Source organism: Actinomadura flavalba DSM 45200, from assembly GCF_000374305.1.
Taxonomy (GTDB): domain Bacteria; phylum Actinomycetota; class Actinomycetes; order Streptosporangiales; family Streptosporangiaceae; genus Spirillospora; species Spirillospora flavalba.
Genome location: NZ_KB894093.1, coordinates 918111 through 973719, shown reverse-complemented (window position 1 = coordinate 973719; position 55609 = coordinate 918111). Strand labels below are relative to the sequence as shown.

Sequence of the window (55609 nt, the reverse complement as noted above, 5' to 3'; positions counted from 1 at the left end):
CTACTACGACGGCGGCCTCGTCCACAGCATCCCGGTCGGCCGCGCGGTGGACCTCGGCGCGACGACCGTCTACGTTCTGCACGTCGGACGGATCGAGCGCGACCTGGCGCCGCCGCAGAGGCCGTGGGAGGTGGGCATGGTCGCGTTCGAGATCGCGCGGCGGCACCGCTTCTTCGAGGAGATGTCCGCCCTGCCCGACGACGTCACCGTGCACGTCCTGCCCGCCGGAAGCCCCGCGAAGAAGGCCGGCGTCGACTTCACGCAGATCCGCTACCGCAGCACCGCCGGGCTGACGTCGCGCATGGACTCCGCGTACGAGGCGTCGCTGCGCTACCTGAAAGAGCAGGCGTGAGATGCTGCCGCACCCCGTCGTCCGCCGCACGCTGTCGGCGCCGCTGCTGTTCGCGCTGACGGTCCTGGTGCTGCTGGTGTTCCCGCTGGTGCTCGTGGCGGGGACGGCGCTGTCGGCGCTCGGCGGCGGGCGGCGCCGCGTGACGCGGCTGCTGTGGTTCGCGACGGCGTGGGGCGTGCGGGAGTCGGCGGCGGTGCTGACCTGCGTGTGGCTGTGGTTCCGATGCCTCGGACGGCCCGGCGCCGAACGTCACCGCGACCGGCACTACGCCGTCATACGGCGGTACGTGGCGGGCATCAACGCCGCCGCCCACCGGTGGCTGGGGTTGCGGGTGGAGATCACCGGCAAGGAGGAGGGGTCGGGGGAGCGTCCGATCATCGTGCTCAGCCGCCACGCCGGGCCGGGGGACGCGCTGCTGCTCGCCCACCACCTGCTCACCGACTACGGGCGCCGCCCGCACGTGGTGATGAAGGCGGCGCTCCAGTACGACCCCGCGATCGACCTGCTCGGGAACCGGCTGCCGAACGTGTTCGTACCGCCGGGCGGCGGCGTGGCCGACGACATCGCCGCCCTGGCCGCCGGCCTCGGCCCGCGCGACGCGCTGGTGCTGTTCCCCGAGGGCGGCAACTTCACCCCGAAGCGGCACCGCAAGGCGATCGGCCGGTTGCGGCGGCTGCGGCGCCGCCAGGCGCACCGCGCCGCCCGGCTGCGGCACGTGATGCCGCCGCGCCTGGGCGGTGCGCTGGCCGCCGTGGAGGCCGCGCCGGACGCGGACGTCGTGTTCGTCGCGCACAGCGGCCTGGAGGAGATGATCAGCCCGGCGGACGTCTGGCGCGAGCTGCCGCTGACGACGACGGTCCGGGCGCACTGGTGGCGGATACCGGCCGAGAGCATCCCCGAGGGCCGCGAAGCCCGCGAGGACTGGCTCTACGCCGAGTGGGAGCGGCTGGACGCCTGGCTCGGCGCCAACCCGGCGGAGGAACGCCGCCACGCGTAGTGCGCGGTGACGGCGAGCAGCAGCGGACCCCACAGCACGAACGGCGCGTAGCAGGCGATCATCAGCGCTTTCGCGAAGCCCTGCGGTGCCTCCGGGGAGCCGAACAGCTCGTTCCAGCCCGTTCCGAACTGGACGCTGATCAGGATCACCAGGGCGGCCCCGGTGAGCGCGGCGCCGACGGCCGCGGTCACGGGCACGCGCCATCCGCCGATCCACGGCATCCAGGCGGGGAACACCTCGCCCCACGGCCGGACCAGGCCGAGCGTGAGGAAGGCGAAGAACTCCCCGACGAGCGTGAGCGCGAAGACGTAGGGCGTCAGCGTCCAGGACGGCGCCTCATAGGTGGCCGCCATCGACCCGGACATCCCCATCGGCACCCCGAGCCCGAGCGCGATGCGCCACAGCCCGCTGGGCAGGACGACGAGCGGAACGGCGTGGGCGGCCCAGTCGGCCCAGCGCGGTACGGCGATCTCGGTCATGAGGGGACCTCTCCGGTTGAACTGCGCGAACACTCCTCAGACTCGTCGTCGAGGCCGTCGCGCGGCTCCCTCGGAAGGCTCCGGACCCTCCCCCGCACGGGTGATCGCCCGGAGCCTTCCGATCCGTCACCGATGATCCTTACTTACGCTTTGCTCACGATCTGGAGTTGATCGCTCACTCTGGGTATGAAACGGGTCGATTCACTCTCGAAAGGAGTGCACGATGAAGCGCAAGCTCATCCTGCTGCCCGTCCTGGCCCTCGGCGCGATCGGCGCGCTGGGTGCGGGTACGGCCACGGCCGCCACGCCCACCACGGCCACCAAGGCCGCCACCGTCCAGAGCAACCCCTGGCCCGGCGGCAACCAGTGGACCCAGCTCAACAACGAGGAGTGCACGGGCGTGCTCAACCTCGTGCTGCTGGCCAACTGCTGACAGCACCGAGCGGCGCGCCCCGGAGCCTCACGGCCCGGGGCGCGCTTCGGCGCGCCGTCAGCAGTACTTCGACGGCCCCTTGGAGTTCCACGAGCACTTGTCGGCGAGGGCGCCGGACTTCGTGAGCAGGTAGGCGGTGTCGCCGGTGTTGTTCCAGACGTAGGCGCGGCGGCCCCAGTAGCGGTTGGCCTTGGTGTCGGTACCGGAGCCGGTGCGCACCTTGACCGTCTTCCCGGCCGCGAGGGTGTACGTGCCGAACGTGTAGGTGTAGCCGGTCTTGTCGCGCAGCTTCCATCCCGTCAGGGAACGAGCCGTCTTCGACCGGTTGTGCAACTGCACCCACTCGCCGTTCAGGCTGGCGTTGGTTCGGGTGTCCTTCCCGGGCGAGTCGAAGTAGGCCCGGTAGATCTGCACCGCCGACGCGGCGTTCGCGGGGGCGGGCACGAGAAGACTGGAAACGGCACAGGCGGCGACGACGCCTGCCGTCAGACGAATACGCATGTCAGGGACATTAGAGACTCCTTCCCCCATGCAGTCCGAAACCCGCTGGTAGAAACCGTCCCGAACCGGCCCGACCCCCACGTCATCCGGCCCGGTCCCCGAGGCGTCCGGGGCCGTCGTCCACGGTGACCGTCAGGACCAGGTAGCCATCGCACGCGTAGACCACGAGGTAACCGTCGCGGAGCAGGCGTGCGAGATCGCCCCACTGCGCGTCGAGGGAGCCGAAGTGCGGCTGTACCGACGCCGTGTCGGCGACGATCCACGGGGCGCGGCGCGGCATGAGCGCCATCTTCGCGGCCCAGACGGTCACGTTCGCACGGGCCGAGAGGTTCGGGCCGAGCGCGTTCGCGGCCTCCACCAGCGCTCCGTCGGGGACCAGCCGCAGCGCTCCGGCGGCGGCTTCCGCGCGGGGTCCGGGGGTGGACCAGGCGGGGTTCGCGAGATCCCGCCAGGGTGACCACGCGGCGACGATCACCGTGATCGCCGCCATCGCCACCGTCGCGGACGTGCGGAACGCGGGACCGGATCGCCCGCGGAGTCGTGCGCAGCCGTCGACGGCGGCGCACAGCAGCCCCATGATGACGGCCGCGTTGTAATGGAACCGCATGCCCCACCACCCCGCGGCGTCGGGATCGGTGGCCAGCATCCGCAGCGCGAGCAGCGCCAGCGGCGCCACCACGTACGGTGAGCGGAGCGGCAGGAAGAGCAGCGGGGCGAGCAGGAGAAGCAACGTCCACAGCTTGGCGTCCGGCGTCGCGACGGCCGCCACCGCGTCCAGCGGACGCGTCAGTCCGAACCACGCCGCCGCTCCCGGCGACGGCCCGAGACCCCCGTAGTACCAGTACCGGTCGGGGGTGCCGCCGAACGCGGGAATGAGCACGCGGGCGGTCAGCCAGACCGCGGCCAGACCGCCGACAACGAGGCCCGCCCCCAGCCGCCGCCCCTGTCGCGCGAGCAGCGTGCCCGCGCCGAACCCGGCGACGAACAGGCCCATGTCCTCCTTGACCAGCAGGAGGAGGACGACGATCGCCAGCGCATGACGACGTCGCCCCGCCTGGAACCGCTCGAAGAGCAGGGCCGTCAGCAGCGGCGTGAACGCGACCTCGTGGAAGGAGAACGCGACGGCGGCGGCGATCGGCCAGGACACGAGGTAGGCGACCGTCACCGCGTAGGCGCCCGCGACGCCCACGAGCCGCCGTGCGAAGACCCACAGCGGCACGGCCGCCAACGCGAACAGCACCGCCTGGGCGACGATCAGCGTCTCGGGCCCGTCGTGGATCCAGTACGCCGGCGCCAGCACCGCGAGCAGCGGCGAGAAGTGATCGGCCAGCACGGAGAGCTGGGCGCCCGGACCACGCCATTGTCCCTTGACGTGCGAGAGCGGGGCGCCGAACCGCGAGTAACCGCGCACCGCCTGATCGAAGATCGCAAGGTCATAGGTACCGGCCCGGTACGTGGCGAACTGAACGACCCCTCGCACGGCGTAGAGCACTGCGGCGGCCACCACGAGCGAACCGACACCGACGAGGTGCGCGAACGCCCCTCGCCTCCCCTCGGCCGGGCCGCCCCCGGCACCCGAAGACGCGCATTCCTCCCCGACCCCTTCACCACGGACCCGCGCACGATCCGGGGACTCGCCCGATGCTTTTGGGTGGCTTTCCAGCCGAATTGATGAAGGCAAAGCGTGCCCGTTCTGTGCGAATCCGAGCAGAAAAAGGGCGCGCTTCGGCGGGGTTCTGTGCCCTTCGCACAGAACCCCGCTTTCATCGAAGCGGCATCCCCCGGATGCCGGGCGGGGTCAGGCCCAGTCGCCCTTGAACGCGGTCACCCGCGTGCCGGACGGGCAGTAGGCCGTCGCCCCGCGCCGGTCCCCCCACCAGGGAGCGGACGCACTGGGGTACCACCGGCCGTTACTGCACTTGACGTAGATGCGGTAACGCTCGGGCCCCGTGCCGTCGCACCACCCCCAGACGTTGCTGGTCCGCACCGTGAAGTCGCAGCCCTTTCCGTTGGGCCCGCCGAGGGCCGTGACGGAAGTGGAGTACGCGCCGGCCTTGATCTCCTTCGGAGCGTCGGGAGTGGGCGCGGCGAACGCCGGACCCACGGCTCCGGCCACCGTCATGGCGGCTCCGGCCAGCACGACCGCTGCCCGTCCGAGTGTCATCATCGTCATGGTTGGAAGCTCCCTTTCGTGTCGTCGGCCGCGCTGGAAGAAGCGCCAACTTTGCCGAAGAGCGGCCGATTGCCTGCGAGGCTGAAAGGAAGATCGCACATGCGCGATGGGTCTGCAAAAGAATAACTTATGACAGCATCTGACTAATTCTGTCCACGACAGAAACCGAATCCATCGCGCGGACTTGTCCGAAATGATTGACCGGCCATTTTCTGACATGATTGAACTATTGATTATCGGGGAATAGATGCGCATTGTGTCGTGGATCACATGATGGCCGGTGCCGTCAGGCGGCCTCGCGCTACGATGCACCGCGTGTGGCGTTCCGAACCTCCGAGGAAGCGCCAACTTCGCCGGGAGGATCGGACCGTCCCCTGCGGGGCGGGCGGAGATTTCACGATCTCCGCCCGCTCTCCGCGCCGAGGCACTACCGCGGCCGCACTCGTGGGCAGGGCGGCAAGGCCGACGAGGGCGCGGTCGGCCGTGGTTCCGCGCGCGACGGCCTCGAAGAGCCGGTCGGCTCAGGGGAAGCGGCTCGCCTAGACGGCGTGGGCGCCGACGGTCGTTTCGGGGACGGGGGGAGCCGGACCAGCCGGACTCGGCGCGCCAGATGACGTGGACGCCGAAGGTGGCGGTGACGAAGGCGACGGCCCAGTCCCCGGCGGGTTCGGCCGCCAGGACGAGGACGGTGCGGTCCGCGTGCGTCTGCTCGATCTGGCGCAGTTCCAGGAGGCGGACGGCCGCGTCGCGCAGGTGCGGGCGCCGTCGCCGAGCACGTCGTAGACGACACGGCCGGACGGTGCTCGGCGCGGGGGACGGCCAGACGCGCGTCCTGCACGGACAGGACGAGTTCGCCGTCCCGCAGGTGACGCTCCATCGCGGGAAGGTCCACCAGATTCCGGACGGCGCGCGCCAGCACCTCCGCCATGCGCAGATCGGACTTCACCCGTCGTGCTTCGACCGTTTCGCTGCCGCGCGCCCGGTTCCACAGCCGGTCCATCTCCAGCATCTGCACGGTGCGATGCCCGAGTTGTGGCAGCACGTCCCGTACGTGGCCGAGGAATCCCTGATGCGGCCCGACGACCAGGACGTCCCCCACCCCGAACCGCCGCTCGAACAGCAGCCGGGAGATGCGGTGCAGTCCGACGGCCGTCTTGCCCGTTCCGGGCCCGCCCTGGATCACCAGCACGCCGGGACGGTCGTCGGCGACGAGCAGGAGCTGCGCGCGCTGGATCGTCTCGACGATGTCCCGCATCCGCCCGTCGCGGGCGCGTTCGAGGTCTTCGAGCAGGAAGTCGCGGATCGTCCCGGCGTCGGTGCCGTGCCGCGCGGCGCCCGCGACGAGCACGTCGCTGTAGTCGTCCACGCGGCCGCCCGTGCAGCGAAGCTGGCGGTGCAGCCGGACGTCCCTCGGGTCGTCCTGCCGGGCGAGGCGCCACCGGATCGCCTGCGGCGCGTCCCAGTTGATCACCAGGAGGTCGCCCGTCTCGTCGCGCACGCGGCGGCGGCCGAGGTAGACGGTCCGGGTGCCGGTCTCGTCGTCGTCCTGGACGTCGAGGCGCGCGATGACCAGCGCGGCGCCGTCCAGGTCGTCCAGCGGCGGCGCCTGCCGCGCGTCGCAGGCGTAGGCGCGGTCGACGGCGCGCTGCTCGCGGGAGATGACGGCGGAACGATCGGTCACGCGGTTTCCTTCCGTCGGAGGCACGGCCGACATTAGGGACACCGCCCTTCCAGCGAGCCCGAACCCACCAGAAACACACGACCCGAAACGGCCTCCACCTGCCGTCATCCGATCAACCACCCCAGACGTCCCGAACGCCGCTTCCAGCACGGCGGCCAGCCGTCCCGCAGGCGCGACCGCGGCGGCGGGGCCACCGTCCCGGACCCAGGGCGCAGAACCGGGGACGACGGTCACCGGCGGGCGGGACGCGCGCCGCGTGACGATTCCCGGACACCACAGAACAGGAAGGAACCAGCATGAAACGGAGAAGAGGCGCCCCCGGACGGATCGCGGCGGGGGTCGCGGTCGCCGCCGTCGCCGTCACGGCGCAGGTGGTGGGAGCCGGAACGGCGCACGCGGAGCCGCGGGGCTGCTCGGCCACCCGCGTCTCGGACCAGGCGGCCACGCGGCTCACGTACACCGCGACGTGCCCGGAGGGCGACGGCCGCTACCGCGTCCTGGCCTACTGCCGACGCCCCGGCAGCGGCAGCCACCCCAACCCGTACGTCACGGTCGCGCGCGGCCCGATCGTGTACGCCGGCCCGGGCACGTCCTCCACGGTGACGTGCTCCGGCGAACGCCTGTGGTCGCAGGCGACCACCGAGATCGTCCCCTGACCCGCCCCCCGGAAAGGACCACCCCATGACCCCGGTACGCCCCGCGATCATGGTCGCGCAGCCCCCGGCCGCCTTCACCCCGGCCCCGGAACTCGCCCAGTGGGAACGCGACCTGGCCGACCGCCTGGCCCTCGACTGGGAGAAATCCCCCAACGCCCTCCACCCCCCGTACCAGACCCCCACCTGGTGCCACGGCATCCTCGACGACCTCATCTAGCCCCCACTCTCCGCCCCCTGCGCGTCATCACGCGCAGGGGGCGGCGGCATTCTCCGGACGCGTTGCGGCTGAGGCGTGGACGTTGGTTGGAGTGGTTTGGTTCGGTGTCCTGTGTCATGGGTTCGGGTCGGGACGGGTGTCCTGGGGAGGCGGGAGCGGGGGCGTTTTCGGTCCCATTTCGGAAGGGACGGGTGTCCCTTCTGGTGGGTGGGGGGATCGGTCAGTCTTTCTGTTGTGGGCGAGCGGAGGAGCCGGTCGCCACGGGGAAAGGAAAAAGCCGATGACGGTGGACACCACGGTGCGGCCCGCGATCTACGTGGGGCAGGAGCGGATGGCGCTGGCGCCGGCGCCGAAGCTGGCCGCGTGGGAGCGGGAGCTGATCGAGCGGCTCGACCTGGAGTGGGACCTGCACACCATCGAGTCGATGCACCCGAACGAGACGATCAGCGGCTCCGGCGGCGACTGGGACGACTGCGACTACCGCAAGCCGTGACCCTCGTCCCCGCTGAACCGAACACCTGAGTGAAAGGGTCGCGCTCATGCGTAGCCACGAAAAGTCCACCCGGATCGCGGTCGTCACGCATGAGCGCGACCTGCACGCCTACGCCGTGAAAGCGGAAATGGAACGCCGTTACCCGGCGCAGGTGCAGATCCTCGAATGCGACCATTTCAGCGCCGCCCCGGGCCTCAGCTGGTCGCCCGACGAGAAGATCGAGGCGGTCCTGCCCGCCGTCGGCGGGGACGCGGTGCGTCCCCAGGAACTCGACGCCGTGTGGTTCCGCCGCCTCGCCAACTCGCGCACGTCCGCCAACCCCGAGGTGACCGACCCGGCCCACCGGGAACTCATCTGCACCGACACCAGCGGCGCCGCGCTCGGGGCGCTGCTCACCGAGTTCCAGGGCCGCTGGATCGACCACCCCGACGCGTCGTACACGGCGCAGAACAAGCTCGTCCAGCTCCGCGCGGCCCACCGCCTCGGTCTGCGGCTGCCCGCCACGCTCATCAGCCAGTCGCCCGACCGCATCCGCGCGTTCTGCGACGCCCACCCGGCGACGATCGTCAAGGCCGTCAACGGGGTCGTGCAGGCACCGGCCGCGACCATTCCCGTCGGCCGGGAACTGCTCGACGACGACGCCGCGATGCGGGTCTGCCCGGCCATCTACCAGGAACTCGTCCCCGGCCGGAGGCACGTCCGCGTGCAGGTCTTCGGAGACCGGGTGCTGGCGGCGCTGCTGGAGTCCGACGACCTGGACTGGCGGCCCAACCTGAACATCCCGGCCGTCCCGCACCGGCTCCCCACCGGGATCGAGGACGCGCTCCGCGCCGTCCTGCGCGCCCTCGGCCTCACCATGGGCATCTTCGACCTCAAGATCACCGACGAGGGCGAGTACGTCTGGCTCGAAGTGAACCCGCAGGGGCAGTGGCTGTTCGTCGAGGGCATGGCCGGCCTGCCGCTCATCGAGGCGTTCACCGACTTCCTGTACGGAGAAGCGACGCGATGAACCGTCGCGTCCTCGCGCTGTTCCGCCCCTACCGGGGCCGGATCGCCGCCGTCACCGCGCTGATCCTGTTCGCGGCCGTGCTCGGGGCGGCGCTGCCGTTCCTCACCCGCGAACTGATCGACGGCGGCCTGTTCGCGCCCGGCGGCCCGCGCCCGGCGCTGCTGTGCGGGCTGCTGGCGGTGATGGCGGCGCTCGCCGCGCTGTCGGGGGCGCTCGGCGTCCTCCAGTCCTACCTGACGGCGCGGATGGGCGAGGCCGTGATGGAACGGCTGCGCGGCGACCTGTACGCGCACCTGCAACGCCTGCCGTTCACCTTCTTCACCCGCACCCGGACCGGCGAGGTCCAGTCCCGCGTGATCGGGGACGTGGGGGAGGTGCAGTCGACGGTGAGCAGCACCGTCCCGACGATCCTCGCCAACGCCATGACGTGCGTGACGGCGCTCGCGGCGCTGTTCGTCCTGTCGTGGCGGCTGGCGCTGGTCACCGTGGCGCTGCTGCCCGCCGCCGGCTGGCTCACCGCGAAGGTCGCCGTCCACCAGCGCCGGATGATCGCCGCGGTGCAGGAGTCGCGGGCGGAGATGAACGTCATCGCCGAGGAGACGCTGTCGGTGTCGGGCATCCTGCTCGCCCGCGTCTTCGGCCGCACCGACCACGGGGTGCGGCGCTTCCAGGGGGAGAGCCGCCGCCTGTCGGACCTGCAACTGCGGGCGAGCGTGTCGGCGCAGGCGCTGAGCGTGGCGCTCCAGACGCTCTTCCTGGTCACCCCGGCGATCGTCTACGTCGCCGCCGGATTCACGGGCGCGACGACGCCCGGGACGCTCGTGGCGTTCACGGCGTTGCAGGCGCGGCTGTTCCTGCCGACGGGGCAGCTCCTCCAGGTCGCCGTGCAGTACCGGGCGGCGACGGCGGTGTTCGAGCGGATCTTCGAGTACCTCGACCTGGCGCCGGCCGAGCCGGACCGGCCCGGCGCGCACGCCGTCCGCAAGGCGGACGTGCGCGGCGAGATCCGGCTGGACGGCGTGACGTTCCGGCACGGGGACCGGGCCGTCCTGGACGACGTGTCGCTGACGATCCGTCCCGGGCAGTTCGCCGCGATCGTCGGCGGCAGCGGCTCGGGCAAGACGACGCTGAGCCACCTGGTCATGCGGCTGCACGACCCGGACGCGGGCCGCGTCCTGCTGGACGGCGCCGACCTGCGCGACCTGCGCCGCGCGTCCCTGGCCGCGCTGTTCGGCGTCGTCACGCAGGAGCCGGTGCTGCTGCACGCGTCGATCGCCGACAACCTCCGCTACGCCGCGCCGGACGCCACCGACGCCGAGATGGCGGCGGCCTGCCGGGCCGCGCGCATCCACGACCGCGTGACGGCGCTCCCGGACGGCTACGCGACGATCGTCGGCGAACGGGGTTCGCGTCTGTCCGGCGGTGAGAAGCAGCGCCTGGCCATCGCCCGCGCCCTCCTCACCGACCCGCGCGTCCTCGTCCTGGACGAGGCGACGTCGTCGCTCGACACCGAGAACGCCCACCAGGTCCGGGACGCCCTGACGCCGCTCCTGCCCGGCCGCACGACGATCGCGATCACCCACCGGCTGGAGACGATCCGCGACGCCGACGTCGTCTTCGTCCTGGACGAGGGCCGCCTGATCGAGCAGGGCACCCACGACGACCTCGCCGCGCGCGGCGGCCGGTACGCGGCCCTCCTCGACGACCGCGCCCCGGTCTAGCCGGTCAGGACCGACAGCACGGTCCGGGTCACCACGTCTCCGGCGTCCCGGGCGGGCAGGCGTCCCGCGCGGACCTGCTCGGCGGCGCCGTGCAGGATGTACTGCACGACGTCGACCAGCCACTCGGACGGCAGGTCCGCGCGGAAGACGCCCTGCTCCCGGCCGCGCCGGACGAGGTCGGTCACGCGGCGGGCCGGGTCGTGGTGCAGTTCGCGCACGCGCCCCGCCGGGAGGACGCCGTCGGCGGCGGCCAGCAGCGCCGCCGATTCGGCGACCAGTTCCCAGCTCGGCGCCAGCAGGCGGGTCATCGCCGCGGCGGCGTCGCCGGTCAGGTCGAGCGCGGACAGGGTGCGCTCCCCGGCCTGGAGCGCGTCGGCCAGTGCGGCCTCGACGAGGTCGGCGCGGGTGCGGAAGTGGCCGTACAGCGTCATCCGCCCGACGCCCGCGGCCTTGGCGATGTCGTCGACCGTGGCGTTGGGGTCGGCGCTCAGCCGGTCGCGCGCGGCGGTGACGATGCGGGCGATGCTGCGCTCGGCGTCGGCGCGGCGCCGGGGGCGGTCCGGGGAGGCGGGCATGCCGCGCAGTCTATCTCGTATGCCGAAGTACGGGTTATAGTCGGCGCCACGAACTCGTACTCCGATGTACGAGTTGATCGGAGGTGCCCCCCATGTCCCCGCCCACGACCGAGCCGCACCCCGCGCGCTGGCGCATCCTCGGATTCCTCGGCATCGCCCAGCTCATGCTGATCCTCGACGTGACCGTCGTCGCCATCGCGCTGCCGCACATCGAGACCGACCTCGGCCTCGGCCGCGCCGCCCTCACCTGGACCGTCAGCGCCTACACGCTCACCTTCGGCGGGCTCATGCTGCTCGGCGGCCGGATCGCCGACCTGCTCGGCGCCAAGCGCGTCGTGCTGGCCGGGCTCGTCCTGTTCACCGCCGCGTCGCTGGCCACCGGGCTCGCCGGGTCGGCGGGCGTCCTCGTCGGCGGGCGCATCGCGCAGGGCGTCGGCGCGGCGCTGCTGTCACCGGCGGCGCTGTCGCTGGTCGTGACGCTGTTCGACGGCCCCGAACGCAACCGCGCCCTCGGCGTGTGGTCCGCGCTCGGCGGCGGCGGGGCCGCGCTCGGCGTCCTGCTCGGCGGGCTGCTGACGGCAGGGCCCGGCTGGCCGTGGGTGTTCCACGTCAACGTCCCGATCGGCGTGGTCATCGCCGTCGCGCTGGCCGTGCTGCTCCCGTCCCGGACGGCGCCCGCCGCGCGGCCGGGGCTCGACGTCCTCGGCGCCGTGCTGGTGACGGCGTCGTCCGCGTCGCTGATCTACGCGCTGATCGCCGCCGGTGAGGACGGCTGGCTCACCGCGCTCACCGCCGGGCTGACCGCGGCGGCCGCCGCCGGATACGCGCTGTTCGTCCTGTGGCAGCGCCGCGCGCGGTCGCCGCTCATGGACGTCCGGCTGCTGGCCCGGCGCCCCGTCGCCACCGGCACCTTCCTCATCTGGATGGCGACGGCGCTGATGATCGCGGTGTTCTTCCTCGGCACGTTCTACTTCCAGAACGCCCGGGGCTACGGCGCGCTGCGGACCGGCCTGCTGTTCCTGCCGGTCGCGCTGGCGACGATGGCCGGGGCGAACCTGACCGGACGCGCCCTCGCCCGGCAGGGCGCGCGGCGGCTCGCCGTCGCGGGGCTGCTCGTCGCGGCGGCCGGGATGGCCGCTCCGGCGCTGTCCACGCGTCCCGTCGTCGTCGTGGCGGGCGTCGCGGTCGCGGCGGCGGGCACCGGCGCGCTGTTCGTCGTCGCGTCGGCGACCGCGCTCGGCCAGGTCGCCCCGCACGAGGCCGGGATCGCGTCCGGCATCGTCAGCACCTTCCACGAGTTCGGCGCCGCGTTCGGCGCGGCGGTCGTGTCCAGCGTCGCCGCCGCCAGCCTGACGGGCACCACGTTGCGGGGGTTCACCCAGGGTTTCGCGGTCGCGGCCGTCGCGGCGGCGGTCGGCGCCGTCGTCGCGTTCGTCCTCGCGCGGCCGGCCGGGCGGGCGTGACGGGCCCTTGCCGGGGCGCGGGGGGCGGGTTACGTTGCGGCCAGGATCTGAAGGGTTCTCGGCTTCGCGTAGGGAGCGTCGCGTGCGTCGTCTCGTCTTTGCCGTACTGGTCGTCGTCCCGCTGCTCGTCCCCGGGACGGGCGCGCGGGCCGACGCGCCCGCCTCCGGGACGTTCCGGGCGCTCACCTACAACATCGCCGGGCTGCCCGAGGGCATCTCCAGCGCGCCCACCCCCCGCAAGTCCGCCACCACGGCGATCGGGCAGCGGCTCGGGCCGTTCGACCTCGTCAACGTGCAGGAGGACTTCAACTACCACGCCTACCTGTACGCCGCCGACGGCCACCCGTACCGGACCCCCACCAGCGGCGGCGCGCTGTTCGGCAGCGGCCTCAACAGCCTGGCGTACCAGCCCTACACCGACCTGCGCCGCGTGACGTGGAAGGAGTGCTTCATCGGCTCGGCCGACTGCCTGACGCCGAAGGGGTTCACTTTCCACCGCGCCCGGCTCGCCGAGGGCGTGCACCTCGACGTCTACAACCTGCACGCCGACGCCGGTTCGCTGGCCGGGGACGAGTGGGCGCGGCGCGGCAACCTGGCCCAGCTCACCGCCTACATCCGCGCGCACTCGGCGGGCAACGCGGTGCTCGTCATGGGCGACACCAACACCCGCTACACCCGGGCGGGCGACCGCATCGCCCAGTTCGCCGCCGACAACGGGCTCACCGACGCGTGGGTGCGGCTCGCGCGCGGCGGCACCGCGCCGACGCCGGAGAACCCCGGCCCGGCCTGCCCCGGCGGCGCCGATCCCGCCTGCGAGGTCGTCGACAAGATCCTCTACCGGAGCGGCCCGCAGTTGACCCTCACCGCCACCCGCTACGCCAACCTCGACGCCGACTTCCGCGACGCGAACGGCGCCAAGCTCTCCGACCACGACCCCATCGCCACCGACTTCGCCTGGACCGGCGTCCCGGGCTAGGCCCCGTCCGCCCGCCCGCCGTCGTGCAGACGGCGGTGCAGGGCGCGCACCTCCTCGACCAGCTCGGGGACCGGGCCCTCGACCACCACGCCCGGCGCCACCTGCCCGACGGGCAGCGGACGCACCGGCGCCGCCGGAACACCCCATTCCTCCAGCCATCCGACGAGCTGCGCGGACGAGACGACGTAGACGATCCGCCCGAGCCCCACCCAGCCGTGCGCGGCGGCGCACATCGGGCAGTGCTCGCCGGACGTGTAGACCGTCGCGCCCGCCCGCTCGGCCGCGGTCATGTTCGCCGCGGCCCACCGCGCCAGCTCGAACTCCGGATGCCGCGTCCCGTCGCCCCCGGCCACCCGGTTGCGGTCCTCGGCGAGCGCCGTCCCGTCCCGCGTCACGAGCACCGACCCGAACGGCTCGTCCCCGGCCTCCAGCGCCTCCCGCGCCAAAGCGACACACCGCCGCAAATGTCCCAGCTCTCGATCGTCCATACCCCGCACCCTAGACACTCCACGGTTAGGTTAGGCTCCCCTCATTTATGGCGATCTGGGGAGATAGTGGTGCCAGGATGAGCGCGGTCCTGGAGAAGCCGGGTGCGCGAACGCACCGGCGGCGGGTCGTCGGGCTCGGCGTGCTCCTCGGCGTGCTCGGGGTCGCGGTCGTCGTGTCGCTGGCCGTCGGGGCGCGGGCGCTGGGGCCGGGGGAGGTGTGGCGCGGGCTGGTCACCGAGCCCGGGACGGACCAGCGGCTCACCGAGATCCGGCTCATCGTGCGGACCGTGCGGCTGCCCCGGACGGTGCTCGCGATCGTCGCCGGAATCGCGCTCGGCGTCGCCGGAGCGCTCGTCCAGGGCTGCACCCGCAACCCGATCGCCGACACCGGGCTGCTCGGCGTGAACTCCGGCGCGTCGTTCGCCGTCGTGACGACGATCGCCGTGTTCGGCTTCACCAACCCGTTCCAGTACGTCTGGTTCGCCTTCCTCGGCGCCGGGCTGGCGGGCGTCGTCGTGTTCGGGCTGGCGAGCCTCGGGCGCGGCGCCGGGAACCCGCTGACGCTCGCGCTCGCCGGGCAGGGCATCACCGTGTTCCTCGCCGCGATGACCACGGCCGTCGCGTTGACGAACAAGGCGTCGCTGGACGCGCTGCGGTTCTGGAACACCGGCTCGGTGACGGGCGTCGGCTTCGACGTCATCTGGCCGGTGGCGTCGTTCGTCGCGCTCGGGCTCGTCCTGGCGCTGGTCACGCTGCCCGCCCTCAACCTGCTCAACCTCGGGGACGACGTGGCGCGCGCGCTCGGGGTCGACATCGCGCTGAGCCGGACCCTCGCGATCGCCGCCATCACGCTGCTCGCGGGCGCGGCGACGGCCGCGTGCGGTCCGATCGCGTTCCTCGGCCTCATGGTCGCGCACGTCGCCCGGTACCTGACCGGCCCCGACTACCGGTGGCTCGTGCCGTACGCGGGGCTGCTCGGCGCCGCCGTCCTGCTCGGCTGCGACATCGCCGGACGTCTCGCCGTGCGGCCCGGCGAACTGGACGCGGGCGTCGTCGTCGCCCTGGCCGGAGCCCCGTTCTTCGCGGCGCTGGTGTGGCGCGGAAAGTTCAGGAGCACATGAGCACCGACGTGAAGGCCAAGGTCGCGCCGGGCGTGCGGGCCGGACGGGTCTCGTTCGTGTGGCGGCCGTGGCTCGCGCTCGTCACGCTGGCGCTCGCGGCGGCGGCGTTCCTGGTGTTCTGCCTGTCCATCGGCATCGGTGACTTCCCCATCCCCCTGCCCCGCGTGATCGCCACGCTGCTCGGCCGGGGCGAGCGGGTCGACGCGTTCGTGATCATGGACCTGCGGCTGCCGCGCGCCCTCGCCGGGCTCGTCGTCGGCGTCGCGCTCGGCGTGGCCGGGGCGATCACGCAGTCCGTCGCGCGCAACCCGCTGGCCAGCCCGGACGTCCTCGGCATCACCGCCGGGGCGAGCGCGGTCGCGGTGTTCCTGGTGACGGTGACGGGCGGGCTCGCCGCGACGATCGCGGGCACCGTCGGCCTGTCCGCCGCCGCGCTCGCGGGCGGCCTCGGGACGGGACTGCTCGTCTACTTCCTGGCGTGGCGGCGCGGCCTGGACGGCCTGCGGCTCATCCTCATCGGCATCGCGGTCAGCGCCGTCATGCACGCGATCACCACGTGGCTGCTGGTCACGGCCGACATCCGCGACGTCGCCCGCGCGCAGGCGTGGCTCGTCGGCTCGCTGGACGGACGGTCCTGGGACGAGGTCCGGGTGGCGCTGGGGTGCTCGGCCGTCCTGCTGGTCGTGGTCGCCGCGGGAGCGTTCCAGTTCCGGCCGCTGCACTTCGGCGACGACATCGCCGCCGGACTCGGCGTCCGGTTCGCGTGGGTCCGGGCGGTCATGCTGCTGTGCGCGGTGCTGCTGGCCGGTGCCGCGGTGAGCGCGGCCGGGCCGGTGCCGTTCGTCGCGCTGGTGGCGCCGCAGGCGGCGATGCGGCTGGCGCGGTACCCGACGCCGCCGCTGGTGGCGTCCGGCCTGGTGGGCGCGCTGCTGCTGACCGGATCGGACGTCGTCGCGCGCACCGCGCTGCCCGTCACGCTGCCGGTCGGGGTCGTCACCGCCGCGATCGGCGGCCCGTTCCTGGTCTATCTGCTGGTACGGGCCAATCTGAGAGGAAGGTAACCGTGGATCTCGCGGACGCCGGGCACGGCCCCGGACGGCTCGCCGCCCGGGGCGTCAGCGTCGGCTACGGCGACCGGACGGTCATCGACGGCCTCGACGTGACGATCCCGTCCGGAGTGGTCACGGCCATCATCGGGCCGAACGGCTGCGGCAAGTCGACCCTGCTGCGGACGCTGGCCCGGCTGCTGCGGCCGTCCACCGGGACGGTCGTGCTGGACGGCGAGGACATCGGCTCCCTCAAGACCCGGGAGGTCGCGCGCAAACTCGGCCTGCTGCCGCAGGCGCCGGTCGCGCCCGAGGGGCTGACCGTCGCCGACCTGGTCGCGCGGGGCCGCCACCCGCACCAGAGCTGGCTGCGCCAGTGGTCGTCGGACGACGCCGCCGTCGTGGCGCGCGCCCTGGCCATGACCGGCGTGTCCGATCTGGCCGACCGTCCGGTGGACGCGCTGTCGGGCGGGCAGCGGCAGCGCGTCTGGATCTCGATGACGCTGGCCCAGGGCACCGACCTGCTGCTGCTGGACGAGCCGACCACCTACCTCGACCTGGCGCACGCGATCGACGTCCTCGACCTGGTGGACGACCTGCACGAGGCGGGCCGCACGGTGGTCATGGTGCTGCACGACCTCAACCTGGCCGCGCGCTACAGCGATCATCTCGTCGTCATGCGGGCGGGCGCGATCCTCGCGCAGGGGCATCCGCGCGACGTGATCACGGCCGAGCTGCTGCGGGACGCGTTCGGGCTGCGCGCCCGGGTGATCCCCGACCCGGTCGGGGACCGGCCGCTGATCGTGCCGATCGGGCGGACGCACGTCGTGGCGCCGTCCGACAGGGACGGGAACTCCGGTCAAGATCAAAGATAGGTAAGGCTAGCCTTACCTTTGTGTTAGCCTGTGCCCCGCCCCGTCGCGGGGTGCGGTAAGAAGCTTGAAAGCAAGGGATCGCGTTGCCCCTCCACCGAACGACACTCACCACGACCCTGCGGCGCGTGGCGGCCGTGTTCTCCGCCGTGACCCTGAGCGCGGGCCTGCTCGCGGGCTGCGGCTCCGGCTCGTCCGACGACGCGGACGGCGCCCCCGCCGCCGCCGGCGGCACCTTCCCGGTGACCGTCGAGCACGCCTTCGGCTCCACCCGGGTCGAGAAGGCGCCCGCGCGCGTCGTCTCCGTCGGCTACACCGACGACCAGGCCATCCTCGCCCTCGGCACCACGCCCGTCGGCATGGTCGACCAGTACCCGAACCCGCCGGGCACCACCCCCGACATCAACACCCAGTGGCCCTGGGTGAAGGACAAGTGGGGCAGCGCGCGTCCCCAGGTCGTCATGAACAACGGCGACTCCGGCCCGAACTTCGAGAAGATCGCCGCGCTGCGCCCCGACCTGATCATCGCGGTCTACTCCGAGATCGACAAGGCCGCCTACGACAAGCTCTCCGAACTCGCTCCGACCGTCGCCCGCACCAAGGGCGAGAAGGAGCCGTTCAGCGCCCCGTGGCAGGACAACGCGGTGCACATCGCCAAGGCGCTCGGCAAGGAGGGCGAGGGCACCAAGCTCGTCGCGGGCATCCAGGCCAAGCTCGACGCCGCCCGCAAGGCGCACCCCGAGTTCGCGAACCAGACCGCCGTCGCGCTGTCCTGGTACAAGAACTCGGTCGCCCCGTTCAGCACCACCGACGTGCGCGGACGTCTGGTGACCGGCATCGGCTTCAAGGGCACCACCGAGATCGACAAGATCGCCGGGGGCAAGTTCTTCACCACGCTGTCGCCCGAGCGCATCGACCTGGTCGACGTCGACCGCATCTTCGTCATCGCCGACGCGGCCGACCAGGCGGCGCTGAAGAAGTTCGACCTCTTCACCAACCTCACCGCCGTCAAGAACGGCAAGGTCTCCTGGCTGCTCGACAGCGAGGGCCCCGCCGTCGGCGCCGCCGTGTCCCAGGCGACCCTGCTGTCCCTGCCGTACGCGATCGACGAGATGGTCAAGTCGGTCGGCTAGGCGTGACCACGACGTCCCTGCGCACGGCCACCGGCCGCGAGGCCGCCCGCTGGGTCGCCGCGCGGTGCCGCGAGGTGCCCTGGCTGACGTCCGCGACCGTCCTGACGACGGTCGCGGGCGCGGCGCTCCAGGTCCTGCCGGTGCTGCTGCTCGGCCGGGTCGTGGACGGGGTCGTCGCGGACGAGCCGTCGTCGGTCCTCGGCACGGTCGGCGCGCTCCTGGTGGCCGCCGCGCTGCTCGGCGCGGCGGCCACCGCCGCGTCCACCTACCTCGTCGGACGGCTCGGCGCGGACCTGCTCGCCCGGCTCCGGGAGGGCGCCGTCCGGGCCGTCCTCGCGATGCCGGGCGCCCGCGTCGAGCAGGCCGGACGCGGGGACGTGCTGTCCCGCGTCGGCGACGACGTCGCCGTGGTGTCCCAGGGCATCCGGTCGGCCGTCCCGACCGTGTTCTCGGCGGGTGTGCTCGTCGTCATCGCCACCGCCGGGATGTTCGGCCTGGACTGGCGGCTCGGCCTCGCGGGCGCCGGGGCGCTGCCCGCCTACGTGTTCGCGCTGCGCTGGTACCTGCCGCGCTCGGCGCCGCTCTACCGCGCGCAGCGGGCCGCGCAGGCCGACCGGGCGCAGGCGCTGATCAGCGGGCTCGACGGCATCGGCACCGTCCGCGCCTACCGGCTGGAGGACGCGTTCCGCGAACGCGTCACCCGCGAGTCGTGGCGGGTGCGCGACCTCGGCATCGAGGTGTTCCGGCTGTTCGGGCGGTTCGTCGGGCGGGAGAACCGCGCCGAGTTCATCGGGCTCGTGCTGATCATCGTCGTCGGCTACGCGCTGCTGGAGGCGGGCGCGGCCAGCCTGGGCGAGGTCGCGGCGGCGCCGCTGCTGTTCCACCGGCTGTTCAACCCGCTCGGCTCGATCATGTTCACGTTCGACGAGGCGCAGAAGTCCGGCGCGAGCCTGACGCGGCTCGTCGGCGTGCTGGGGGAGTCGACCGCCGCGCGGCTGGCCGGGGAGGCGGCGGCCGTCGACGGCGCCCACCCGGTGCGGATCGAGGGACTGACGTACCGCTACCCCGGCGCCGAGGAACCCGTGCTGCGCGACGTCGACCTGACGATCCCGGCGGGCGGCTCGCTCGCGCTCGTCGGCGCGACCGGCGCGGGCAAGACGACGCTCGCCGCGCTCGTCGCGGGCCTCGGCACCCCGGAGTCCGGTTCGGTGCGGATCGGCCCGTTCGACCTCGCCGACGTGGACGACGCCCAAGCGCGGGCGCTGGTGAGCATCCTCACCCAGGAGACGCACGTCTTCTCCGGAACGCTCGCCGCCGACCTGCGCCTCGCCGCGCCGGACGCGTCCGACGCCGACCTGCGCGACGCGCTGCGCGTCGCCGGCGCCGACGGCTGGGTCGACGCGCTGCCCGGCGGACTGGACGCGCCCGTCGGGGAGGGCGGCGAACGCCTCGACGGCATGAAGGCCGCGCAGATCGCGCTGGCCCGGCTCGCCCTCGGCCGGGCGCCGGTCGTCGTGCTGGACGAGTCGACCGCCGAGGCGGGCAGCCAGGGCGCCGCCGAGCTGGAACGGGCCGTCCTGGCGGCCTGCCGGGGCCGCACCGCGCTGTTCGTCGCGCACCGGCTCAGCCAGGCGATGGCCGCCGACCGCGTCGCCGTCCTGGACGCGGGCCGCGTCGTCGAGGAGGGCACACACGAGGACCTGGTGGCGCGCGGCGGCCGGTACGCGGCGCTGTGGCACGCCTGGCGGGAGGGGAGCCGATGACGGGAGCCGCGATCCTGCGGACCGCGCTGCGCCGGAACGCGGGCGCGATGGCCGCCGGGACCGCCCTCATGGGCCTCTACCAGGCGGCCGAGACCGCCTTCCCCATCGCGCTCGGGCTGATCGTCGAGCACACCCTGCGGGACCGCAGCCCCGGCGCGCTCGCCGTCGCCGTCGCCGCCCTCGCCGCGATCATCACGACGGTGTCGTTCTCGTGGCGGTTCGGCATGCGCGTGCTCCAGAAGGCCAACACGACCGAGGCGCACCGCTGGCGGGTGCGCGTCGCCGCCTGCGGCCTGCGGCCGGTCGCGCGGGACGTCGACCTGAAGTCCGGCGAGATCCTCACCATCGCCGCCGAGGACGCCGACCAGACCGCCGACATCATCGAGGTCGTCCCGCTGCTCATCAGCTCGCTGGTGGCGGTGCTGGTCGCAGCGGTGGCGCTCGGGCTCGCGGACGTCCGGCTCGGCCTGCTCGTCATCGCCGGGACCGCCGCGATCCTGACGGTCCTCAGCGTCATGTCCCGCCGCATCGGCGCGAGCACCCGCGAGCACCAGACCCGCGTCGCGCGCGCCGGAGCCAAGGTCGCGGACCTCATCACCGGCCTGCGCCCGCTGCGCGGCTTCGGCGGCAACCACGCCGCGTTCCGCTCCTACCGCGCGGTCAGCGCCGAGGCGCGGCACCAGGCGGTCACGGTGGCGAAGGCCAACGGCGTCTACGCCGGGACGGCCCTCGCCCTCAACGCCACGCTGGCCGCCGCCGTCACCCTGACGGCGGGATGGCTGGCCTTCCAGGGCCGCGTCACCATCGGTGAACTCGTCATGGCCGTCGGGCTGGCGCAGTTCATCATGGAACCGCTGAAGCTGTTCTCCGAGATGCCCAAGTACGTGATGATCGCCCGCGCGTCCGCCGACCGGATGGCGCTCGTGCTGGCGGCGCCGCCCGTGCGGACGCCCGGTTCGGGCCGTCCGGACCCGGGCGGCGACCTCGTGGTGGACGGGGTGAGCCACGGCAGCCTGGACGGGCTGACGTTCCGCGTGGCGCCGGGCGAGTTCGTCGCCGTCGCCGCGTACCGGCCGCGCGACGCCGCCGACCTGGCGTCCGTCCTCGCCGCCGCCGTGCCGCCGGACGCCTACCCGGGCACGGTGCGCGTCGGCGGGCGGCCGCTGGCCGACCTCTCCGTCGAGGCGCTGCGCGAGCACCTGCTCGTCAACCCGTCCGGCGCGGAGATCTTCGCCGGGACGCTGCGCACGAACATCGACCCGTCCGGCACGGCCACGCGCGTCCCCGAGGCGGTGGAGGCGTCCCTGCTCACCGACGTCGTCGCCCTGCACCGCGCGGGCCTCGACCATCCCGTCCACGACCGCGGCGCGAACCTGTCCGGCGGCCAGCGGCAGCGCCTCTCGCTGGCCCGCGCCCTCGCCGCCGACCCGGCCGTCCTCGTCCTGCACGACCCGACGACCGCCGTCGACGCCGTGACCGAACAACTCATCGCCCGCAACCTCGCGACCCTCCGCCGGGGCCGCACCACCGTCGTCCTCACGACCAGCCCACCCCTCCTGTCCGCCGCCGACCGAGTCCTCATCCTGGACACCGGCACCATCACCACCGAGGGCCCCCACCACCACCTCCTCACCGAGAACCCGCCCTACCGCACAGCCGTGACCCGCTGACGACCCGGGACTTCCGGGGGAAGTTACCGATCGGTAGAGTCTGGGCTCCGAGGCCACGACGAAGGGAGGCGGGTCATCGTCACCGTCTGGCTGGTGGTCGTCTCCGTGGTCGCCGTCGTCGCGTCCGGGGCGGCGGGCGTCCTGGCGGTTCTGCTGGTGCGTCAGCGCCGTCGTTACGACCGGCTGCTGGCCTCGACGCGTCCCCGTCCCGAGTCGACGCCGTTGCAGGGGACGCACAAGGCCGTCCAGCTCGCGCGGACCACCGCGTCCCGGCTGCGCCGCCACGGCGTCGGCGGCCTGCTCATGAGCTCCCTGGACGACCTCGCCCGCTGGGCCGCCGAGGACCGGGCCGGGCTGCTGCGCGTCACGGCGTCCGACGGCACCGTCACGTTCATGTTCACCGACATCGAGAACTCCACCGCGCTCAACGAACAGCTCGGCGACAAGGGGTGGGTCCGCCTGCTCAAGGCGCACGACGCCCTGGTCCGCCGCCACATCGAGCCGCACAAGGGCTACATCGTGAAGTCGCAGGGCGACGGCTTCATGATCGCGTTCAGCACGCCCGCGCAGGCCCTCACCGCCGCCATCGCGATCCAGCACGCGCTGGCGGCCCGCCCCAAGGGCGCCCTGCGCAAGACGCCCATCGCCGTCCGCATCGGCCTGCACCGCGGCCCGGCCGTCTCCCGCAACGGCGACTACTTCGGCCGCACGGTGGCCCTGGCCGCCCGCGTGGCCGCCCAGGCGAAAGCCGAAGAAATCCTCATCACGGAAGAAGTCCTCGACGCCCTCCCCGACCCCGCCGCCTTCCGCACCACCGAGTCCCGCACGACGTCCCTCAAGGGCCTGACGGGCACCCACTCCCTCCACCCGGTCGACTGGGCCGTCCACACCCCCCAGGCCCTCTGACTGGGGCCGCGCGGGCGGCCGGGACGCGCCTGGACAGGCCCGTGACCGACGCCGTGACGGCCGCCCGCGAGTGCCTGTCGGGACCGGAGGGCAAGGGCCGGAGACGGCCGGATGCGGCCATGATCACGGGTTGTCGGGCGAGAACGATCATGTCACCTTGATCTTGGTCGCGGGGTTACCGGGGATCTTCGGGAGGGCCCATCCACATGACCCGAGAGCCGGAACCCACCGCCACGTCCGACCTCCACCGCTGGCCGACCTTCCTCCGACTGGACCGTTCCGAGCTCGACGGCGACGTCATGGTCGTGCCCGCCCGACCGAGCGTGTCCCGCGCGCGGACACGCACCAGCGCGACGGCACCGTTCGCCTATCTCTTCGACCACGACAACGCGTACGAGCCCGAAGCGGAACTGCGGATGACCGCGGGCCGATTCGATCCGGTCGAGCAGACCTGGATCTTCTCCGGGCAGATCACCGGTCTCATCGGAATCACCGAGCCGACCACGTCCTGACATTCTCGCCATCCACGAGAAAGGCACGCGCATGTCCATCGTCCTCACGCGCCCCCCGCTGCGCACCACCCGCGCGTTCATCTCCCCCGACCACGCCGTCTTCGACCCGCAGGACGTGCCGTCCACCGACGGCGACGAGCGCCCCTTCGGCTACGCCTACTCCACCCCCTGGGGCACCGAGAAGCGCGCCGACGCCGACGGCGACCCGCAGGCCGGGCACTACGACCCGGTCAGCCAGACCTGGCGCGGCGCCGACGGCGAGGACGTCGTCGCCGGCTACAGCTCCTACACCAAGACCGGCATCGGCAGCACCGACCGCGTCCTCGACGACCTCTGCGCCTGACGCATGACCGATCCCCAGACCGAGGTCCTGATCCTGACGCAGGACTTCGATCCCACCGTCGACCCGGTCGTCCGCAGTCTCAACGCCAAGGGCGCCCGGGTCGTACGGCTGGATCTCAGCTACTTCCCGCACCGGCTGAGTTTCACCAGCTCCGACTTCGGCGACGAATTCCAGGTGCTCCGGCACCGCGACGGCGAGATCGACCGCGAAATGGACCTCGGCGCCCTCGCGGGCGTCTGGTACCGGCGGCCCACGTCCTTCGACTTCGGCACCGAGATGAGCCGGGCCGAACAGGAGTTCTCGCGCTATGAAGCGCTCATCGGCGTCGGCGGAATCCTGCGCTCCACCGACTGCCTCTGGATGAACCGGCCCGACCTCGACGCCGTCGCCGACCTCAAGCCCTACCAGCTCACGCTCGCCAAACGGACGGGCCTGCGCACCCCGAGAACGCTCCTCACCAACGACCCCGACCAGGTCGCGGGGCTCCTGGAACGCGAGGACGGAAAGGTCGTCTACAAATCGCTGAGCGGCGGGGTGATCCACTACCCGGGCGCCTTCCCGTCCGGACTCTTCACCACCGTCATCGGCGACGAGGCGCGCGACCACCTGGGCCGCGTCCGGCACACCACCTGCCAGTTCCAGGAGTACATCGAAAAGGCGTACGAAGTGCGCCTCACCGTCATCGGCAACACCTACTTCCCCGTCGTCGTGGACTCGCAGTCCAACGCGACGACCGAGGTGGACTGGCGGGCCGACACCGAGATGGCCTACGGCGACTACCGGCCGCTTCCCGACCAGGTCGTCAAGCAGACGCAGGCGCTGCTCGACGAACTCGGAATCGTCTACGCCGCCGTCGACTTCATCGTCACCCCCGACGGCGAGTACGTCTTCCTGGAGGCCAATCCCAACGGCCAGTTCATGTGGATGCAGAACGACCTCGGCCTGCCCATGAGCGACCGCATCGCCGACGTCCTGATGAAGGGAGAACGGTTCCGGCGCGGTGACGTGGAGCAGGTCGGCTACTAGATGACCGCCACCGGGTCCGCGCCGCTCACGGCCGCCGAACTGACCCAGCCGCCGAAGATCGAACTGCGGCGGCTCCCCGCCCTCGTCGCCGCCGCCGTCAGGCTCGTCCTGGCGGCGGCGCCGCGCGAGTTCCTGCTCGTCACCGCGCTCCAGGCCGTCGCCGGGCTCGGGCTCGTGCTGCCGCTCGTCGGCGGGCACGAGCTGCTGACCCGCGTCCTCGCGGGCGACGCGCGCGGCGCGCTGCCGCAGGCCGTCGTCGTCCTCGGCCTGCTCGGCGCGATCGGCGTCGCCACCGCCGTCGCCGCGTCCCGCGACGACGTCCTCAGCGAACTCGTCAACCGGCACGCCATGGGACGCATCCTCGACGTCGCCTGCGCCGCCGACCTCGAACAGTTCGAGCGTCCCGACTTCCACAACCGGCTCGAAAGGGCGTCGATGAGCGCCCGCATCCGCCCGCACCAGCTCGTGCAGGGGCTCGGCGCGCTCGGCGCCGCGCTGATGGCCACGGCGGGCGTCGCGCTGGCGCTCGCCACGATCGAACCGTGGCTCGTCCCGGCGACGCTGCTCGCGGGCGTCCCGCTCTGGCTGGCGAGCCTGAAGAGCGGGCAGCTCCTGTTCGACGCGCTGTTCCGGCTCACCCCCGCCGAACGCGAACGCAGCTACCTGCTCGACGTCCTCACCGACCGGCGGTCGGCCGTCGAGGTCCGCGCGTTCGGGCTCGCCCCCTACCTGCGGCGCCGCTGGGACCGGCGTACCGACGAGCGTCTCACCGAGATCCGGCGGACGGCCCACCGCCGCCTGCGGGTCACGCTGGCGGCGCGGTTCGTCAGCGGGCTGGCGCTCGCGGCGGTCGTCGGGCCCGTCGTCGCGCTCGCGGCGGCGGGGCGGATGCCCGTCGCCGACGCGGGCGCGGCCGTCACGGCCGTGCTGCTCCTCGCGTCCCGGCTCCGCACCGGCGCCGCCGGGACCGACCAGCTCTTCGAGGCGGCGCCGTTCATCGACGACATGGGCCGATTCCTGGAGCCCCCGGGCGCCGTGGCCGCGCCGCGGCCGGCGCCGCCACCGTTCCGGCGGCTGACGGTGGAGAACCTGAGCTTCACGTATCCGTCGTCGGACCGTCCGGCGCTGTGCGGCATCGACCTGGAGATCCACGCGGGCCAGGTGGTGGCGCTCGTCGGCGAGAACGGCTCGGGCAAGACGACGCTCGCCAAACTGCTGTCCCACCTGTACCGGCCGCAGTCGGGACATATCCGCTACGACGGCGTGGACGTCGCCGACGTCGACCCGGACGCCCTGCGCGCGTCCATCGCCGTCCTCTTCCAGGACTACCTGCGCTATCTGCTCTCCGCGGCCGACAACGTCGCCATGGGCCGCTGGCAGCACACCGCCGACGACGCGGCCGTCGAACACGCCGCCGCGATGGCCGGCGCCGACCCGTTCCTGCGCGCCCTCCCCAACGGCTACGCGACCCTGCTCGGCCCGCAGTTCGCGGGCGGCGTGGACCTGTCAGGCGGCCAGTGGCAACGCGTGGCCCTGGCCCGCGCGTTCTTCCGCGACGCCCCCTTCGTCATCCTCGACGAACCCACCGCCACCCTCGACGCCCGCGCCGAGCACGACCTCTTCCAACGCCTCCGCACCCTCCTGGCCGACCGCACCGTCCTCCTCGTCTCCCACCGCTTCAACACCGTCCGCGAGGCGGACCACATCTACGTCCTGGCCAACGGCCGCATCGCCGAACACGGCACCCACTCCACCCTCCTCAAAGCCAACGGCCCCTACGCCGACCTCTACACCCTCCAAGCCTCCACCTACCAAGATCCAGCCTGACCCACCCTCCAGCAACCACCCACACCACCACCTCAGCGCCGCACCTTGGCGATACACCCACCCATCCGCCAGGCACGACGACCACAATCCCCGGCCAGCGCGGCTCAGCAGAAGCAACGGCCCGCACAAGTCGTGAGGACTCGTCGAATTCGGTGGTGACGAAAACCGGACCGATCATCTCGCCGACGTTAGGCGGCTCCAGCTTGACCATTGGATCGGGCAACTCTTCGTCGGCGCTCCCGCCTTCCCAGCCGGTGCGGGCCGTGGAGCACAGATGCTAGGCCGCGAACCATCGCGCCGCTTCGACGTAGGTTCAGACGGTCTCGGGCGACTTCCATTCGGCCTGAAGATGGAGGATGAAGGAGGTGATGGCAGCCTGGTACAGACGTGCGTCGAGGTTCTTGTTCCGCCGCGTGCGGGTTGTCGTCAGCTTCGTCGGTGCTGGCGTCGAGCTTCGAGCCGCCGCACGTGCCGCTCGTACTGCCCGGCTCGACGTCGCTGAGCGCGGTCCACGAACAACAAACGCGGGTCGGCCGCCAGCTCGTACAACTCGACCTCGAACGGGTCGGCATCGTGCTCGATAAGACGCGCCAGAGCTTCCCTGTCCTGCTCGACCGTCCCACGGCGACGAACCTGGCTCCGCCACATGCGCGCGCTCGCCTCTGCCTCGTCCACAGCGCGATCGTATCGTCGGCCTCTTGATTCTTAGCAAGCTTGAGACGCGTCCAGAACGGACGCCCGACGTCCGCTGAGGGGGTGTCGCTCTCCCGCACATCCACCGCCGTCCAATGCCATCCCGCCCCGTCGGCACCGCATCATGTCCAACAAGGCTGGGCGGTGTTGGGTGTGGGTCGGTGGCGGGGTCGGCGCTGGGGCGTTGTCTTAAGGCTAGACGTGGTGCTGCTGCATGATTCGGATAGCTCGGAGTACGCCGGTGACGACGTGATCGGCCGCGTGCTCCTGGCTGGGCCAGGTGTCCCGTTCGATCCATACCGCGCGCAAGCCGGCGGTTCGTCTTCCGCCGATGTCGGCGATCGGGTGGTCACCGACCATCCATCCACCGCCGGCCAGCGTCATGCCGCACCGCTGAGCGGCGACCTCGAACAGCCTGCTGTTCGGCTTACGGACGCTTTCGAGGCCTGACAGCACGTACGCGTCGACGACAGCGACCAGCCCCGTTCGCTGAGCCTTCCCAAGCTGATTGTCCGCCGTCCCATTGGTGACCACACCCACCTTCCACCCGGCAGCCCACAGAAGCGCAAGCCCGTCCACGACCGCGCTGCGGCAGCGAACCAAGTGAGGCATATGCCGCGGACCTGTGCGTGATGGCGCTGCGCGAGCGCCGGGTCAAGCAGCACACCGAGTCGGCCGACGCCTGGCCCCACTGGCAGGAACACGGCCTGGTCTTCCCCTCCTGGCTCGGAACGCCGATGGAGCCGGACAACCTTCGTCGTAGCTGGAGCCGCATCCCCCAAGCGGCCGGCCTGGGCTCGCTGCGGCTCCACGACATGCGCCACACCTGCGTCTTGCTGCTGCTCGATCTGGGTGTGCCGCCGCACGTGGTCCGGGAGATCGTCGGGCACAGCGATATCGACGTCACGATGACGATTTACGCCCATGCCGCGCTGGATGAGAAGAAGGCGGCTCTACGGAAGCTGGGGGATGCGCTCGGCTGAGGCCGTTGCTGTCAAAAACGCCCCGTGCCAATGACTACGGGGCGTTTTCAGTGCTTGTCGAGGTGGGCAGGGGCGGGGTCGAACCGCCGACCTTCCGCTTTTCAGAAGTAGCAACCACCCTGCTCGTGGGCCGTTTGCCGAGGTAGGCGGTGTCCTGCGGCTGCCGTTGGTGGCCCGTGTTCGGGGCTGTTGTCGTCAGGGTTGTCGTCAGCTTTGTCGGTGCTGGCGTCGGGCTTTGAGCCGCCGCAGGTGCCGCTCGTACTGCCCGGCTCGACGTCGCTGGGCGCGGTCTACGAGCAACATGCGCGGGTCGACCGTCAGCTCGTACAGCTCGACCTCGAACGGGTCGGGATCGTGCTTGATGAGACGCGACAGGGCTTCTCTGTTCTGCTCGACCGTCCCACGGCGATGAACCTGGCTCCGCCACGTGTGCGCGCTCGCCTCTGCCTCGTCCACAGCGCGATCGTATCGCCGGCTTCCTGATCTTTAGCAAGCCTGCGACGCGTCCAGGATGGATACCGACGTCCGCTGACCTAGGCGTCGCTCTCCCGCACATCCACCGCAGTCCAAGGCCAATCAGCCCCATCGTTCACCCTGCCACCTGTGCGCTTGTCAAGGCAGGACGGTGTTGGGTGTGGGTCGGAGCGGGAGTGCCGTCGTCGGGCTAGGTGTGATGCTGCTGGATGACCTGGGTGGCTTGGAGTACGTCGGTGACGACTTGATCGGCTTCGTGCTCCTGGCCGGGCCACGTGCCCCGGTCGATCCATACTGTGTGCAAGCTGGCGGCGTGTCCTCCGCTGATGTCGGCGATCGGGTGGTCACCGACCATCCATCCGCCTCCGGCCAGCGTCGTGCCGCACCGTTGCGCGGCGATCTCGAACAACCTGACGTCCGGCTTGCGGACGCCTTCGATGCCTGCCAGCGCGTACGCGTTGACGGCGGCGGCCAGTCCCGTTCGCTGGAGGTTCCCGAGCTGGTTGTCCGGCGTCCAGTTGGTGACCACGCCTACCTTCCACCCGGCATCCCAAAGGAGCGCAAGTCCGTTTATGACCGCGCTGGGACAGCGGGCCAGGTGAGGCATACGCCGCCGGTAACGCCTCCACAGCTCCACCAGACCGAAGCGCTCACGAACCCGGCCGAAGAAGACTTCACGGTGCGGATAGCCCTCAGCGTTCAAGTCCAGCAACCAGGCAACAGCCTGGTGTGCGAGCTCGCGTTTGTCGGCGAACTCGACGGCCCACACCCCGAACGCCTCATCAAGGTTCACCAGCGTGTGATCCAGATCAAAGAGCGCAAGCCGCTGCACGGTATTCACCTACATGGCCGGATCGTTCGAGGGCAAGCGGACCCGGAGCACAGGGCCGGTCACGGCCCGAGCACCGGAAGCCGCGCGGCAGCGATCGCCCCCAGCAACGCAGCAACGTTCACCACCCACTGGCGATCGTAGAGCGCCACCGTCGCCGTCTGGTCCGTAGCAAGATCCACCTTGCCCGCCGGTGTTCTGATCGACCAAGATTTCGGCGCAGAACATGTCTACCGCCGTCCGAGGTCGTCTGGCCCCGTTGTTAGCACCCATGCACGCTCCACAAGGTACTAACGGCGAGGCGCTGTACCAGACGGCTTCGCGTGGGCGTACCCTCCAGCCCCTAAAGGCCGGGCGCGAGGCCCCGCTTCGCTCACGCTCAACCAGTTGCTGACGCCTTGCCGCATGCGGGTTGCACAGGACTTGCGTATCTACACCCGCTCAACGCATACACGCCTTCATCGGACCGCACCACATTGCCTGAGAACAAGGTAAGTCTAGGCGCAAGGCGGCTGCGGCCCGGGCCCGAAAACCCCACGTCCATAGCGACTGTCTCAACGGGCCAGCGAAGCGTACTGTCTGCTGGCGACAGGTGGGCAAATTCGATCTACTTGCTAGGTCGAAGTTTGACCTGGGACGGCTTGGCCTTGTAGCGTCCGTTCGATAAACCCGCGTAGCCTCAGCCGTAGTTCTCGGGAAACAGGAGACTTGGGCACGCTATGGGCAGCGGTGAACCATGCTCGTGAGCGTTTAGTCGATAGCCCCTTATGTCACACGCGTAATCAATGGCCGTGACAGCCGAATAACGAATCCGTGTACGACTGATACTAAAACGGCGCGGGGGGAGATAGGTGATCAAGATCGATTTCTTCCGTGTGGTGGAACCGATCATAGGTCAATTCTTCGACATCAATTATCTCGACATGGAACGCCTCAACGGAAGGAGGGGTGGGGGCGTTTTTACCACCTCCTTCTCGGCACTTTTCAGCGAGCGATTCACCCAGCAGATACCACAAATGATGCACATCCGAACCGGCCGATTCCTGAATTCGGCGAGCAATCTCGGCTGGCTTTCGAACCAAGCGACCGTCCTGGTAGGCCCAAGCGTCAAGTTCACTCGGCGTAGCGTGGAAGTCATCGCCTAGTTCGGGAAGTACACCTGATTCGAGTGCGATAATGAGGGTGAGGTTATAGGGACCCTTAGTTTGCCATCCTCCGGAGCACTCTAGTCGTAGCGCTCGGATCGATTTGATGATCTGCCCAAATGGGCTGGAAGACTTGCCCGCTTTGTCCTGTATCAAGCTACGCAAGGGCTGGATCCAGGGATGAACTTCGTCAGGGAAAGGGAAACGGGAGAACCGGCGCCCTACTGCCCTTCCGAATTTGCTGTAGCCATCATCGTCCTCGATCAACCCGGGCTTTCTTTCGAATCGAACGAGATATTGCTTCGTGGTGGTACTGATGATCTCTAGGTCCGCGAACGCCTGCGGCCCAGCCGCAGGCACTGCCACGTAACGTGGCCTCTTTCCCCGGGCGGCGTCGCTCGCTGCACCCGACTCCAATTCGATGAGCGGAGCGAGTAGGACAGTTGCGCGGTTAGCCTGCACCAGGTCGCAAGTCTGTGAGATCACTACGGCACCGAGAGGGGTTTCCCGTAGCTCCGTGCGACCATCGTCCCCGACGAGCGGCAGCTCAGGCACTTGCACGATGTCTCCTTGGCGAAAATCTTGCATCTTCGCAAGGAGATCGGCGGCTCTATGCTGATGCTCCCCCAGGTCACCAGTGGTATCCACGGTCGCTTCGTGACCACCTTCCAGCGCTGGCTAGAGGACCCGGTCGTGTAGCGCCTCTAGTAGATCTTCCGGACGGAACGGTGTGCCGACGACTGGGACCCCGCGTTCCAGCGTCGATCGGGCTATATCGTACATGCTACGCCCCATCTCGTCCGGGGTGAGCATGCGCGCCCGTCGTGCATCTGGGTCAGTCTCCGGCAACGTCCCGATGAGGCGGGTCAGCGATGCGAGTCTTTCGGCGTGTACGGCGTTCATGCGACCGTTCGCGGCCCAATTATGTAGCGCACGCCGGCTAACTCCAAAGAGCTTAGCCAGTTGGGCCCATGTTAGCCCAGATTCCTGGTGGAGCCGCCTGACCGCTTCTGCGAGGCGGGCGTTCGCTGCCATCAAATCTGTGGTGTTTTGAAGTTTTTGGCTCCCGGGCGAACCGAGTCCCGTAACTCGCGCGCGCGTTATCGTCCCATTCGACGTCCAGTCTGTTACGTTCCGGACTGCGGAAGCGGATGGGAGGGCGCCCACGCCGGTACTAACCGTGCCGCCAAGTGCGCCTAGCATCATGCCTCCCGTCACGAACCATTTGGCGGTTGCCTTGGTTCGTATCGTTTGCGTCCACGAGAAGGCGTCTGAGGGGTTTTCGATTACCGCAGCACTTGTAGGAACCGGCTGTACTCCCATTATGGCTCCTTGTGTTCCTCGATGAACTTATCTGTTACTATCCATCGGAACATGCGGTATGCCTGTTCGGCAAGTGACTGGAGCTCGGTCGCGATTGCGGCAGTATCTGCCACTGACCGAGTCTCAGCGAAGCTATCCAGATCGAGAACCCAACTCTCTTGTGCAACAGGAGAGATGGCCGGATCCATGACGCCTCCGGGAGGGAGTAAACCCCATCGAGCCTGGATCGACCCGCCCTTGAGATGGAAGAGTGCGTCACAAATTGCATGGTTGCGCTGCACGTCTTGTGATATCGGAATTGCCAGCCCGCCCAGCGCTTCTGGTTTGATAGCGCTATCGAGGTATTCTAGCAAGTTGCTACGAGTCAGTCTGTTCGTATAGCGAATTCCGATGCGTTCAACGAAAGGTGGGTTGACGGCTCGAATGAACGCCTGAACAACGGTGGAGAATTTCGCAATAAAATCTGTGCGGCCACGATAATCAGTTGTTTCGATCGCTAGTGACCCGGGGGCAGTTGTCACTATCCAGTTCTCTGTTACATCTCGGAGCCGTTGACCAGATCTCGGCCTTTCGTGCTGGGCAACTCCTCCACCACTGACGATGAAATCAACTTCTTGCGTTTCGTCAAGCAGTGGATACTGATCCGAGATCATTTCCGAGAAGCTACGCATAATCGATGCGTTTTCCTGCGCGGCCAATCTCGGAAATCTAACCTGGGCGAGCACTCGCACTAATGGGGGAGTGGATAGTGGGATCTCGTCGATCGGCTCGCTGTCGAAGGGGCTCGTTGATCGCAAAGCAACCATGCTTCACACCGTACTTCACACTGCTCGTCCTGCCTAGCGGAATGAGGCTGATCACAGGAGACCGTTGCCTCAATGTGGCGTGCGGTTTGCCTGCTGTGACGTGTTCGCTACGGAAGAGACCCAAGGGGCGGCCGACTGGCCTGGTGCGGCAGGATCGGCCCGGAGAGGCCGCAGGCCTGCCGCACCAGGCCAGTCGGCCGCTGGCGGCCGCGCAGCGGGCGCCCTTGAAAACGTAGGGAAAGTTCTCATCCGGAGTGTGCCTGCCGGTCTACGGTGTCTCGTCGGCAGGCGTTTGGCGTGCGGTGTCGCGGTCACCCTTGCGGGGGCGGCGGGTTGTGCGGTGGAGGGTGGTGGGGGTCTCGCCTTCGTGCCAGAGGCGGTAGAACTCGTGGCGGGCGCGCCAGAGGGCGGTGTTGAAGGTGCTTGCGGGCATGTTCAGCGCTTCGGCGGCTTTGGGGTGGGTGCTGTGTTCGGCGAGGGCTTCGATGGTGCGGCGGTGGTTGGGGTGGAGGGCGGCGAGGATCTGGTGGACGGCGTGGGCTTCGATGATGGTGTTCTCGTGGGAGCCGGTGCCGGTGGTGAAGGCGTGCCAGTAGCCGGTGTGGGCGCGGATGGTCGGGTGGGCGCCGGACTGGGCCAGGTTGCGGCCGTACATGCGGCCCATCTCGCGGATGTGACGCTGGATGCCGTAGGCGCCCAGGTTGATCAAGCGGGTGACTGACTCGGGCGGGGTGTCGCTGGAGTACAGCACCTCCAGCATGGCCGAACGGGCGATCGCCGCCGCCTCGTCCGGTTTGATGTGTCGGCTGTAACGGCCCTTGCCGGCGATTGCCCACGCGAAGCGGTTGATCTGCTGCAAGCGGTAGCCGTGGGGGAGCTCGATGTCGATGGAATCCTGTGGGATCACGTTGCGTCGGTCCTAGGTCTTCGGTCTTCGACGGGAGGTCGGATCGGGCATGACTGACGGCCGGTTCGCGCGGCGCGGGCGACGCCTCCCCCGCGACGAGGGGCGACCTCGACTGCCGTCATGGTGACGTCTAGGGGGCTATACGGCTTGCAGCGTACGAGAGTGCGTCGAGGCATTCAAGTCGTTCGTGAATAGTCGTCAGGTGTGCGTCACGGATCGGGACTACTGCAACCGCGTGGTTCGGCTTGCGGTTGGTCGGTGGCGACGGTGGCCGGGCGGCTGAGGTGGTAGAACGCTCGGTTATGGGTGACGAGCGCTTTGCGGAGGTCGGGCGGGAGTTGCGGCGGCTGCGCACGGCTGCGGGGCTGTCCGGGACGGGGCTCGCCGCTCGGGCCGGGGTTCCGCAGCCGACGGTGTCTCGGGTCGAGACCGGGCGGCGGATCTCTGATCCGGAGGTCATCGGCCGGTTGTTCGGCGTTCTGGAGTTGGACGCGGGTGAGCGGGAGCGTTTGTCAGCGTTGGTGCGTGACGCCTACGCGCTGGGTGCGGGGCGGCGGGTCGATGCCGGGGTCTCGTTCCGGCCGGAGGCGGTTGGGGAGCTGGCTCGTGAGGCGCGGACCGTGCGGGCACTGGCGACGGCGCTCATCCCGGCGGCTCTACGGACGACGGGCTACGCGGCCGAACTCGGCGCGTCGGCGGGCGGAGGTCCCGGCGACTGGGGCGGGGTGCTGGACGACCCGGAGCGGGCGTTCTCGTTCGTCGTCGCCGAAGCGGCGTTGCGGACTTGGCCGGGTTCGGGTGCGTCGATGGCCGGACAGCTCGCGCACCTCCTGGAGATGACCGAGCGTGACAACGTCCGGTTCCAGGTGCTGCCGGGGCTGGCTCCTCTGGGCCGTGCGCGCGTCCCTCTGCACGGGTTCACGGTCTTCGATGAGTCGGCGGTGTCGGTGCAGACCTTCACCCGCGAGTTGACCATGGCCGAGCCGGATGAGGTGCGGGCTTACCTCGACGTCTTCGCGGGCATGGAAGCGGCTGCCGTGGACGGCGACAACGCTCGTGCTTGCGTGGAACGCGCGGCGCTGGATCTTCGTGACACGCTAGCCTCTATTCATGAACGTATTGAATAGACCCCTGGACTTGTCGTACGCTGCGTCACCCCGGGGCGTATAGCCCCCTAGACGCACGGTGGTGGTTGACGTGACTCGGTTGTCCCGTCTGTTCCCCGGTCGGTCCAGGTCGGTCGCGGCGGCGCGGTCGTTCGCGTGGGCGTTCGTCGTCGGGCGTGTGCCCGATGACGTCGTTCACTCGGTCGAGCTGGTAGTCAGCGAACTGGCGACGAACGCCGTGGCGCACACGGCCAGTGGTCAGCCGGGCGGGCACTTCGTGCTCGAACTGGAGATGCTGGACGGCGCCGTCCGGGTCGGCGTGGTCGACGGCGGGGCGCCTGGCGCGCCAACCAAGTCCGAGGGAGCGCCCGACTTCGACGCGACGGCGGGGCGCGGATTGTTCATCGTGGACGCCGTTGCCAAGCAGTGGGCCGCCGAGTCGGTTCGGGTCGGGCGGCGGGTGTGGGCTGAGCTTGCGGCCGAAGTGTGAGCGGTCCGCCGATGCCGCGTCGGCGGCGGAAGCTGCGGGCGGTCAGCTCCTCGACCGGGGATGCGCTTTCTCGGACCATGTCTAGAGTCCTAGACTCTCTGGTAGAGGCCAGAGGGGGTGTCATGCCGGGCGAGCTGGAGCGCATTGCGCAGATCGAGGACCCGTACGAGCTGCTGCGCGCGGCGACGACGCGTCTGGCCGAGGCTCAGCAGGAGGTCACTGAGCTTGCCCGGTTGCGGCGGCGGCTCATTCAAGATCTGCACGCGCAGGGAATGTCGTATGCCCAGATCGCGCAGGCCGCCGGGCTGAGCCGGGGGCGGATTCACCAGATCCGGCACACCGGGCCGGCGCCGGAGGGCGCGTTCCTCGGGTCCGGTGAAGTGACGGTGGTGACGCCGCTGCGGCCCGACCCTGCCAGCGACCGGACGTACGTCGCGCTGGACGACCTCACCACGGGCAAGCGGCTGGAAGAACTCGCGCGGACGTTCGACCTGTCGGTGCGGTACGACCATGTCGCGCTCGACGGGTCGATCGACCTCGACCGGCCCGGCCTGCTGGTGATCTGCGGGCCGCGCATGTCCGACGCGATGCGGGACACCTACGCCAAAGACCCCGTCATCCGCTGGCACCGCGACGACCAGGGCTGGGCGCTGCAAGACACCCGGACCGGCGTCGATCACCGATCCCCGCAGGACGAACCCGACTCCCGTCCGGCCGACATCGGATATCTCGGCCGACTCCCCCGGCCCGACGGCAAGGGCTCGATCCTGGCCATCGCGGGCGTTCATCCCGAAGGTTCCCTCGGCGTGGTCCACCTGCTGACCACCGATATCGGGAGCCTGTGGGGGCAGGTCGGTGACGAACCGTTCTCCGTCGTGGTGGGCACCGAGTACGACCCCGACACCCACGAACCTCTCCGTACCGAGCTGCTGAGCCCGATCTACCGGCACGACGAGGCGTCTTGACCCTCGTCCGCGTCGCCAGCGAACCCGGTTCGCCCGGCCGCGAGAACGAGGATTTCGCGGCGGCGTCGGCAAGCGTCATGGTCGTCATCGACGGCGCGGGCTCGCCCGAGGGGCTGGAGTCGGGGTGCCGGCACTCAGTCGCCTGGTACGCGCGCAACCTGTGCGGGCTCCTCCTGACCTCCGCAGCCGACCAGAACGTCACGCTGGCCGATGCGCTCGCGACGAGCATCGAACGCGTCAACGCGCTCCACTCCGGCACCTGCGACCTCGGGCATCCCGGCTCGCCCTCGGCCACCGTCGCCGTCGCGCGCGTGCTGGGCGACGACGTCGAGCACTTGGTGCTCGCTGACGCCGTGCTCGTCCTCGACCGGGTCGACGGCCGGGCGGAGGTCGTCACCGATACGCGCCTGGCCGACGTCGTCGCCAAGCTCGATGAACCCGGCGGCCTGCCCCCGCTCGGGCCGGACGGCCGGTCCGCCGGGCTCCGCCGCCGCGTCGAGGAACTGGCCGCCCACCGGAACCAGCCCGGCGGGTTCTGGGTCGCCAGCGCCGACCCCCAAGCCGCAGAACATGCGCTCACCGGCACCACAGCCGTCGCGGACCTGGCCGCCGTCGCGCTCCTCAGCGACGGCGCCTCACGCCTGGCCGACCGCTTCCACCTGCTCGACTGGCGTGCTCTGCTCCAAGTCCTTCACGAAGACGGTCCGGCTGAGCTGATCGCACGCACCCGTGCCGCAGAACGCACCGACCCCCACGGCTCACGCTGGCCACGAGGCAAGGCATCCGACGACGCCTCCGCCGTCTACCGTTCGTTCTCGAAGAATCTGTAGACCCCCCTAGACAATCAACCGAGCCATCGCTTACCTTGATTGAGTACCCCTCTAGACAGTCCGCAGATCGGGCGAACGCCTGACGGTGTCTAGGGGGGTGGACGAAAGGGATCGCTCATGCGCAACATCCCGGTGGACGTCTCGGCGTTGACGTTCGTGTGTGTCTCGTCGCCGCGTCCGAAGTTGGTGAGTCAGGAGACGGGGGAGGTGAAGGTGGATCGGGACGGGAACACGGTGTTCACGGTGGGGTTGTCGGCGGCCGACGAGATGGGGCGGGTCGAGCTGGTGAACGTCGCTCTGTCCCGTGACCCGGAGATCTCGATCGGTCAGGTCGTGCGGCCGGTCGGGCTGGTCGGTGTGGCGTGGGAGAACCAGATCGGCGGCCGGATGCGGTGGGGGATCGCCTACCGCGCCCGTGACCTGGAGCCCGTACCCGTCGCCGGGTCCGTTCCCGCTTCGTCGGCCGACGCGGCCTGATCGGGGTCGGTCATGACGGAGATGCTGATGGTGCTCGGCGGCCTGCTGGTGCTGGCCGCCGGGCTGGGGTGGTGGCGTCACTCGCGCCCGGTGTCGTTCTGGTACGCGATCGTCTTCCCGGCCCGCGCGGCGCTGGTGTATCTGACGTGGCGGCACGTGGCCTTGGGCTGCGGATTGGGGCGTAAGCGGCGCCGGTGGCGGTGGTCGCTGGACGCCGTTCCCGTCGCCGGTGCGGCTTCGCGCGGTGCGGCGGCGCTGGTGGAGCACAAGCGCAGGGTGCAGCGCGTTGACGTCGAGCGCGCTCCCCGCCTGGGCGTCCTGCGTCCGACCGGGTTGGGGTGGCGGGTGCGGCTGCGGTTGCACGACGGGCAGGTTCCCGCCGACTACGAACGCGCGGCCGAAGGGATCGCGCACGCCTGGCGCGTTCACGCTGTCCGCGTCGTGGACGTCGCGCCCGGACGTGTCACGTTGTGGGCCACGATGCATGACCCGCTCACCGCCGTGGACGTCGAGCCCGAGACCGGTGAACTGCTGCGAGTGCGTCCGGGGAAGCTGGAGAACGGCTCCGACTGGATCATGGACTTCCGGACGGTGCCGCACTGGCTCAACGCAGGCGCCACCCAATCGGGCAAGTCCAACCTGGCCAACGCCATCATCAAAGGACTGGCACCCCAACCGATCGCGCTCGTCGGGTTCGACCTCAAAGGCGGCGTCGAGTTCACCCCGTACGCGCCTCGGCTGTCGGCGCTGGCGACCTCGCGGGTCGAATCGGTCGACCTGCTGGCCGACCTGGTCGGCATCGTGGAAGACCGCATGGCCCTGTGCCGAACGCAAGGGGCACGCAACGTGTGGAGCCTGCCCGAACGCCTGCGCCCGGTGCCGGTGGTCGCGCTGGTCGATGAGGTCGCAGAACTGTTCCTCATGGCCGACAAGACCGAGAAGGACCAGATCGCCAAGACCTCAACGTCACTGCTGCGGGTCGCGCAGCTCGGGCGGGCGTTCGCCGTCCACCTGGTGATCTGCGGGCAGCGCATCGGCTCCGACCTCGGACCCGGTGTCACCGCGCTGCGCTCGCAGCTCTCCGGGCGCGTCTGCCACCGCGTCAACGACCCCGAAACCGCGAACATGACCCTGGGCGACCTGGACCCCGCCGCCCTGGACGCCGCACGCGCCATCCCCGCCGAGACGCCCGGCGTGTGCGTCGTCGCCGGACAAGACGGCTCATGGCACCGCGCCCGATCGGTGTACGTCTCCGAACACGACGCCGAACAAGCCGCCCGCGACCACGCCCACCTCACCCCCACCTGGGCCGCGCTCCTCGCCGCTCCGCTGACCGGCGAACTGCCCGACGCCGCGTAACCCCGGCACCTCTTCTCCCGGCTCGGCGTGAGCCCTGATCACGCCACGTCCCTACCCGAACCATGCCCGAAACGCCCTGGAGGCCTCGATGACCGCTCGCATCGTCTTGCTCCGCCTGCGCACCGTCACGCACGTCCGATCCCGTCCGTTCTCGTCTCCGCCGGTGCGTGTCGAATGGGACTTCGTCCGGGTCCTGTACGTCGCGCGCTGTGACCGGTGCGCCGATTCCCTCGCCACGCCGAACGCGACCGCCGCCGACGACTGGGCCGACACCCACCGCTGCGACCCCGAGCTGACCGCGCTCCTCACCCGCATCACCAAGCGGAGGGCCGCGTGAACCGGTTCGCCGGCGCGCTGGTCGACTCCGGGCCGGTCCTCGTCCTAGCGACGATCGCGGCTGCGGGATCGTTCACCCACATCCGCGACACCGCCACCGACCACGGACAACACGGCTGGATGGCCTGGGCCGTCGCCGTCTGCATCGACCTCACCTGCGTCATGGCCGCCCGCGAACGCCAACGCGACAAACGCACCGCACGCGGCACGGGACGGACGAGCTGGCCGACGCTCGTCCTCACCGGCGGCATCCTGCTCTCCCTCGCCGCCAACCTCGCCCAAGCCCACCCCTCGGCCTGGGGCTGGATCACCGCAGCAACCCCCGCCGCCGCGTTCTTGGTCGCGGTCTCCATGCTCGAACGCCGCGCCCTGCACCCTGCCGACGCGAACGTAACGGGCGACGGCTCAACGCCCGTGCCGCCGTCCTTCGGTCGAGCGGCCTCGTCCCCGGCCTCGTCGCTGGGCCGTCCCGTCCAGGACGACCGTCCTGCGCTCGACCCCGCACCTCACGCCGAGCCCTCCGGACGGCAGGACGAACCCGTCCCGGCCCGCCCGCACGCCGAGCGCCCGGCCGAGCGGGACACGCCCGCCGCACCGCTCCTCGCCTTCGCCCGGCGCGTCGCCGCCGAACACCACACCACTCACGGACGCCCCATCACCCGCGACGCCCTCCGCGCCCGCCTGGGCGTCTCCAACCAACTCGCCTCGACCCTGCTCCGCCAACTCCGCGACGAACCCACCACCTGACCCGGAAGGACCTCGACCCATGACCACCACGACCGGCACTGAATCCCGCGCCGCTGCCATCGCGGGCCTGCGCGCCCTGGCCGACTTCCTGGACGCCAACCCCGCCGTGCCCTTCACCAGCCGCGACCTCATGCAGTTCACCGCCCACGACACCACCGACGACACCGGCCGCGCCACCGTCGACCACATCGCCGCACTCCTGGACGTCCCGGTCTGCGACGAAACCGCAGACGGCGGCCACTACACCACCACCCGCCACTTCGGACCCCTCGCCTACCGCCTCATCCACATCCCCACCGCCACCCGCACCCGCCACCTCCTTACCCGCAGCTACGAAACCAACATCACCTTCGACCCACCCGAACAGACCGAGGCCGCATGACCGGCCCGGACACCCTGCCCTGGTTCTGGTACCGGTGCCGCGCCTGCCACCACTCGCGCGCCTCAACCTGGACGACGTTCCCCGCCGACCTGTCCGGCGCGGCGTGCGGGTCGTGCCGCTCGACCCGCATCACCTTCTACGAACTGGCCACCCGCGCCGTCATCCGACTTCCCCGCCCCCTGGTCCCGCCCACGAACCGGTGGACGTGCTGTGACTGCGGCGGGACCGGGCTCACCTCCAGCGGTGACACCTGCGCCCTGTGCCTGGGCGCCGGATTCCTCTAACCGACCTGGAAGGGCAAAGCCGTGTTCCTTCGCCGCGTCGCCTTCATCCTCTGCTGGCTCGTCCTGGCCCTCTACGTCCTGCGCAACCCCACCCAAGCCGCCACCACCGTCAAGACCATCGCCACCGGCCTGGCCTCGCTCGCTGACGCCGTGGCCGCCTTCGCCGCCGCCCTCTGACCGCCGCGCCGATCCCGTCCCGGCCCCCGCCCATGGCTCACGCGGGGACCGGGACACCCCAAGACAGGAGACCCCCTCACCCGTGCCTTCCACCTCTTCGCCGTTGGCTGACGCGGTCGCCGTCCGAGACATGGCCGCCCGCCTCAACCGCACCGACTTCCACCGCTGGGCCGCACGCACCCGCACCACCGGCGGATGCCTCCAACCCGTCCACCTACGCGGCGCAGTCGAGTACCGCGACGCACTGACCGGCACCCTGCTACACCGCTACACCACCGGGCGCGAACCCGGCGGGACGCTGCGCGTCGCCTGCAAAACCCGACGCGTCTCACGCTGCCCCTCGTGCGCTGAGACCTACCGCGCCGACACCTACCACCTCATCCGCGCAGGCCTGACCGGTGGCAAAGGCGTCCTCACCACCGTCACCGAACATCCGGCCGCGTTCGTCACCCTCACCGCACCCTCCTTCGGCGCCGTCCACGCCCGGCGCGAGCGAGACGGGAAGACCCTCGCCTGTCGTCCCCGCCGCGACGGCGGAACGTGCCAGCACGGACGCCCGGTCTCCTGCACCACCCGCCACGGCGCCGAGGACGCCCGGCTCGGGCAACCGCTGTGCGCCCAGTGCTTCGACTACCGCGCAGCCGTGCTCTGGAACGCACACGCACCCGAACTATGGCGGCGCTTCACCTTGGCCGTCCGCCGACACCTCGCCCGCACCGCCGGGCTGCGCGCCGGAGAACTCCGCGAGGTGCTGACGGTCTCCTTCGCCAAGGTCGCTGAATACCAACGGCGCGGCCTGGTCCACTTCCACGCCGTCATCCGACTGGACGGCCCCGACGGCCCTGCTGCCGCCCCGCCCGCATGGGCCACCCACGACGCCCTAGCCGACGCCGTTCGCCACGCGCGCGGCGCGGTCACTGTCCGGACGCCCGAGTGCGGCGACGTCCCCGCGCTGGAATTGGTCTGGGGCGTCCAGCTCGACATCCGGCCCATCGCGACCACGGGCGCACTGACCGATCGGGCGGTGGCCGGCTACGTGGCCAAGTACGCCACCAAAGCCGCCGAATGCGTCGGCACCCTCGACCGCCGCATACGCGCGACCGATGACGTGGACGGTCTTCCGGTCACCGACCATGCCCGCCGCCTCATCACCACCTGCCTCCGACTCGGCGCGGTCGAGACGTTCGCCGGGCTCCGGCTGGCCGAATGGGCGCACATGCTCGGCTTCCGGGGCCACTTCTCCACCAAGAGCCGGGCCTACTCCACCACCCTCGGTCGGCTGCGCGCCGAACGCTGCAACCACAATCAGCGCGCGCACGAGGTCACGACCGGGCGCCTGCCCTTCGACGACGACGCCGTCTTGGTCGTCGCGCACTGGCGCTACGTCGGCCAGGGACTCACCCCCGGCGAACGTCTCCTCACCACCGCCCTCACCGGAACACCCCTGCCCGCCCTCGGAACATCCACCTGCGCAAGGAGACCTGCGTGACCGAACTCGTCCTGACCGTCGATGAAGCCGCCGAACGGCTCCGCGTGAGCCGCTGGACGCTCTACAACCTCATCCGCTCCGGACAGCTCCGCACGGTCAAGATCGGCCGTCGTCGGCTCGTCCCGATCAACGCCCTGTCCGAATGCCTCGAACAACTCACGGAGGAAGCCGCCTGATGACCACCACTGAGATCGCGATGCCCGACGAGCCGGAACCACGCATGCCGCGCAAGGGCCGTTCGCGTAGGCGCGCGAACGGGGAAGGGACCATCGTTCAGCGCAAGGACGGGCGCTATGAGGCCAAGGTCTTCGTGCCGACCACGGCCGGAACGATCAAGCGCGTCAGCGTCTACGGGCGGACCCGCGAGGAATGCCACGCCAAGTACGTCAAGCTCAAGGCACAGGCGGACGACGGCGTTCCCGTCGCCTCCGAAAGCTGGACGGTAGAGCAGTATCTCGCCTACTGGCTTGAGAACGTGGTGCGGGTCGAGCGGCGTCCCAAGACCGTGCAGGGCTACGAAAGCGTCGTGCGTCTGCACCTGGTGCCGGGGCTGGGAAAGAAGCGGATCGGCGCGCTCACCGCACGCGATGTTCGCACCTTCATCACCCGTGTCCGGGACACCTGCCAGTGCTGCCGTCACGGGTGGGACGCCTCGCGTGAAAAGCCGCAGTGCTGCGCGCGGAAGGGCGGGGAGTGCTGTGCCTCGCGTCTGTCGGCGCGGATGGTTCAGCTCGTCTTGGCCGTGCTGCGCAACGCGCTGCAATCGGCGGTGCGGGAGGAGATCCTTCCCCGCAACGTCGCCCGGCTCGTCGCGGTCACCTCACCCAAGTACAGGGTCAATCGCGGGCTCTCCGTCGACCAGGCGCGCGAAATCCTCAAGGCCGCGCGGGACGAGCGGCTCTACGCGCTGTACGTCCTGGCGCTCTGCCTCGGCCTGCGGCGCGGCGAACTGCTGGGACTGCGCTGGGACGACATCACGCTCACCCCGTGCCGGGCCTGTGGGGGAGAAGGCGGCAAACCGAACGGCGACGACTGCCAGACCTGCGCCGCGACCGGCATCGAGAACGCCAAGCTGGAAGTCGTGCAGACGCTCCAGCGGGTCGGCGGTGAACTGCGGTTCGTCCCGCCTAAGACCGACGACTCCACGCGCACGATCCCGCTGCCGGACCTGTGCGTGTCGGCGCTGTGCGAGCACCGGGTCAAGCAGGACGCCGAGTCGGCCGACGCCTGGCCCCACTGGCAGGAGAACGGCCTCGTCTTCCCGTCCCGGCTGGGCACGCCGATGGAGCCGGACAACCTTCGCCGTAGCTGGAGCCGCATCCGCCAAGCCGCCGGCCTGGGTTCGCTGCGGCTACACGACATGCGCCACACCTGCGTGTCGCTGCTGCTCGACCTGGGCGTCCCGCCGCACGTCGTCCGGGAGATCGTCGGGCACAGCGACATCGAAGTCACGATGACCATCTACGCCCATGCCGCGCTGGATGAGAGAAGAGCCGCGCTGCGGAAGCTGGGGGATGCCCTCGGCTGAGGCCGTTGTCGTCAGCGCTGTCGTCAAAAACGCCCCGTGCCAGTGGCTACGGGGCGTTTTCGCTGCTTAGAGAGGTGGGCAGGGGCGGGGTCGAACCGCCGACCTTCCGCTTTTCAGGCGGACGCTCGTACCGACTGAGCTACCTGCCCAGGACGTTGGGCGGTGGTGCTGGTGCCTACGTCTGGCGGTCCTGACGGGATTTGAACCCGCGGCCTCCACCTTGACAGGGTGGCGAGCACTCCTAACTGCTCCACAGGACCTTGTGGTGTCTCCGAGTCTAGCCGGTTCGGAGGTGTCGTTCGGACCCGGCCTTTCCGGCCTCGTTCCTGGCGACGTCCGAAAGCATACGGGAAGGTCGTGGGCTGCGCCAACTCGGTTTGGGGGGACGTGTTCGCGCTGGTCAGATGGGACGGGACGGGGCCGCGCGGGAGCGGATCAGCCCAGGAAGGACTTGTTGATGGTCGCCAGGCGGGACTGGTAGGCCGGGTCGTCCTGGGGGGCCACGGTGCGGAGGAGTTCCACGCCGTCCACGGAGATCTGTTCGGCCAGTTCGTGGGGGTCGGCGGCGGCGATGCGGTAGCGCTGGTCGGTGGGGGGCAGGAGGAGGGACGGGAGGGGGACGTCCAGGGTCCGGGAGAGGGCCAGGAGGTCGTTCGCGGTGAAGACCAGCGGCGAGTCGACGCCCGCGTCGGCCAGGGGCCCGGGGTTCCAGGGATGGCCGGTGAGACGGGTCAGGGCGGTCGCGAGGGCTTCGGGGGAGAGGTTCCTTTCCCGGCGGTAGCGGGTGACGTTGGCGGCGACCACCTGGTTCATGCTGATGACGCGGTCGGGGGTGGGCGCGTCCGCCGGGATGACGGGGGGCCGCGCGGGGCGGCGGAGCGCCCGGACGAGCGACAGCAGCACCAGCAGCGCGCCCGCGAGGGGGAGCGCCCAGGGGTACGAGGACGTGTGCGCCGTGAAGGCGATGGGCTCGTCGAGGGTCGTGATCTCGCCGCGGACCGAGTAGCGGCCGAACGTCGGGGCCGCGATCGTGAACGGGATCTCGTAGGCGCGTTCCTCGCCGGCCGCGAGGGTGCCGAGGGGCTGGGCCGGGACGATCGTCGTCGGGTCGGCGCCGCGGCCGACGGCCAGGGAGAGGGGCGGGTCGGTGAGGGTGGCGCGGCCGTCGTTGCGGACGGTGAAGCGCAGCGTCCGGGCCGCGGAGCCGCCGACCCAGGGCGCCAGTCCGCCGCCCGCGACGGACACGCGCGTGACGGTCAGTTTGCGGCTGTCGGCCAGGGCGCCGGTCTCGGGGGACGACAGCCGGTCCATGCCCGCGATCTTGAGCGGGGCGGTGACCGGGTCGCCGCCGGTCACGGGACGGGCCGCGACGACGCAGGGGCACGCGATCGGCGGCTTGGCCACCGTGAGCAGCACCGAGGCCGTCTTCTTCGCCTGGACGAACGTCGTCGCGGACGTCGCGACGGCGCAGTCGGCGGTGCCGCGCCGGGCCTCGTTGCCGCAGACCTCGACGACGACGTTCCCGGCCGCCCAGCCGGTGAGCCGGACGGTCACGGTCTCGCCGGGCCGGACGGTCGTCCGGTCGAGCGTGACCCGCGCGGCGGCGGCCGACGCCGGGACGACGGGCAGCAGCACGAGCGCCGCGACGAGCGGCAGCAGCCTCCTCACGCCGACCTCCGCCGCCGCACGACGACGAACGCGAGCCCGCCCAGCACGAGCGCGACGACGCCGACGAGCAGCCACGGCGCCCCGAACGTAGAGGCCGTCCGCAGCACGGGCCGGGTCGGCAGCGCGGCGCCGCTGACGGGGTCGGCGAGCGACAGCCGCACGGACGCCTTGAGCGGCCCGGCGGGCGCGACGCCCGGGAGCCGTTCGGTGAACGTGTACGCGTTGCCGGGCAGCAGCTCGGGGATCGGCCGCGACACGGGCCTGCCCTGGCCCCATCCGAACGGCCCGTCGGCGGTGATCCGCGCGGCGGCGGTCACGCGGGTGTTGCCGGTGTTGCGCACCCGGTAGGTGACGGTCATCGTGCCGCTGGTCCCGGCGGCGGGCACGGAGTAGTCGGCGGCGAGGGTGTCGATCTGCGCGGACGGCGTGAGCGGCCCGTTGACGCGGACGTACACGCGCGCCGCCACGCGCCGGTCGACGTTGACGCGCTGCCCGGTCGCGGACGTCTGCTGCTGTGTGACGGCGGTGACGACGCCGCCGCTGTGGTCGCCGGGCGTGGCGTCGGAGGGGACGGTCAGCGTGAACGGGATGTGCGCCCGTTTGCCGGGCTTGATCCGGTACGACCCGGCCCGGAACGTCGCCCACGTCCCGACGCCGGTGGGCCTGCGGTCGGCGGTGAGCAGCGCGAAGGAGCCGTCGCCGGTGTTGAAGGCGTCGGTGGCGTAGACGCGGAGCGTCAGGGCCTTGGTGCCGAGGTTGGAGACGGTCACCCGGTCGGTGACGCGCTGGCCGGGGGAGGCGGTGTAGACGAAGTAGTCGCGTCCGCTCGGCCCGGTGGGCCCGGCGGGCCGGACGGCCCAGGTGAAGCCCCCGCCGCCGGGCGCGGGTTCGGCATGGGCGGGCGGCCCGGCGGTGATCACCGCGAGCAGGGCCGCGAGGGCCACGGCGGCCGCGCGGACGGTTGCTTTCATGGTGGTGCTCCGCATCAGGGCGGCGCGACGCCCCCGGGAGAGGGCGCCGCGCCGGAGAAGGGACGACCCGTCAGGACAGGGTCAGGGTGAGGGTGCCGGTGTAGTCGCCGGGGACGACGCCGGCCGGGATGCCGAGGTCGAGCCCGGCTCCAGCCTCGAAGACGCCGCCGGACGCGCCGCCGGCCGAGGAGGCCAGGGTGCGCGCGACGTCCAGGCCGTTGACGGCCGGACCGGCGACGACGGCGCCCTGCGAGCCGTCGTTGACGACGGCGGCGTTCGGCGTCCACGCCATGTTGGCGGCGGGGATGGTGCCGCCGCCGGCGGAGGTGAGGTCGCCGAGCTGGCCGACGAGGCTCCATCCGGCGTTGGTGCCGCGGGCGTCGGTGACGGTGGCCTTGTTCAGCGCGCCGGTGGCCTTGCCGCCGGGTCCGGCCTCGGAGAGGGCGACGTTCGTGCCCGCGACGGCGAGGGTCAGGGCGCCGGTGCGGGCGACCTTGGCGGTGATCGTCTGCTCGCCGGTGGACGAGCCGGGCGGCGGCTCCTCCGGACCGGGCTCGCCCGGCTCGCCGGGGTTCTCGCCGCCGGTGAAGGTGACGGCGGTGAAGCTGTCCTGGCTGCGGTCGGGCGACCCGTGCGCGGCGATGGTGATCACGTAGCACTGGGTGGTGAGGCAGTTGACCTCGTCGCCGTCGCCGTTGGTGTACTTGGCCTTGACGCCGGGCAGCGTGAGGCTGAAGGTGCCGTCGGCGTTCATCTTGATCTGGCTGCTGCCGGGGGCGGCGTTCTTGTGGACCCACTTGGAGACCTGGAACGCTCCGGCGTTGGTGGCGTAGTCGGCCGTCTTGGGACCGAACGCGACGTACACCCCCATCCCGCCGTTGGCGTTGGCGTTGAAGCCGCTGCCCTGGATCGTGAGGTCCTGCCCGGCGGGGTTGGCGCCGGTGGTGGGGCTGACGGTGGTGGCCGGTCCGGCGGCGAACGCCGGAGCGAGGCCGAGCCCGGCCGTGACGAAGGCGGCGGTGCCGACGACCACGGTGCCGCGGACGAGCCGCGTGGCGATGGACTGCATGACTCTCCTAGGGGGTGAAAAGAGGGGCACCGCCCGGAGGGCGGGCCGGTTCCGCGCGCGACGCGGGCGGGTCGCAGCGCACGGGGGTGGGGGGTCTCAGACGCGGTGGCGGCGCAGCCGCAGCCTCCGCACGCCGTATCCGGCGAGGGCGACGGCGCCGAGCGCGAGCCAGAAGGGCAGGGGGGTCCGGGCCGGTTCGCCGGCGGCGGTCTGACGGAAGGACTGGGCGGCGACGGGGGTCGCGAAGCCCTGCGGGACGGCGGGTGCCGCGCCGGGCGCGGCCTGCGGGACGGGCGCGGCCGTCCCGGCGGGGGTGGTGGAGCCGAGGTCGCGGGCACCGGACGTGCCGGACGTTCCCGGCGCCGCGCCGGAACCGGGCGCGCCGCCGCCGGAGCCGGAGCCGGGCCGCGCGGCGGCGCCCCGGAACGCGATCGGCACCATGGTGTCCTGGCTGCGGTCGGGGACGCCGTGCGCGGCCATCGTCATGACGTAGCAGGCGCTCTTGAGGCAGTCGACGGCCTTGCCGTTGCCGTCGGTGTACTTGGCCTTGACGTTGAGCCGGACGGAGAACGACCCGTCGGCGTTCATCCGCGCCTGCCCGTTGCCGCCGCCGCCCTGGTGCACCCAGACGGCGGACAGGAAGAGGTTGGCGTCCCGGAAGTAGTTCGCCGGACGCGGCCCGAACACGACGTAAACGCCGAAGCCGTTGTTGCGCTTGGCGTCGAAGCCGGAGCCGGTGATCGTGATCGACTGCCCGGACGGGGCCACGTTCGTCCGCTGGGACACCTGCAACGCGGCGGCGTGTGCGGGCCCGGCGAGAGCGACCGGGAGGAGGCAGGCGATGACGACCGCCGATGTGCTCGTGAGAGCATGGCGTCGCCGGTTCATGGGGTGTGCTTCATGGGCTGATCCGACTCTTCCTACTTAGGTAAGGCTAAGCTAACCTGTCTCGCGGCGGTTGAAAAGTCGACAAACGCCACAAATTCGCGAAGACCGGGACGGAAGATGCGTGCGTTCACACCCCTAGCCCTCCTCGGTGCCGCGGGCGCCCTCCTCCTCACGGCCCCCGCCGCCACCGCCGACGAGGCGTCCGCCAAGGGCCCGAAGGGGCAGACGCTCACCGTCTCGCGGACCACCGGCCTCGACGCCGCCGGCACGACGCTCACCGTAAAGGGCACCGGCTACGACGAGGGCAAGGGCATCTACGTCGCGTTCTGCAAGGACAACGGCCCCGGCAAGACCCCGTCGCCGTGCGGCGGCGGCGCCGACACCAGCGGCAAGACCGGCGGGTCGCAGTGGATCTCGTCCAACCCGCCGCCCTACGGCAAGGGCCTCGCCGTCCCGTACGAGAAGGGCGGCGCGTTCAGCGTCACGATCAAGATCGCGGCCAAGCTCAACGACGAGGTGGACTGCGCCACCGAGAAGTGCGTCGTCGCGACCCGCTCCGACCACACCCGCGCGGGCGACCACACGCAGGACGTCCGCGTCCCGGTGACGTTCGAGGGCGACGGCCTCCCGGTCGTCCCGCTCGCGATCGGCGGCGCGGCGGCGGTCCTGGTGCTCGGCGGCGGCGCGGTGTTCCTGCTGCGCAAGCGCAGGGCGACGCCGTGAGGCGTCGCGCGGTGCTCGCCGTCGCGGTCGCGCTGGCCGCGACCGGATGCGCGGCCGGGACGGGCGGCACGGCGTCCGGCGCGGACGACGCGGCGGCGGCCTGCGGCCCGTCCACGGTGAAGGTCGCGCACCGCGACGTCGAACCCATCGGCAGGCCGGTGCCCAAGCTCCCGGCCACGGTCGCGTCGGCGGACGGCAAGAAGGTGACGGTCAAGAGCGCCGACCGCGTCCTCGCGCTCAACCTCTACGGCTCCCTCGCGGAGATCGTCTACAGCCTCGGCCTCGGTGACCGCGTCGTGGGCCGCGACGCGTCCACCACGTTCCCGGCGGCGGCGAAGGTCCCGCTGGTCACCAACCAGGGCCACGACCTGTCCGCCGAGGCGATCCTGCGGCTGGACCCGACCGTCGTCCTGGCCGACAAGAGCATCGGCCCGCCCGAGGCGCTCGACCAGGTCCGCGCGGCGGGCATCCCCGTCGTCATGATCGGTGACGAGCAGACGCTCCCGGCGATCGGCGAGCACATCACCGCCATCGCCGCCGCGCTCGGCGTCAAGGACGCGGGCGCCAGGCTCGACGCGCGCGTCACCGCGCAGATCGCGGCGGCGAGGAAGACCGCCCCCGCGCGGGGCACGCCGCTGCGCGTCGCGTTCCTCTACCTGCGCGGCACCTCCGGCGTCTACCTGATCGGCGGCAGGGGCGCCGGTTCGGACGCGATGATCCAGGCCGTCGGCGCGCAGGACGCGGGCACGCACGCGGGCCTGAACGGCTTCCGCCCGCTCACCAGCGAAGGCATGATCAACGCCGCGCCGGACGTCATCCTCGTCATGTCCGAGGGGCTGAAGTCGGTCGGCGGCGTCGCGGGCCTGCTCAAGCTGCCCGGCATCGCGCAGACCCCGGCCGGGAAGAACCGGCGCGTCGTGGACGCCGACGACGGCACCATCCTCAACTTCGGCGCCCGCACCGGCGAGACGATCGAGGCGCTGGCCACGGCGGTCTACCGGACCTGCGACGACGCGGCATGACGGCGACCGCCGCCAAGCCCGAGCAGCGCGGCGCGCTCGGCCCGGTCCTGCTGCTGGCCGGGCTGTCGGCCGGGCTCGTCGTGATGGCGGTCGTCGCGGCGTCCCTCGGCCAGGTCAACATCCCGCCCGCGCAGGTCGTCGGGTCGATCCTGCACAGGATCGGGCTCGACATCGGGCCGGTGCCCGAGGCCGCGCAGGGCGACAACGCGCTGTGGCTCGTCCGGTTCCCGCGCGTCGCGCTCGCGATCGTCACCGGCGCCGCGCTCGGCTGCGCGGGCGCCGTCATGCAGGGCGTCTTCGGCAACCCGCTCGCCGAACCCGGCGTGATCGGGGTGTCGTCGGGCGCGGCCGTGGGCGCCGCCGCCGTGATCGTCTTCGGGCTGACGTTCGCGGGCAACTGGACGATCGTGCTCGCCGCGTTCGTCGCGGGCCTGCTCACCACGCTGCTCGTCTACGTCGTGTCGCGGGCGAACGGGCGCACCGAGGTCGTCACGCTGCTGCTCACCGGCATCGCCGTCAACGCCGTCGCGGGCGCCGCGCTCGGCCTGCTCATGTTCGCCTCCGGCAACGACGGGCTGCGCGCGATCACGTCCTGGCAGCTCGGCAGCCTCGCGGGCGCCACCTGGCCCGCCGTCGGCGCCGTCGCGCCGTGCGCGCTCGCGGGCGTCGCCGCCGCGTTCCTGTGCGCGCGCCGCCTGGACGTGCTGGCGCTCGGCGAGCGCGCCGCCCGGCAGCTCGGCGTGGACGTGGAGCGGCTGCGGCTCGTCTGCGTCGTCGTCATCGCGCTGCTGACGTCGGCGGCCGTCGCGTTCAGCGGCATCATCGCGTTCGTCGGGCTGGTCGTGCCGCACCTGATCCGGATGGCCGTCGGCCCCGGGCACCGGGTGCTGATCCCCGCCGCGACGATCGGCGGCGCGCTGATCCTCGTCACCGCCGACCTCGTGGCGCGCACGTCCATCGCCTACCAGGAACTGCCGCTCGGCGTGCTGACGTCGCTGGTCGGCGGGCCGTTCTTCTTCTGGCTGCTGCGCCGCACCCGGACGCGCTCGGGAGGCTGGGGATGATCACCCTGCGCCGCCGCGTGCGGCAGCCCGGGCCCGTCACCGCCGGGGACGTCGCCGTCCGCGTCGCCGGGCTGCGCGTCGAGCGGGGCGGCCGGCCCGTGCTGGACGGCGTCGACCTCGACGTCGTGCACGGCGAGATCCTCGCGCTCGTCGGCCCGAACGGCGCCGGGAAGTCCACGCTGCTCGCCGCCGTCTGCGGCGACCTCGCCCCGGACGCGGGCACGGTCGCGCTCGCCGGGAAGCCGCTCGGCGCGTGGACGCCCCGCGAACTGGCGATGCGCCGCGCGATGCTGCCGCAGCGGCACACACTGTCGTTCCCCTTCACGACCCTCGACGTCGTCCGGATGGGCCGCGTGCCGTGGGCGGGCACCGCCGCCGAGGACGCCGACGACGACGCCGTCGCGCACGCCATGGCCGCCACCGACGTCACCGCGTTCGCGCAGCGGCCGTTCACCGCGCTGTCCGGCGGCGAGCAGGCCCGCGTCGCGCTCGCCCGCGTCCTCGCCCAGGACGCCGCGACCCTGCTGCTCGACGAGCCCACCGCCGCCCTCGACATCCGCCACCAGGAACTGGTGTTCGCGGTGGCGAAGGAACAGGCGGCGCGCGGGCACGCCGTGGTGGTCGTCGTGCACGACCTGGACCTCGCCGCCGCCTACGCCGACCGCGTCGCGCTGCTCGCGGACGGACGGCTCGCCGCCTGCGGGCCGTCGGCGGACGTCTTGGCCGCCGACCTGCTCACCGAGGTGTACCAGTACGACATCGAGGTCATCGCGCATCCGCGCACCGGCCGCCCGCTGGTGCTGCCGCGCCGCTGACGCGCAGGGGGTAATTGGGAGGCCGGTGAGTATACGTTCCGCTGCGGGAGTGGTCATACTGGCGGCGTCCGTTCCCCCACGGGCCGGGCGGCGTACGGCCTTGGAGGCGCACAGGTGACCAGCAGGCACATCGCACACCGCCACCACCAGGCGCTCGCCCGCCACATCGGGGCACGGCTGGAGGAACTGCCCGGCCTCCCGCGCACGATGCTCGAAGTGCGCGTCCGGTGGGTGCTGCTCGTCGTCGTCGCGGTCGCCAACCTCGGCGGCGCCGCCGTCGTCCTCGTCTTCGCGCTGTGGGTCATCCCCGACCCGCCGATGACCGACGCCACGCAGGCGCGGGCGCGGCTCGTCAACACCATCGCGTTCCTCAGCTACCCCGCCATCGCCGGGCCGCTCGCCGCCGCCGCCGGACTGAAACTCTGGCGGCCGATCATCCGGCTCGTCCGCGACGGCGGCGTCGCCGACCACGCGCAGGGACGCGCCGTCCTGCTCGGCCCGCTCCGGCTGACCCTCCTGCTCGGCCTGCTCTGGGGGCTCGGCGCGATCGGCTGGGCCGCCCTGGACATCGCGCTGTTCAGCGTCCGGCTCGGCGTCAAGACCGGCCTCACCTGCCTGCTCGGCGCCGTCACCACCTGCGGCATCGTCTACCTGCTGTCGGAGTGGCTGCTGCGGCCCGCCGCCGCGCTCGTCCTGGCCACCGGCGCGTCCAAGCGGGTGCGGCTGCCCGGCGTCACCACCCGCGTCCTGCTCGCCTGGGCGCTCGGCACCGTCATCCCCGTGCTCGGCGCCATGTGCGTCGGCATCGCCGCGCTCGCCGTCCCCACCATCAGCGCCACCCAGCTCGCCGTCACCATCCTCGCGCTCGGCGGCACCGCCATCGTCATCGGCGCATCGGTCATCTACCTGGCCACCAAGGCCGTCGCCGACCCCATCAAGACCCTCCGGCAGAGCATGGCCCGCGTCGAGCGCGGCGACCTCGACGCCCGCATCCAGGTCTACGACGCCAGCGAGGTCGGCCGGCTCCAGGCCGGGTTCAACCACATGGTCACCGGGCTCGGCCAGCACGAACGGCTGCGCGACCTGTTCGGACGCCACGTCGGCGAACAGGTCGCCGACCTCGCGCTGGAGACCGACGACATCCGCCTCGGCGGCGAGATCCGCGACGTCGCCGTCCTCTTCGTCGACCTCACCGGCTCCACCCGCCTCGCCCAGACCCACAGCCCCGACGACGTCGTCACCCTCCTCAACCGGTTCTTCGGCGTCGTCGTCACCGCCGTCGAGGCGCACGGCGGCTGGATCAACAAGTTCGAGGGCGACGCCGCGCTCGCGATCTTCGGCGCCCCGCTCGACATCGAGGACGCCCCCGGCGGCGCGCTCGGCGCCGCCCGCGAACTCGCCGCCCGGCTGCGCGCCGAGGTGCCGCAGATCGACTTCGGCGTCGGCGTCTCCGCCGGGGAGGTCGTCGCCGGGTACATCGGCGCCGAGCAGCGGTTCGAGTACACAGTCATCGGCGATCCGGTGAACGAGGCCGCCCGGCTCAGCGACCTCGCCAAGACCGCCGACGCCCGCGTGCTCGCCGCCGGACGCCTCCTGGACGACGCCCACCCCGCCGAGTCCGGCGCGTGGGACCTCGGCCGGTCGGTCACCCTGCGCGGACGCGGCGCCCCCACCCGGCTCGCCACGCCCCGCCCCGAGCCCGACGCCGACGGCGAGGACGCCGCGTCCCGGCCCACCCGGCGGCGCGTCCCCCGGCTGCCCCGGCGGCGCCGCACCGAGCCGTCCGCCGGGGAGGACGACCCCGGATCGCGCGCCCCCACGCCCGTCTGAGGGCCCAGGTTCCATTTCTTTGCCGCCTCTTGCGGCCCGCGCTGGCCTGCCGTGCCCGCACCGGTGCCCGGCAGGTGATTTCCTCACTCACGGGAGGAGACGGATTGCTCGGACGGCGGACCTGGTCGATCAGGCTTCGGATGACCCTGCTGACCACGACCATCATGGCGCTGGTCTGCTCCGCCGTCGCCGTCATCATCATGGTCGCCGTCCGGTCCGGCGCCGATCACTACGAGCGCGAACGGACCATCTCGGCCGCGCTCGGCGTCGTCCACCTCATCAAGCGCGACCGGCTGCCCCGGCGCCTCTTCGCGGACGGCACGCCCGTGCTCCAGGTCGTGGACGCGCGCGGCAACGTCGCCGCCGCCAGCGACCGCGTCGCCGGGCGCGGGCGGATCGCGGACTTCGTCCCGCACGAGAGCAGCGTGTACGACATCGTGGCGATGTGCCCGCCCCACGGGCTCGACCGCTGCATGAACGTCGTCGCGTTCCGCGTCTACGAGAACGACGGCGACTGGACCGTCTACGCCGCCGACGCGTTCGTCCCCTGGTACGTCAGCGTCCCGCTGCTGCTCGCCCTCATCGCCGGGGGACTGCTCCTGCTGCTGCTCACCGCCGCGCTCACCTGGCGCACCGTCGACCGCACGCTCGAACCCGTCGCCCGCATCCGCGCCGAACTCGCCGAGATCACCGCGCGGTCGTCCGGACACCGCGTCCCCGTACCGCCCAACCGGGACGAGATCCGCGACCTGGCCGAAACCGTCAACGCCACGCTCGACCGCCTCGACGGCGCCCTCGAACAGCAGCGCCGGTTCACCTCCGACGCCTCGCACGACCTGCGCAGCCCCATCGCCGCCGCCCGCATCCAGGTCGAGGAGGCGCTGCTGGCCCCCGACCAGACCGACTGGGACCACGTCGGGCACGCCGTCCTGGCCAGCCTCGAACGACTCCAGGCCATCGTCACCGACCTGCTCCAGCTCGCCCGGCTCGACGCCGGCACGCGCGGCGCGTCCGAACCCGTCGACCTCGCCGCGCTCGTCTCCATCGAACTCGGCCGCACCGACCGGTCCAAGACGGTCGTGCCCGACCTCGTCCCCGGCGTCGTCGTGCACGGCGACCGGCTGCGGCTGTCCCGGCTGCTCACCAACCTCCTCGACAACGCCGAACGGCACGCCGACTCCCGCATCGACGTGCTGGTCCACCCCGACGGCGGCGACGCCGTCCTGGAGGTCCGCGACGACGGCGCCGGCATCGCCCCCGCCGACCGCGAGGTCGTCTTCCGCCGCTTCGCCCGGCTCAAGGACAGCCGCGACCGCGACGCCGACGGCACCGGACTCGGCCTCCCCATCGCCCTCCAGATCGCCCGCGCCCACAACGGCACCCTCACCCTGGAGGACAGCCCCCGGGGAGCCCGCTTCGTGCTGCGCGTCCCGCGCGACGCCTGACGCGCCCCCGGAATCTCACCAGAGGCGCATCCAGCCGTGCTCCTCCGTCTCCTTCACCCGCACCGCCACGCTCTGGAACGCGCGCTTGCCCAGCGGGCCGTGCTCGGAGGTCAGAACGTGCTCATGCACGTAGGACGTGGTGATGAAGCCGAGATCGGCTCCGGTGGCGGCCATCCGGTCCTTCAGCTCCCGGGCCTCCAGCAGCCGGGCCGCGCGGATGATGGCCAGCCCCGAGACGCCGTGCGCGTCCGGCGTGACCGGGCCGACGTGCAGCGCCAGCCGGAGCTGGACGGCCAGGGCCGGGCTCGACCGGTGGTTGTGCTCGGCCAGCTCGGCCGCGAGGGCGGCGAG

Annotated in this window: 61 protein-coding genes and 2 tRNA genes (2 of these 63 only partly in view); 43 read left to right on the top strand and 20 right to left on the bottom strand. The window is 71.4% G+C overall.

The features are described 5' to 3' along the window. Together C229_RS0104375 and C229_RS0104370 are read left to right on the top strand one after the other, a co-directional pair. A protein-coding gene (locus C229_RS0104375) for a patatin-like phospholipase family protein (protein WP_018653859.1) crosses the window boundary here: on the top strand, positions 1-352 show its 3' end. 485 nt of this gene lie to the left of the window's left edge; 352 of the gene's 837 nt are visible here — the last part of the coding sequence; its start codon lies off the left edge, out of view; it ends in the stop codon at positions 350-352. 1 nt (position 353) lies between these two features. After that, positions 354-1349: a 1-acyl-sn-glycerol-3-phosphate acyltransferase gene (locus C229_RS0104370; protein ID WP_018653858.1), complete on the top strand. Its 996-nt coding sequence runs from the start codon at positions 354-356 to the stop codon at positions 1347-1349. Here C229_RS0104370 and C229_RS29355 read toward each other — a convergent pair. Next, complete coding sequence (locus C229_RS29355) at positions 1280-1828, bottom strand: hypothetical protein (RefSeq protein ID WP_018653857.1); 549 nt, start codon at positions 1826-1828, stop codon at positions 1280-1282. The two genes, C229_RS0104370 and C229_RS29355, sit on opposite strands and share 70 nt — an antisense overlap. A gap of 223 nt (positions 1829-2051) precedes the next feature. On the opposite strand from C229_RS29355, the gene C229_RS0104360 reads away from it, so the two are divergent. Next, complete coding sequence (locus C229_RS0104360) at positions 2052-2261, top strand: hypothetical protein (protein ID WP_018653856.1); 210 nt, start codon at positions 2052-2054, stop codon at positions 2259-2261. A 57-nt stretch (positions 2262-2318) separates the two neighbouring features. On the opposite strand, the gene C229_RS0104355 is transcribed toward C229_RS0104360, so the two are convergent. From C229_RS0104355 to C229_RS34005, 4 genes are all read right to left on the bottom strand, one after another. Then, positions 2319-2762, bottom strand: a complete 444-nt coding sequence (locus C229_RS0104355; protein WP_026313429.1) for a lamin tail domain-containing protein — start codon at positions 2760-2762, stop codon at positions 2319-2321. Positions 2763-2844: 82 nt separating this feature from the next. Beyond that, on the bottom strand, positions 2845-4242 hold the full coding sequence (locus C229_RS29350; RefSeq protein ID WP_276203298.1) for a DUF2079 domain-containing protein: 1398 nt from the start codon (positions 4240-4242) through the stop codon (positions 2845-2847). Between the two features lie 318 nt (positions 4243-4560). Continuing rightward, the gene (locus C229_RS0104345) at positions 4561-4935 is read right to left on the bottom strand and encodes a hypothetical protein (RefSeq protein ID WP_018653853.1); all 375 of its coding nucleotides are present in this window, start codon (positions 4933-4935) and stop codon (positions 4561-4563) included. 427 nt (positions 4936-5362) lie between these two features. Then, positions 5363-6616 carry a helicase domain-containing protein gene (locus tag C229_RS34005; RefSeq protein WP_155884585.1) on the bottom strand — a complete coding sequence of 418 codons (1254 nt, stop codon included), beginning with the start codon at positions 6614-6616 and terminating at the stop codon, positions 5363-5365. A 296-nt stretch (positions 6617-6912) separates the two neighbouring features. Here C229_RS34005 and C229_RS0104330 point away from each other — a divergent pair, with 296 nt between their 5' ends. The 5 genes from C229_RS0104330 (at position 6913) to C229_RS29345 (ending at position 10712) form a co-directional block, all read left to right on the top strand. Then, entirely contained in the window at positions 6913-7272 is a 360-nt protein-coding gene (locus C229_RS0104330; RefSeq protein ID WP_018653850.1) for a hypothetical protein, read from the top strand. A gap of 25 nt (positions 7273-7297) precedes the next feature. After that, complete coding sequence (locus C229_RS0104325; protein ID WP_018653849.1) at positions 7298-7489, top strand: hypothetical protein; 192 nt, start codon at positions 7298-7300, stop codon at positions 7487-7489. A gap of 280 nt (positions 7490-7769) precedes the next feature. Beyond that, a complete protein-coding gene (locus tag C229_RS0104320) occupies positions 7770-7982 on the top strand; it encodes a hypothetical protein (protein WP_018653848.1) in 213 nt (70 codons plus the stop codon). A gap of 46 nt (positions 7983-8028) precedes the next feature. Beyond that, a complete protein-coding gene (locus C229_RS0104315; protein ID WP_018653847.1) occupies positions 8029-8991 on the top strand; it encodes an ATP-grasp domain-containing protein in 963 nt (320 codons plus the stop codon). After that, a complete protein-coding gene (locus C229_RS29345) occupies positions 8988-10712 on the top strand; it encodes an ABC transporter ATP-binding protein (protein WP_018653846.1) in 1725 nt (574 codons plus the stop codon). The genes C229_RS0104315 and C229_RS29345 overlap by 4 nt, the downstream gene beginning before the upstream one ends. Here the strand turns inward: C229_RS29345 and C229_RS0104305 are convergent. After that, entirely contained in the window at positions 10709-11287 is a 579-nt protein-coding gene (locus C229_RS0104305; RefSeq protein WP_018653845.1) for a TetR/AcrR family transcriptional regulator, read from the bottom strand. The genes C229_RS29345 and C229_RS0104305 overlap by 4 nt on opposite strands. 92 nt (positions 11288-11379) lie before the next feature. Here C229_RS0104305 and C229_RS0104300 point away from each other — a divergent pair, with 92 nt between their 5' ends. Both C229_RS0104300 and C229_RS0104295 read left to right on the top strand, forming a co-directional pair. Beyond that, positions 11380-12750, top strand: a complete 1371-nt coding sequence (locus C229_RS0104300; protein ID WP_018653844.1) for an MFS transporter — start codon at positions 11380-11382, stop codon at positions 12748-12750. An 82-nt stretch (positions 12751-12832) separates the two neighbouring features. Beyond that, a complete protein-coding gene (locus tag C229_RS0104295; protein ID WP_018653843.1) occupies positions 12833-13726 on the top strand; it encodes an endonuclease/exonuclease/phosphatase family protein in 894 nt (297 codons plus the stop codon). Here C229_RS0104295 and C229_RS0104290 read toward each other — a convergent pair. Further along, positions 13723-14214, bottom strand: a complete 492-nt coding sequence (locus tag C229_RS0104290; protein ID WP_033423915.1) for a nucleoside deaminase — start codon at positions 14212-14214, stop codon at positions 13723-13725. The genes C229_RS0104295 and C229_RS0104290 overlap by 4 nt on opposite strands. A 77-nt stretch (positions 14215-14291) precedes the next feature. On the opposite strand from C229_RS0104290, the gene C229_RS0104285 reads away from it, so the two are divergent. The 11 genes from C229_RS0104285 to C229_RS0104235 all read left to right on the top strand — a co-directional run bounded on the left by C229_RS0104285 (position 14292) and on the right by C229_RS0104235 (position 26433). Then, complete coding sequence (locus C229_RS0104285) at positions 14292-15335, top strand: FecCD family ABC transporter permease (RefSeq protein WP_018653841.1); 1044 nt, start codon at positions 14292-14294, stop codon at positions 15333-15335. Next, entirely contained in the window at positions 15332-16396 is a 1065-nt protein-coding gene (locus C229_RS0104280; RefSeq protein ID WP_018653840.1) for a FecCD family ABC transporter permease, read from the top strand. The genes C229_RS0104285 and C229_RS0104280 overlap by 4 nt, the downstream gene beginning before the upstream one ends. 2 nt (positions 16397-16398) lie before the next feature. After that, the gene (locus C229_RS0104275; protein WP_018653839.1) at positions 16399-17256 is read left to right on the top strand and encodes an ABC transporter ATP-binding protein; all 858 of its coding nucleotides are present in this window, start codon (positions 16399-16401) and stop codon (positions 17254-17256) included. Between the two features lie 125 nt (positions 17257-17381). Next, entirely contained in the window at positions 17382-18386 is a 1005-nt protein-coding gene (locus C229_RS0104270; protein ID WP_018653838.1) for an iron-siderophore ABC transporter substrate-binding protein, read from the top strand. 2 nt (positions 18387-18388) lie between these two features. Next, the gene (locus C229_RS0104265) at positions 18389-20149 is read left to right on the top strand and encodes an ABC transporter ATP-binding protein (RefSeq protein WP_018653837.1); all 1761 of its coding nucleotides are present in this window, start codon (positions 18389-18391) and stop codon (positions 20147-20149) included. Then, positions 20146-21819 (top strand): ABC transporter ATP-binding protein, encoded by a 1674-nt coding sequence (locus C229_RS0104260; RefSeq protein WP_018653836.1) that lies wholly within the window; start codon positions 20146-20148, stop codon positions 21817-21819. Before C229_RS0104265 ends, C229_RS0104260 begins: the two co-directional genes overlap by 4 nt. A 93-nt stretch (positions 21820-21912) precedes the next feature. Beyond that, positions 21913-22725: an adenylate/guanylate cyclase domain-containing protein gene (locus tag C229_RS0104255; protein ID WP_018653835.1), complete on the top strand. Its 813-nt coding sequence runs from the start codon at positions 21913-21915 to the stop codon at positions 22723-22725. 206 nt (positions 22726-22931) lie between these two features. Continuing rightward, positions 22932-23237, top strand: a complete 306-nt coding sequence (locus tag C229_RS0104250; protein WP_018653834.1) for a hypothetical protein — start codon at positions 22932-22934, stop codon at positions 23235-23237. A 31-nt stretch (positions 23238-23268) separates the two neighbouring features. Continuing rightward, positions 23269-23580, top strand: a complete 312-nt coding sequence (locus C229_RS0104245; RefSeq protein ID WP_018653833.1) for a hypothetical protein — start codon at positions 23269-23271, stop codon at positions 23578-23580. 3 nt (positions 23581-23583) lie between these two features. Continuing rightward, entirely contained in the window at positions 23584-24606 is a 1023-nt protein-coding gene (locus C229_RS0104240; protein ID WP_018653832.1) for an MvdC/MvdD family ATP grasp protein, read from the top strand. Continuing rightward, a complete protein-coding gene (locus C229_RS0104235; protein WP_018653831.1) occupies positions 24607-26433 on the top strand; it encodes an ABC transporter ATP-binding protein in 1827 nt (608 codons plus the stop codon). It begins immediately after the preceding gene. Positions 26434-26859: 426 nt separating this feature from the next. Here C229_RS0104235 and C229_RS0104230 read toward each other — a convergent pair whose 3' ends face one another. Then, complete coding sequence (locus C229_RS0104230) at positions 26860-27108, bottom strand: hypothetical protein (protein ID WP_018653830.1); 249 nt, start codon at positions 27106-27108, stop codon at positions 26860-26862. 213 nt (positions 27109-27321) lie between these two features. Continuing rightward, a complete protein-coding gene (locus C229_RS29340) occupies positions 27322-27738 on the bottom strand; it encodes an HAD family hydrolase (RefSeq protein WP_018653829.1) in 417 nt (138 codons plus the stop codon). Between the two features lie 20 nt (positions 27739-27758). Here C229_RS29340 and C229_RS0104220 point away from each other — a divergent pair, with 20 nt between their 5' ends. Beyond that, positions 27759-28109, top strand: coding sequence for a tyrosine-type recombinase/integrase (locus C229_RS0104220; protein WP_081639795.1), 351 nt, complete (start codon positions 27759-27761; stop codon positions 28107-28109). 207 nt (positions 28110-28316) lie between these two features. Here the strand turns inward: C229_RS0104220 and C229_RS0104215 are convergent, their stop codons facing one another. Beyond that, a complete protein-coding gene (locus tag C229_RS0104215; RefSeq protein ID WP_018653827.1) occupies positions 28317-28565 on the bottom strand; it encodes a hypothetical protein in 249 nt (82 codons plus the stop codon). A 208-nt stretch (positions 28566-28773) separates the two neighbouring features. Continuing rightward, positions 28774-29415, bottom strand: coding sequence for an HAD family hydrolase (locus C229_RS0104210; protein WP_018653826.1), 642 nt, complete (start codon positions 29413-29415; stop codon positions 28774-28776). Between the two features lie 848 nt (positions 29416-30263). Between C229_RS0104210 and C229_RS0104205 the strand changes: the two genes are divergently transcribed. After that, positions 30264-30557, top strand: a complete 294-nt coding sequence (locus tag C229_RS0104205; protein ID WP_018653824.1) for a hypothetical protein — start codon at positions 30264-30266, stop codon at positions 30555-30557. 1322 nt (positions 30558-31879) lie between these two features. On the opposite strand, the gene C229_RS33375 is transcribed toward C229_RS0104205, so the two are convergent. Further along, positions 31880-32686 (bottom strand): TIGR04255 family protein, encoded by an 807-nt coding sequence (locus C229_RS33375; protein ID WP_081639715.1) that lies wholly within the window; start codon positions 32684-32686, stop codon positions 31880-31882. A gap of 268 nt (positions 32687-32954) precedes the next feature. Beyond that, positions 32955-33593: a hypothetical protein gene (locus C229_RS0104195; protein WP_018653822.1), complete on the bottom strand. Its 639-nt coding sequence runs from the start codon at positions 33591-33593 to the stop codon at positions 32955-32957. 302 nt (positions 33594-33895) lie between these two features. Here C229_RS0104195 and C229_RS0104190 point away from each other — a divergent pair, with 302 nt between their 5' ends. The 14 genes from C229_RS0104190 (at position 33896) to C229_RS0104125 (ending at position 43763) form a co-directional block, all read left to right on the top strand. After that, positions 33896-34720 (top strand): Scr1 family TA system antitoxin-like transcriptional regulator, encoded by an 825-nt coding sequence (locus C229_RS0104190; RefSeq protein ID WP_018653821.1) that lies wholly within the window; start codon positions 33896-33898, stop codon positions 34718-34720. A 58-nt stretch (positions 34721-34778) separates the two neighbouring features. Beyond that, positions 34779-35189: an ATP-binding protein gene (locus C229_RS0104185; RefSeq protein WP_338029146.1), complete on the top strand. Its 411-nt coding sequence runs from the start codon at positions 34779-34781 to the stop codon at positions 35187-35189. A 122-nt stretch (positions 35190-35311) separates the two neighbouring features. Further along, positions 35312-36154: a sigma-70 RNA polymerase sigma factor region 4 domain-containing protein gene (locus tag C229_RS0104180; RefSeq protein WP_018653819.1), complete on the top strand. Its 843-nt coding sequence runs from the start codon at positions 35312-35314 to the stop codon at positions 36152-36154. Continuing rightward, complete coding sequence (locus C229_RS0104175) at positions 36151-36984, top strand: protein phosphatase 2C domain-containing protein (RefSeq protein WP_018653818.1); 834 nt, start codon at positions 36151-36153, stop codon at positions 36982-36984. Before C229_RS0104180 ends, C229_RS0104175 begins: the two co-directional genes overlap by 4 nt. A 117-nt stretch (positions 36985-37101) precedes the next feature. Further along, entirely contained in the window at positions 37102-37461 is a 360-nt protein-coding gene (locus C229_RS0104170) for an SCO3933 family regulatory protein (protein ID WP_018653817.1), read from the top strand. Between the two features lie 12 nt (positions 37462-37473). Continuing rightward, positions 37474-38820 (top strand): FtsK/SpoIIIE domain-containing protein, encoded by a 1347-nt coding sequence (locus C229_RS0104165; protein ID WP_018653816.1) that lies wholly within the window; start codon positions 37474-37476, stop codon positions 38818-38820. 88 nt (positions 38821-38908) lie between these two features. After that, positions 38909-39157: a hypothetical protein gene (locus C229_RS0104160; protein ID WP_018653815.1), complete on the top strand. Its 249-nt coding sequence runs from the start codon at positions 38909-38911 to the stop codon at positions 39155-39157. Continuing rightward, positions 39154-39903, top strand: coding sequence for a DUF2637 domain-containing protein (locus C229_RS0104155; RefSeq protein WP_018653814.1), 750 nt, complete (start codon positions 39154-39156; stop codon positions 39901-39903). The genes C229_RS0104160 and C229_RS0104155 overlap by 4 nt, the downstream gene beginning before the upstream one ends. 19 nt (positions 39904-39922) lie before the next feature. Next, complete coding sequence (locus C229_RS29335) at positions 39923-40285, top strand: hypothetical protein (RefSeq protein WP_018653813.1); 363 nt, start codon at positions 39923-39925, stop codon at positions 40283-40285. Continuing rightward, positions 40282-40569, top strand: coding sequence for a hypothetical protein (locus C229_RS0104145; RefSeq protein WP_018653812.1), 288 nt, complete (start codon positions 40282-40284; stop codon positions 40567-40569). The genes C229_RS29335 and C229_RS0104145 overlap by 4 nt, the downstream gene beginning before the upstream one ends. A gap of 21 nt (positions 40570-40590) precedes the next feature. Beyond that, positions 40591-40746, top strand: coding sequence for a hypothetical protein (locus C229_RS34625; protein ID WP_018653811.1), 156 nt, complete (start codon positions 40591-40593; stop codon positions 40744-40746). A gap of 103 nt (positions 40747-40849) precedes the next feature. Beyond that, positions 40850-42235: a replication initiator gene (locus tag C229_RS0104135; protein ID WP_018653810.1), complete on the top strand. Its 1386-nt coding sequence runs from the start codon at positions 40850-40852 to the stop codon at positions 42233-42235. Then, positions 42232-42411, top strand: coding sequence for a helix-turn-helix domain-containing protein (locus C229_RS0104130; RefSeq protein ID WP_018653809.1), 180 nt, complete (start codon positions 42232-42234; stop codon positions 42409-42411). The genes C229_RS0104135 and C229_RS0104130 overlap by 4 nt, the downstream gene beginning before the upstream one ends. Further along, positions 42411-43763 carry a tyrosine-type recombinase/integrase gene (locus tag C229_RS0104125; RefSeq protein WP_018653808.1) on the top strand — a complete coding sequence of 451 codons (1353 nt, stop codon included), beginning with the start codon at positions 42411-42413 and terminating at the stop codon, positions 43761-43763. The genes C229_RS0104130 and C229_RS0104125 overlap by 1 nt, the downstream gene beginning before the upstream one ends. Positions 43764-43838: 75 nt before the next feature. Here the strand turns inward: C229_RS0104125 and C229_RS0104120 are convergent. The 6 genes from C229_RS0104120 to C229_RS0104095 all read right to left on the bottom strand — a co-directional run bounded on the left by C229_RS0104120 (position 43839) and on the right by C229_RS0104095 (position 48359). Then, positions 43839-43912 (bottom strand) — tRNA-Phe (locus C229_RS0104120). A gap of 33 nt (positions 43913-43945) precedes the next feature. Continuing rightward, positions 43946-44023, bottom strand: a tRNA-Asp gene (locus C229_RS0104115). A 175-nt stretch (positions 44024-44198) separates the two neighbouring features. After that, entirely contained in the window at positions 44199-45431 is a 1233-nt protein-coding gene (locus tag C229_RS32580) for a hypothetical protein (RefSeq protein ID WP_051108858.1), read from the bottom strand. Further along, complete coding sequence (locus tag C229_RS0104105) at positions 45428-46402, bottom strand: WxL protein peptidoglycan domain-containing protein (protein WP_018653807.1); 975 nt, start codon at positions 46400-46402, stop codon at positions 45428-45430. The genes C229_RS32580 and C229_RS0104105 overlap by 4 nt, the downstream gene beginning before the upstream one ends. Positions 46403-46472: 70 nt before the next feature. After that, positions 46473-47471 carry a WxL domain-containing protein gene (locus C229_RS0104100; protein ID WP_018653806.1) on the bottom strand — a complete coding sequence of 333 codons (999 nt, stop codon included), beginning with the start codon at positions 47469-47471 and terminating at the stop codon, positions 46473-46475. Positions 47472-47567: 96 nt separating this feature from the next. Then, a complete protein-coding gene (locus C229_RS0104095; protein WP_026313421.1) occupies positions 47568-48359 on the bottom strand; it encodes a hypothetical protein in 792 nt (263 codons plus the stop codon). 117 nt (positions 48360-48476) lie between these two features. Between C229_RS0104095 and C229_RS29325 the strand changes: the two genes are divergently transcribed. From C229_RS29325 to C229_RS0104065, 6 genes are all read left to right on the top strand, one after another. Next, a complete protein-coding gene (locus C229_RS29325; protein ID WP_051108857.1) occupies positions 48477-49082 on the top strand; it encodes a hypothetical protein in 606 nt (201 codons plus the stop codon). Then, the gene (locus tag C229_RS0104085) at positions 49079-50104 is read left to right on the top strand and encodes a heme/hemin ABC transporter substrate-binding protein (RefSeq protein ID WP_240487065.1); all 1026 of its coding nucleotides are present in this window, start codon (positions 49079-49081) and stop codon (positions 50102-50104) included. The genes C229_RS29325 and C229_RS0104085 overlap by 4 nt, the downstream gene beginning before the upstream one ends. Further along, positions 50101-51168 carry a FecCD family ABC transporter permease gene (locus C229_RS0104080; protein WP_018653804.1) on the top strand — a complete coding sequence of 356 codons (1068 nt, stop codon included), beginning with the start codon at positions 50101-50103 and terminating at the stop codon, positions 51166-51168. Before C229_RS0104085 ends, C229_RS0104080 begins: the two co-directional genes overlap by 4 nt. Continuing rightward, on the top strand, positions 51165-51983 hold the full coding sequence (locus tag C229_RS0104075) for a heme ABC transporter ATP-binding protein (protein ID WP_018653803.1): 819 nt from the start codon (positions 51165-51167) through the stop codon (positions 51981-51983). The genes C229_RS0104080 and C229_RS0104075 overlap by 4 nt, the downstream gene beginning before the upstream one ends. A gap of 114 nt (positions 51984-52097) precedes the next feature. Further along, positions 52098-53813: an adenylate/guanylate cyclase domain-containing protein gene (locus tag C229_RS0104070; RefSeq protein ID WP_018653802.1), complete on the top strand. Its 1716-nt coding sequence runs from the start codon at positions 52098-52100 to the stop codon at positions 53811-53813. Between the two features lie 140 nt (positions 53814-53953). Continuing rightward, the gene (locus C229_RS0104065; protein WP_018653801.1) at positions 53954-55258 is read left to right on the top strand and encodes a sensor histidine kinase; all 1305 of its coding nucleotides are present in this window, start codon (positions 53954-53956) and stop codon (positions 55256-55258) included. A gap of 15 nt (positions 55259-55273) precedes the next feature. On the opposite strand, the gene C229_RS32575 is transcribed toward C229_RS0104065, so the two are convergent. Continuing rightward, positions 55274-55609: the end of a cyclic nucleotide-binding domain-containing protein gene (locus tag C229_RS32575; protein ID WP_018653800.1), read on the bottom strand. It continues 915 nt past the right edge of the window; the window shows 336 of its 1251 coding nt (coding positions 916-1251); its start codon lies off the right edge, out of view; its stop codon occupies positions 55274-55276.

Excerpts from the sequence above, each read along its gene's own strand:
- C229_RS0104370 (WP_018653858.1), top strand. The coding sequence starts at position 354 with ATGCTGCCGCACCCCGTCGTCCGCCGCACGCTGTCGGCGCCGCTGCTG.
- C229_RS29355 (WP_018653857.1), bottom strand. The coding sequence starts at position 1,828 with ATGACCGAGATCGCCGTACCGCGCTGGGCCGACTGGGCCGCCCACGCC.
- C229_RS0104360 (WP_018653856.1), top strand. The coding sequence starts at position 2,052 with ATGAAGCGCAAGCTCATCCTGCTGCCCGTCCTGGCCCTCGGCGCGATC.
- C229_RS0104355 (WP_026313429.1), bottom strand. The coding sequence starts at position 2,762 with ATGCGTATTCGTCTGACGGCAGGCGTCGTCGCCGCCTGTGCCGTTTCC.
- C229_RS0104345 (WP_018653853.1), bottom strand. The coding sequence starts at position 4,935 with ATGACGATGATGACACTCGGACGGGCAGCGGTCGTGCTGGCCGGAGCC.
- C229_RS0104330 (WP_018653850.1), top strand. The coding sequence starts at position 6,913 with ATGAAACGGAGAAGAGGCGCCCCCGGACGGATCGCGGCGGGGGTCGCG.
- C229_RS0104325 (WP_018653849.1), top strand. The coding sequence starts at position 7,298 with ATGACCCCGGTACGCCCCGCGATCATGGTCGCGCAGCCCCCGGCCGCC.
- C229_RS0104320 (WP_018653848.1), top strand. The coding sequence starts at position 7,770 with ATGACGGTGGACACCACGGTGCGGCCCGCGATCTACGTGGGGCAGGAG.
- C229_RS0104315 (WP_018653847.1), top strand. The coding sequence starts at position 8,029 with ATGCGTAGCCACGAAAAGTCCACCCGGATCGCGGTCGTCACGCATGAG.
- C229_RS29345 (WP_018653846.1), top strand. The coding sequence starts at position 8,988 with ATGAACCGTCGCGTCCTCGCGCTGTTCCGCCCCTACCGGGGCCGGATC.
- C229_RS0104305 (WP_018653845.1), bottom strand. The coding sequence starts at position 11,287 with ATGCCCGCCTCCCCGGACCGCCCCCGGCGCCGCGCCGACGCCGAGCGC.
- C229_RS0104300 (WP_018653844.1), top strand. The coding sequence starts at position 11,380 with ATGTCCCCGCCCACGACCGAGCCGCACCCCGCGCGCTGGCGCATCCTC.
- C229_RS0104290 (WP_033423915.1), bottom strand. The coding sequence starts at position 14,214 with ATGGACGATCGAGAGCTGGGACATTTGCGGCGGTGTGTCGCTTTGGCG.
- C229_RS0104285 (WP_018653841.1), top strand. The coding sequence starts at position 14,292 with ATGAGCGCGGTCCTGGAGAAGCCGGGTGCGCGAACGCACCGGCGGCGG.
- C229_RS0104280 (WP_018653840.1), top strand. The coding sequence starts at position 15,332 with ATGAGCACCGACGTGAAGGCCAAGGTCGCGCCGGGCGTGCGGGCCGGA.
- C229_RS0104260 (WP_018653836.1), top strand. The coding sequence starts at position 20,146 with ATGACGGGAGCCGCGATCCTGCGGACCGCGCTGCGCCGGAACGCGGGC.
- C229_RS0104250 (WP_018653834.1), top strand. The coding sequence starts at position 22,932 with ATGACCCGAGAGCCGGAACCCACCGCCACGTCCGACCTCCACCGCTGG.
- C229_RS0104245 (WP_018653833.1), top strand. The coding sequence starts at position 23,269 with ATGTCCATCGTCCTCACGCGCCCCCCGCTGCGCACCACCCGCGCGTTC.
- C229_RS0104240 (WP_018653832.1), top strand. The coding sequence starts at position 23,584 with ATGACCGATCCCCAGACCGAGGTCCTGATCCTGACGCAGGACTTCGAT.
- C229_RS0104235 (WP_018653831.1), top strand. The coding sequence starts at position 24,607 with ATGACCGCCACCGGGTCCGCGCCGCTCACGGCCGCCGAACTGACCCAG.
- C229_RS29340 (WP_018653829.1), bottom strand. The coding sequence starts at position 27,738 with ATGCCTCACTTGGTTCGCTGCCGCAGCGCGGTCGTGGACGGGCTTGCG.
- C229_RS0104220 (WP_081639795.1), top strand. The coding sequence starts at position 27,759 with ATGGCGCTGCGCGAGCGCCGGGTCAAGCAGCACACCGAGTCGGCCGAC.
- C229_RS33375 (WP_081639715.1), bottom strand. The coding sequence starts at position 32,686 with ATGGTTGCTTTGCGATCAACGAGCCCCTTCGACAGCGAGCCGATCGAC.
- C229_RS0104190 (WP_018653821.1), top strand. The coding sequence starts at position 33,896 with ATGGGTGACGAGCGCTTTGCGGAGGTCGGGCGGGAGTTGCGGCGGCTG.
- C229_RS0104180 (WP_018653819.1), top strand. The coding sequence starts at position 35,312 with ATGCCGGGCGAGCTGGAGCGCATTGCGCAGATCGAGGACCCGTACGAG.
- C229_RS0104170 (WP_018653817.1), top strand. The coding sequence starts at position 37,102 with ATGCGCAACATCCCGGTGGACGTCTCGGCGTTGACGTTCGTGTGTGTC.
- C229_RS0104165 (WP_018653816.1), top strand. The coding sequence starts at position 37,474 with ATGACGGAGATGCTGATGGTGCTCGGCGGCCTGCTGGTGCTGGCCGCC.
- C229_RS0104160 (WP_018653815.1), top strand. The coding sequence starts at position 38,909 with ATGACCGCTCGCATCGTCTTGCTCCGCCTGCGCACCGTCACGCACGTC.
- C229_RS29335 (WP_018653813.1), top strand. The coding sequence starts at position 39,923 with ATGACCACCACGACCGGCACTGAATCCCGCGCCGCTGCCATCGCGGGC.
- C229_RS0104145 (WP_018653812.1), top strand. The coding sequence starts at position 40,282 with ATGACCGGCCCGGACACCCTGCCCTGGTTCTGGTACCGGTGCCGCGCC.
- C229_RS0104125 (WP_018653808.1), top strand. The coding sequence starts at position 42,411 with ATGACCACCACTGAGATCGCGATGCCCGACGAGCCGGAACCACGCATG.
- C229_RS0104105 (WP_018653807.1), bottom strand. The coding sequence starts at position 46,402 with ATGAAAGCAACCGTCCGCGCGGCCGCCGTGGCCCTCGCGGCCCTGCTC.
- C229_RS0104100 (WP_018653806.1), bottom strand. The coding sequence starts at position 47,471 with ATGCAGTCCATCGCCACGCGGCTCGTCCGCGGCACCGTGGTCGTCGGC.
- C229_RS0104095 (WP_026313421.1), bottom strand. The coding sequence starts at position 48,359 with ATGAACCGGCGACGCCATGCTCTCACGAGCACATCGGCGGTCGTCATC.
- C229_RS29325 (WP_051108857.1), top strand. The coding sequence starts at position 48,477 with ATGCGTGCGTTCACACCCCTAGCCCTCCTCGGTGCCGCGGGCGCCCTC.
- C229_RS0104080 (WP_018653804.1), top strand. The coding sequence starts at position 50,101 with ATGACGGCGACCGCCGCCAAGCCCGAGCAGCGCGGCGCGCTCGGCCCG.
- C229_RS0104075 (WP_018653803.1), top strand. The coding sequence starts at position 51,165 with ATGATCACCCTGCGCCGCCGCGTGCGGCAGCCCGGGCCCGTCACCGCC.
- C229_RS0104065 (WP_018653801.1), top strand. The coding sequence starts at position 53,954 with ATGACCCTGCTGACCACGACCATCATGGCGCTGGTCTGCTCCGCCGTC.